Annotated in this window: 53 protein-coding genes (2 of these 53 cut by a window edge); 29 read left to right on the top strand and 24 right to left on the bottom strand. The window is 73.3% G+C overall.

Annotation, left to right across the window (positions count from 1 at the left end; translation table 11 throughout):
- The 5 genes from D5H75_RS11520 to D5H75_RS11500 form a co-directional block, all read right to left on the bottom strand.
- Nucleotides 1-1,445 carry the 5' portion of an ABC transporter ATP-binding protein gene (locus D5H75_RS11520; protein ID WP_119926368.1) on the bottom strand. 316 nt of this gene lie to the left of the window's left edge, so only the first 1,445 of its 1,761 coding nucleotides appear in the window; its start codon is at nt 1,443-1,445; its stop codon lies beyond the left edge, outside the window.
- Nucleotides 1,445-3,082: an ABC transporter transmembrane domain-containing protein gene (locus tag D5H75_RS11515; RefSeq protein ID WP_242454149.1), complete on the bottom strand. Its 1,638-nt coding sequence runs from the start codon at nt 3,080-3,082 to the stop codon at nt 1,445-1,447. Before D5H75_RS11515 ends, D5H75_RS11520 begins: the two co-directional genes overlap by 1 nt.
- A 145-nt stretch (nt 3,083-3,227) precedes the next feature.
- Nucleotides 3,228-3,407 carry a hypothetical protein gene (locus D5H75_RS11510; protein WP_119926366.1) on the bottom strand — a complete coding sequence of 60 codons (180 nt, stop codon included), beginning with the start codon at nt 3,405-3,407 and terminating at the stop codon, nt 3,228-3,230.
- Nucleotides 3,408-3,522: 115 nt separating this feature from the next.
- A complete protein-coding gene (locus D5H75_RS11505; RefSeq protein ID WP_202638054.1) occupies nt 3,523-4,767 on the bottom strand; it encodes a cytochrome P450 family protein in 1,245 nt (414 codons plus the stop codon).
- 18 nt (nt 4,768-4,785) lie between these two features.
- Complete coding sequence (locus tag D5H75_RS11500; RefSeq protein ID WP_242454190.1) at nt 4,786-5,502, bottom strand: TetR/AcrR family transcriptional regulator; 717 nt, start codon at nt 5,500-5,502, stop codon at nt 4,786-4,788.
- A gap of 368 nt (nt 5,503-5,870) precedes the next feature.
- Between D5H75_RS11500 and D5H75_RS11495 the strand changes: the two genes are divergently transcribed.
- From D5H75_RS11495 to D5H75_RS11470, 6 genes are all read left to right on the top strand, one after another.
- Complete coding sequence (locus D5H75_RS11495) at nt 5,871-6,689, top strand: ABC transporter ATP-binding protein (RefSeq protein ID WP_119926591.1); 819 nt, start codon at nt 5,871-5,873, stop codon at nt 6,687-6,689.
- The gene (locus D5H75_RS11490) at nt 6,686-7,540 is read left to right on the top strand and encodes an ABC transporter permease (protein ID WP_202638052.1); all 855 of its coding nucleotides are present in this window, start codon (nt 6,686-6,688) and stop codon (nt 7,538-7,540) included. Before D5H75_RS11495 ends, D5H75_RS11490 begins: the two co-directional genes overlap by 4 nt.
- 30 nt (nt 7,541-7,570) lie before the next feature.
- On the top strand, nt 7,571-7,804 hold the full coding sequence (locus tag D5H75_RS11485) for a helix-turn-helix transcriptional regulator (RefSeq protein WP_119926363.1): 234 nt from the start codon (nt 7,571-7,573) through the stop codon (nt 7,802-7,804).
- A gap of 11 nt (nt 7,805-7,815) precedes the next feature.
- Nucleotides 7,816-8,367, top strand: coding sequence for a hypothetical protein (locus D5H75_RS11480; RefSeq protein WP_119926362.1), 552 nt, complete (start codon nt 7,816-7,818; stop codon nt 8,365-8,367).
- Nucleotides 8,368-8,577: 210 nt separating this feature from the next.
- Nucleotides 8,578-9,087 (top strand): hypothetical protein, encoded by a 510-nt coding sequence (locus D5H75_RS11475; protein WP_119926361.1) that lies wholly within the window; start codon nt 8,578-8,580, stop codon nt 9,085-9,087.
- Between the two features lie 9 nt (nt 9,088-9,096).
- Nucleotides 9,097-9,678, top strand: a complete 582-nt coding sequence (locus D5H75_RS11470; RefSeq protein WP_119926360.1) for a hypothetical protein — start codon at nt 9,097-9,099, stop codon at nt 9,676-9,678.
- 97 nt (nt 9,679-9,775) lie between these two features.
- Here the strand turns inward: D5H75_RS11470 and D5H75_RS11465 are convergent, their stop codons facing one another.
- Nucleotides 9,776-10,714, bottom strand: coding sequence for a LysR family transcriptional regulator (locus tag D5H75_RS11465; protein WP_119926359.1), 939 nt, complete (start codon nt 10,712-10,714; stop codon nt 9,776-9,778).
- Nucleotides 10,715-10,848: 134 nt separating this feature from the next.
- Here D5H75_RS11465 and D5H75_RS11460 point away from each other — a divergent pair, with 134 nt between their 5' ends.
- The 10 genes from D5H75_RS11460 (at nt 10,849) to D5H75_RS11415 (ending at nt 21,741) form a co-directional block, all read left to right on the top strand.
- Nucleotides 10,849-11,631: a succinate dehydrogenase cytochrome b subunit gene (locus D5H75_RS11460; protein WP_242454148.1), complete on the top strand. Its 783-nt coding sequence runs from the start codon at nt 10,849-10,851 to the stop codon at nt 11,629-11,631.
- On the top strand, nt 11,628-13,556 hold the full coding sequence (locus D5H75_RS11455; protein ID WP_119926357.1) for a fumarate reductase/succinate dehydrogenase flavoprotein subunit: 1,929 nt from the start codon (nt 11,628-11,630) through the stop codon (nt 13,554-13,556). Before D5H75_RS11460 ends, D5H75_RS11455 begins: the two co-directional genes overlap by 4 nt.
- Entirely contained in the window at nt 13,553-14,293 is a 741-nt protein-coding gene (locus D5H75_RS11450; RefSeq protein ID WP_119926356.1) for a succinate dehydrogenase/fumarate reductase iron-sulfur subunit, read from the top strand. The genes D5H75_RS11455 and D5H75_RS11450 overlap by 4 nt, the downstream gene beginning before the upstream one ends.
- A gap of 377 nt (nt 14,294-14,670) precedes the next feature.
- Nucleotides 14,671-15,795, top strand: coding sequence for a SagB/ThcOx family dehydrogenase (locus D5H75_RS11445; protein WP_119926355.1), 1,125 nt, complete (start codon nt 14,671-14,673; stop codon nt 15,793-15,795).
- 82 nt (nt 15,796-15,877) lie between these two features.
- A complete protein-coding gene (locus D5H75_RS11440; protein ID WP_119926354.1) occupies nt 15,878-17,146 on the top strand; it encodes a hypothetical protein in 1,269 nt (422 codons plus the stop codon).
- A 131-nt stretch (nt 17,147-17,277) separates the two neighbouring features.
- On the top strand, nt 17,278-17,700 hold the full coding sequence (locus tag D5H75_RS11435) for a VOC family protein (protein ID WP_119926353.1): 423 nt from the start codon (nt 17,278-17,280) through the stop codon (nt 17,698-17,700).
- Between the two features lie 120 nt (nt 17,701-17,820).
- Nucleotides 17,821-18,018 (top strand): DUF397 domain-containing protein, encoded by a 198-nt coding sequence (locus D5H75_RS11430; protein ID WP_119926352.1) that lies wholly within the window; start codon nt 17,821-17,823, stop codon nt 18,016-18,018.
- 241 nt (nt 18,019-18,259) lie between these two features.
- Nucleotides 18,260-19,063: a hypothetical protein gene (locus D5H75_RS11425; protein WP_119926351.1), complete on the top strand. Its 804-nt coding sequence runs from the start codon at nt 18,260-18,262 to the stop codon at nt 19,061-19,063.
- A gap of 15 nt (nt 19,064-19,078) precedes the next feature.
- Nucleotides 19,079-20,977: a fumarate reductase/succinate dehydrogenase flavoprotein subunit gene (locus tag D5H75_RS11420; RefSeq protein WP_119926350.1), complete on the top strand. Its 1,899-nt coding sequence runs from the start codon at nt 19,079-19,081 to the stop codon at nt 20,975-20,977.
- A complete protein-coding gene (locus D5H75_RS11415; RefSeq protein WP_119926349.1) occupies nt 20,977-21,741 on the top strand; it encodes a succinate dehydrogenase/fumarate reductase iron-sulfur subunit in 765 nt (254 codons plus the stop codon). Before D5H75_RS11420 ends, D5H75_RS11415 begins: the two co-directional genes overlap by 1 nt.
- 133 nt (nt 21,742-21,874) lie before the next feature.
- Here D5H75_RS11415 and D5H75_RS11410 read toward each other — a convergent pair whose 3' ends face one another.
- The 3 genes from D5H75_RS11410 to D5H75_RS44050 are packed head-to-tail and all read right to left on the bottom strand — an operon-like array spanning nt 21,875 to nt 23,552.
- The gene (locus tag D5H75_RS11410; protein ID WP_119926348.1) at nt 21,875-22,477 is read right to left on the bottom strand and encodes a sulfite exporter TauE/SafE family protein; all 603 of its coding nucleotides are present in this window, start codon (nt 22,475-22,477) and stop codon (nt 21,875-21,877) included.
- A complete protein-coding gene (locus D5H75_RS11405) occupies nt 22,432-22,881 on the bottom strand; it encodes a hypothetical protein (protein ID WP_119926347.1) in 450 nt (149 codons plus the stop codon). The genes D5H75_RS11410 and D5H75_RS11405 overlap by 46 nt, the downstream gene beginning before the upstream one ends.
- On the bottom strand, nt 22,878-23,552 hold the full coding sequence (locus tag D5H75_RS44050) for a hypothetical protein (RefSeq protein ID WP_119926346.1): 675 nt from the start codon (nt 23,550-23,552) through the stop codon (nt 22,878-22,880). The genes D5H75_RS11405 and D5H75_RS44050 overlap by 4 nt, the downstream gene beginning before the upstream one ends.
- Before the next feature lie 301 nt (nt 23,553-23,853).
- Here D5H75_RS44050 and D5H75_RS11395 point away from each other — a divergent pair, with 301 nt between their 5' ends.
- The gene (locus D5H75_RS11395; RefSeq protein WP_119926345.1) at nt 23,854-24,153 is read left to right on the top strand and encodes a 4a-hydroxytetrahydrobiopterin dehydratase; all 300 of its coding nucleotides are present in this window, start codon (nt 23,854-23,856) and stop codon (nt 24,151-24,153) included.
- Nucleotides 24,154-24,281: 128 nt separating this feature from the next.
- Here the strand turns inward: D5H75_RS11395 and D5H75_RS11390 are convergent, their stop codons facing one another.
- The 11 genes from D5H75_RS11390 to D5H75_RS11340 all read right to left on the bottom strand — a co-directional run bounded on the left by D5H75_RS11390 (nt 24,282) and on the right by D5H75_RS11340 (nt 40,353).
- Nucleotides 24,282-25,724, bottom strand: coding sequence for a hypothetical protein (locus D5H75_RS11390; protein ID WP_147425117.1), 1,443 nt, complete (start codon nt 25,722-25,724; stop codon nt 24,282-24,284).
- Nucleotides 25,725-26,007: 283 nt separating this feature from the next.
- Entirely contained in the window at nt 26,008-27,111 is a 1,104-nt protein-coding gene (locus D5H75_RS11385) for a hypothetical protein (RefSeq protein WP_147425116.1), read from the bottom strand.
- Nucleotides 27,112-27,268: 157 nt separating this feature from the next.
- Nucleotides 27,269-27,664, bottom strand: a complete 396-nt coding sequence (locus D5H75_RS11380) for a (deoxy)nucleoside triphosphate pyrophosphohydrolase (protein WP_119926342.1) — start codon at nt 27,662-27,664, stop codon at nt 27,269-27,271.
- A 48-nt stretch (nt 27,665-27,712) separates the two neighbouring features.
- Nucleotides 27,713-28,849: a C40 family peptidase gene (locus D5H75_RS11375; protein ID WP_119926341.1), complete on the bottom strand. Its 1,137-nt coding sequence runs from the start codon at nt 28,847-28,849 to the stop codon at nt 27,713-27,715.
- Nucleotides 28,850-28,854: 5 nt separating this feature from the next.
- A complete protein-coding gene (locus D5H75_RS41465; protein ID WP_202638051.1) occupies nt 28,855-29,541 on the bottom strand; it encodes a hypothetical protein in 687 nt (228 codons plus the stop codon).
- A gap of 116 nt (nt 29,542-29,657) precedes the next feature.
- On the bottom strand, nt 29,658-31,985 hold the full coding sequence (locus D5H75_RS11365; RefSeq protein WP_242454146.1) for a type IV secretion system protein: 2,328 nt from the start codon (nt 31,983-31,985) through the stop codon (nt 29,658-29,660).
- Nucleotides 31,986-32,080: 95 nt separating this feature from the next.
- Nucleotides 32,081-34,585, bottom strand: coding sequence for an ATP-binding protein (locus tag D5H75_RS11360; RefSeq protein WP_119926340.1), 2,505 nt, complete (start codon nt 34,583-34,585; stop codon nt 32,081-32,083).
- 16 nt (nt 34,586-34,601) lie between these two features.
- Entirely contained in the window at nt 34,602-37,718 is a 3,117-nt protein-coding gene (locus tag D5H75_RS44045) for a TcpE family conjugal transfer membrane protein (RefSeq protein WP_119926339.1), read from the bottom strand.
- A 27-nt stretch (nt 37,719-37,745) separates the two neighbouring features.
- Nucleotides 37,746-38,027, bottom strand: coding sequence for a hypothetical protein (locus D5H75_RS11350; protein WP_242454189.1), 282 nt, complete (start codon nt 38,025-38,027; stop codon nt 37,746-37,748).
- Nucleotides 38,028-38,107: 80 nt separating this feature from the next.
- Complete coding sequence (locus D5H75_RS11345) at nt 38,108-38,896, bottom strand: conjugal transfer protein (RefSeq protein ID WP_242454144.1); 789 nt, start codon at nt 38,894-38,896, stop codon at nt 38,108-38,110.
- Between the two features lie 728 nt (nt 38,897-39,624).
- The gene (locus D5H75_RS11340) at nt 39,625-40,353 is read right to left on the bottom strand and encodes a GNAT family N-acetyltransferase (RefSeq protein ID WP_119926336.1); all 729 of its coding nucleotides are present in this window, start codon (nt 40,351-40,353) and stop codon (nt 39,625-39,627) included.
- Between the two features lie 219 nt (nt 40,354-40,572).
- Here D5H75_RS11340 and D5H75_RS11335 point away from each other — a divergent pair, with 219 nt between their 5' ends.
- The 5 genes from D5H75_RS11335 (at nt 40,573) to D5H75_RS11315 (ending at nt 44,466) form a co-directional block, all read left to right on the top strand.
- Nucleotides 40,573-41,682 (top strand): sigma-70 family RNA polymerase sigma factor, encoded by a 1,110-nt coding sequence (locus tag D5H75_RS11335; RefSeq protein WP_119926335.1) that lies wholly within the window; start codon nt 40,573-40,575, stop codon nt 41,680-41,682.
- 55 nt (nt 41,683-41,737) lie between these two features.
- Nucleotides 41,738-42,229, top strand: coding sequence for a GyrI-like domain-containing protein (locus D5H75_RS11330; protein ID WP_119926334.1), 492 nt, complete (start codon nt 41,738-41,740; stop codon nt 42,227-42,229).
- 224 nt (nt 42,230-42,453) lie between these two features.
- Nucleotides 42,454-43,656 (top strand): helix-turn-helix domain-containing protein, encoded by a 1,203-nt coding sequence (locus D5H75_RS11325; protein WP_119926333.1) that lies wholly within the window; start codon nt 42,454-42,456, stop codon nt 43,654-43,656.
- Between the two features lie 193 nt (nt 43,657-43,849).
- Complete coding sequence (locus D5H75_RS11320) at nt 43,850-44,002, top strand: hypothetical protein (protein WP_202638050.1); 153 nt, start codon at nt 43,850-43,852, stop codon at nt 44,000-44,002.
- Entirely contained in the window at nt 43,999-44,466 is a 468-nt protein-coding gene (locus D5H75_RS11315) for a hypothetical protein (RefSeq protein WP_119926331.1), read from the top strand. Before D5H75_RS11320 ends, D5H75_RS11315 begins: the two co-directional genes overlap by 4 nt.
- 160 nt (nt 44,467-44,626) lie before the next feature.
- On the opposite strand, the gene ychF is transcribed toward D5H75_RS11315, so the two are convergent.
- Nucleotides 44,627-45,715: a redox-regulated ATPase YchF gene (ychF, locus tag D5H75_RS11310; protein WP_119926330.1), complete on the bottom strand. Its 1,089-nt coding sequence runs from the start codon at nt 45,713-45,715 to the stop codon at nt 44,627-44,629.
- 111 nt (nt 45,716-45,826) lie between these two features.
- Nucleotides 45,827-46,876, bottom strand: a complete 1,050-nt coding sequence (locus D5H75_RS11305; protein WP_119926329.1) for an LppU/SCO3897 family protein — start codon at nt 46,874-46,876, stop codon at nt 45,827-45,829.
- A gap of 153 nt (nt 46,877-47,029) precedes the next feature.
- Between D5H75_RS11305 and D5H75_RS11300 the strand changes: the two genes are divergently transcribed.
- The 4 genes from D5H75_RS11300 to D5H75_RS11285 all read left to right on the top strand — a co-directional run bounded on the left by D5H75_RS11300 (nt 47,030) and on the right by D5H75_RS11285 (nt 51,458).
- Nucleotides 47,030-48,349, top strand: coding sequence for a DNA recombination protein RmuC (locus tag D5H75_RS11300; RefSeq protein ID WP_119926328.1), 1,320 nt, complete (start codon nt 47,030-47,032; stop codon nt 48,347-48,349).
- Nucleotides 48,350-48,385: 36 nt separating this feature from the next.
- On the top strand, nt 48,386-48,940 hold the full coding sequence (locus D5H75_RS11295) for a DUF6542 domain-containing protein (protein ID WP_119926327.1): 555 nt from the start codon (nt 48,386-48,388) through the stop codon (nt 48,938-48,940).
- Between the two features lie 488 nt (nt 48,941-49,428).
- Nucleotides 49,429-50,100: a pyridoxamine 5'-phosphate oxidase family protein gene (locus D5H75_RS11290; protein WP_242454143.1), complete on the top strand. Its 672-nt coding sequence runs from the start codon at nt 49,429-49,431 to the stop codon at nt 50,098-50,100.
- Nucleotides 50,101-50,114: 14 nt separating this feature from the next.
- Nucleotides 50,115-51,458, top strand: coding sequence for a globin domain-containing protein (locus D5H75_RS11285; RefSeq protein ID WP_119926326.1), 1,344 nt, complete (start codon nt 50,115-50,117; stop codon nt 51,456-51,458).
- 132 nt (nt 51,459-51,590) lie between these two features.
- Here D5H75_RS11285 and D5H75_RS11280 read toward each other — a convergent pair whose 3' ends face one another.
- Complete coding sequence (locus D5H75_RS11280; protein WP_119926325.1) at nt 51,591-52,550, bottom strand: 4-hydroxy-3-methylbut-2-enyl diphosphate reductase; 960 nt, start codon at nt 52,548-52,550, stop codon at nt 51,591-51,593.
- Between the two features lie 153 nt (nt 52,551-52,703).
- On the opposite strand from D5H75_RS11280, the gene D5H75_RS11275 reads away from it, so the two are divergent.
- Complete coding sequence (locus D5H75_RS11275; protein WP_119926324.1) at nt 52,704-53,831, top strand: DUF8129 domain-containing protein; 1,128 nt, start codon at nt 52,704-52,706, stop codon at nt 53,829-53,831.
- A 33-nt stretch (nt 53,832-53,864) separates the two neighbouring features.
- Nucleotides 53,865-55,091: an exodeoxyribonuclease VII large subunit gene (xseA, locus tag D5H75_RS11270; RefSeq protein WP_119926323.1), complete on the top strand. Its 1,227-nt coding sequence runs from the start codon at nt 53,865-53,867 to the stop codon at nt 55,089-55,091.
- Between the two features lie 235 nt (nt 55,092-55,326).
- On the opposite strand, the gene glpX is transcribed toward xseA, so the two are convergent.
- Complete coding sequence (gene glpX / locus D5H75_RS11265) at nt 55,327-56,361, bottom strand: class II fructose-bisphosphatase (RefSeq protein WP_119926322.1); 1,035 nt, start codon at nt 56,359-56,361, stop codon at nt 55,327-55,329.
- 85 nt (nt 56,362-56,446) lie between these two features.
- On the opposite strand from glpX, the gene D5H75_RS11260 reads away from it, so the two are divergent.
- Nucleotide 56,447, top strand: partial view of a TetR/AcrR family transcriptional regulator gene (locus D5H75_RS11260; RefSeq protein ID WP_119926321.1) — a 1-nt sliver only. Its footprint extends 617 nt past the window's final position; just 1 of its 618 coding nucleotides falls inside the window; only part of the start codon is in view: it crosses the right edge, with 1 base visible at nt 56,447; the stop codon falls past the right edge of the window.

Here is a 56,447-nt window from a genome sequence, read left to right as displayed (position 1 = left end):
TGGGCGGGTGACAGCGCGTGCTCGCCCGACCCGGTCTGGGTGTCCAGGCCCTCGGGCAGCGCGTCCACCCACTCCTCGGCGTCCACGGCGCGCAGCGCCTGCCGTACCTGCTCGTCGGTCGCGTCCGGGCGCGCGATCAGCACGTTGTCGCGCAGCGTCCCGCGGAACACGTGGTGCTCCTGGGTGACCAGCGCGACGTGTCCGCGCAGCTCGTCCAGCGGCAGTTCGACCAGCGGCACGCCGCCGACCGTGACCGAGCCGGAGCGCGGGCCGTGGATGCCGGCCAGCATGCGGCCGAGCGTGGACTTGCCCGCGCCAGAGGGGCCGACCATGGCCAGCCGCTCCCCCGGGGCGACCGTGAGCGACACGCCGTGCAGCACGTCGCGGCCCTCCCGGTAGGCGTACCGGACGTCCTCGGCGACCAGCGCCTCGCCGGCGGGCCGCGCCTCGCCCGGCGTGCGGTCGTCGGGCACGGCGGCCACGCCGAGGAGGCGGGCCATGGACGCGCCGCCGACCTGGAGCTCGTCGATCCACATGAGCAGCCGGTCCACCGGGTCGATGAGCTGCTGGACGTACAGCGTCGCCGCGACGACCTGCCCGAGTGCGACCCAGCCCTCCAGGTAGAACAGGCCGCCGAAGAGCAGCGTCGCCACGATCGGCACGACGTATCCGGTCTCCACCGCCGGGAACCAGACGGTGCGCAGCCGGAGGGTGTACCGCTCGGCGGCCCAGGAGCGGGCGATGTCGCGCTGGGCCCGGTCGTACCGCCGCTGCCGCAGGCCCAGCGCCTCGACCGTGCGCGCGCCCTCGACGGTCTCGGTCAGGCCCTCGATCATGTCGGCGTACGCCGCGTTCTCCGCGAGGTACCCGTCGCGGGCGCGCTTGAGGTACCACCGCGTGGAGATCCACAGCACCGGCACCGCGAGCAGCGACGGCAGCAGGAGCAGCGGCCCGACCAGCGCCAGCGCGCCGATCGTGAACGCGCACGCCACCAGCGCGATCAGCGTCTCGGGTACGGCGTGCCGCACGGTGCGGCTGAGCGCGTCCACGTCCCGCGACGTGCGGCTGATCAGGTCGCCGGAGCCGGCGCGCTCCACGGTGGACAGCGGGAGCGCGAGCACCCGTTCCACGAACTCCTCGCGCAGCTCGGCGAGCACCTTCTCGCCCAGCCGGGACGAGGCGTAGACGGCGTACCTGACGAGCACCGCCTGCGCGACCACGAATCCCGCGATCGCCAGCACCATGAACGCCACGTCGGCGCCGGAGCCGTCCTTCACGTCCTGCACCAGCTCGCCCAGCAGGCGGGGCGCGGCCAGCCCCGCCCCGGCGGCCAGCCCGTGCAGGCCCAGCGCGAGCGCGAGCTGCCGCGGGTACTTCAGCGTCAGCCGGCGGGCGTACGCGCGCACCTGCGCCTGGTCGGCGACCGGCAGGATCTCGCTCGCCATCAGTCCTCCCCTCGCGTCACGGCCGCCCGGTAGCCCGGCTCGGCGTCCAGCAGGTCCCGGTGTGCCCCCACGGCGGCCACCACCCCGTCCTCGACGTAGATCACGTGCTCGGTCCTGTCCAGCACCAGCGGGCTCGTCGTGCACACCACGGTCGTACGGCCCGCGCGCGCCTCGGCGAGCCGGTCGGCGATGCGCGCCTCGGTGTGCGCGTCCACCGCGCTCGTCGGCTCGACCAGGATCAGCACCTCCGGGTCGGCGGCGAGCGCCCGGGCCAGCCGCAGCCGCTGCCGCTGCCCGCCGGAGAACTCGCGCCCCGACTCGGCGACCCGCCCGTCCAGCCCCTCCGGCAGCGCCGCGACGATGTCCTCCGCGCACGCCGCCCGCAGCGCCAGCCGTACGGACTCGTCCGTGGCCCGGCCGGTGACGTCCAGCTCGTCGCGCAGCCGCCCGGCGAACAGGCGGGCCTCGTTGTCGGCCACGAGCACGCGCCGCCGTACCTCGTCCACGGGCAGCTCGGCCAGCGGGACGCCGCCGAAGAGCACGTCGCCGTGGGAGTACCGCCCGAGCCGGTCGGCGATCGCGATCGCGTCCTCGGGCCGGTTGGCGGCGATCGCGGTGAGCGCCCCGGCGGTGACGGTCACCCCGGACTCACGGTCCTCCAGGTCGCCGCCGGGAGAGGCGCCGGTCCCGCCGGAGATCTCCGGCTCCAGCCCCAGGATGCGGATCACGCGGCGCGCGGCCACGTGCCCCTTGGTCAGCTTGTCGGCCGCCTCGGTGATCGTGCGCAGCGGCGCGATCAGGAAGACGGCGTACCCGTAGAAGGAGACCAGCTCGCCGGCCGAGATGCGGCCGTCCAGCGCGAACGTCGCGCCCAGCCAGGTCACGCCCGCGATCAGCAGCCCGGGGAGGAGGACCTGCGCCCCTTCGAGCAGCGACTCGACCCCCGCGACCCGGACACCGGCCCGCCGCGTGAGCTGCGACTGGTCGCGGTACCGCGCCGAGAAGACGTCCTCGCCGCCGACGCCGCGCAGCACCCGCAGGCCGGACACGATGTCGGAGGCCCGGGTCGCCAGCTCCCCCTGCAGGTCGCGGTGCTCGTGCTGCCGCCGGTGCAGCGGTCGCAGCAGCGGCCCGACGGCGGCCAGCATCACCGGCACCCCGACCAGCACCAGGAGCCCCAGCGGCAGCGAGGTGGCCAGCAGGATCACGGTCACGACCACGATCGCGACCACGGCCCCGGTCCCCCGCACCAGGATGTCCAGCGCCGACCCCAGATGCGCGATGTCGGAGGTGCCCACGCTGACGACCTCTCCGGAGGAGAGCCGCTTGGGCAGCGTCGCCCCCAGCCGGGCCGACTGCCGGGCAGTGAGCTGCACGGTCCGGTACGCCGCGGCGAGCCAGTTGCGCACCGCCACCCGGTGCCGGAGCATCCCGGCCACCGCCTGGAGCACCCCCAGCCCGAGCAGCACGAGCGCCCACCGCACCAGCCCCCCGGCGTCATCCCGCCCGAGCGCGTCCACGGCCCGCCCGATCACCGCCGGGACGAACGCCTGCCCCAGCCACCACAGCACCGCGAGCGAGATCCCGGTCCCGAGCAGCCGCCCCTGCCGCCGCACGTTCCACCAAAGGAACCGCACAGGCCCGCGAATATCAGGTACGCCGGGATCGGCCTCAGGAAAGGAGCGCATAACCAGGAAACACTCACAGATTCCCTTAACCCCGGCAAACCATTTTCCCGCCCCACCACCCCCACCCCCACCTCCTGACCAGCCCGAACACCCCCTACCGAACCCGCACCGCCTCGCCCACCTCGCCGCGCACGAGGGCGGTCACCACCTCCCGCCCGAGCACCTCGGCGGCGCCGGGCAGCGGGGCGGCCCGCAGCATGCCGTACAGGACGTCGGCGAAGGGCTGCAGCCGGAGAGCCGCGACGATCTCCCCGGCCTCCGCCGTTTCCCCCACCGCGACCAGCCGGGCGCAATCCCTGTCGCGGGCGCTCCGCCGTACGGCCGGGAGGAGCCGTACGGCGGGGCGGGGGCGTACGGCGGGGCGGGGGCGTACGGCGGGGCGGGGGCGGTCAGAGGTGGACGGGGAGGGCCGTCAGGCGCCAGGAGGCGGGGAGGAAGTCCCTGCGGAGGGACTCGCGGGGGACGGCCAGGGACAGGCCGGGGTAGGCGGCGAAGAGGCGGGTCAGGGCGACCTCGGCCTCCTGGCGGGCGAGGGCGGCCCCCAGGCAGTAGTGGAGGCCGTGACCGAAGCCGACGTGAGTCTCGCGGTGGGCGCCGGGGTCGCGGGTGATGTCGAGCCTGTCGGGGTCGGGGTAATGGCGGGGATCCCGGTTGGCGCCGACCAGGATGGCCATGACCGGGGTGCCCTTGGGGATGAGGACGCCGGAGAGGGTGACGTCCTCGGTGGGGTAGCGGAACTGGGTGCCCTGGACGGGCCCGCACCAGCGCATCAGCTCGTGGACGGCGCGGGGGGCCAGGGCGGGGGCGGCGCGGAACCTCTCCAGTTGGTCGGGATGGGTCAGGAGGGCTTCCACGCCGTTGGAGATCAGGTGCGCCGTGGTCTCGTGCCCGGCGACCATCAACGTGATGATCATGGTCACGAGCTCGACGTCCGTGAGCCGGTCGCCGTCCTCGTCGTGGGCGCGGATGAGCGCGGTCAGCAGGTCGTCGGCGGGGTGCTCGCGGCGGTGGGCGATCAGCGCCTGGGAGTTGGCGACGATCTGCTTGAGGGGTTCGGTGATGGCTCCCGGCTCGACGGAGTTGAGGCCCCTGCTCCACTCGCGCCAGTGGCCGCGGTCCTCCTCCGGGATGCCGACGAGCTCGCAGATGACGGTGATCGGGAGGGGGTAGGCGAAGTGCTCCACCAGGTCCACCACGCCGTCCTCGCCGGCCATGTCCGGCAGCGTCTCGATGAGGGCGGCGGTGATCTCCTCGACGCGGGGCCGCAGGTCGAGGACGCGGCGGGCGGTGAACGCGCGGGAGACCAGACGGCGCAGGCGGATGTGGTCCTCGCCGTCGGAGTCCAGGACGCTGCCCAGGATGTACTTGGCGTATTCGGGAGGGATCCGGCGCATCGCGATCAGTTGCTCGCGGACGTTGCCCGCGTTCGCGCCGGGCACGTTCGCGGGGTTGTTCACGAACCGGCGGTCGGCGAGCACGGTGCGGACGTCGTCGTACCGGGTGACCACCAGGATCCGTGACGGCGCGTCCCCGAAGACGGCCGGGGCGACGGGGGCGCTCTCGCGGATGCGGGAGAACGCGGTGAACGGGTCGCGCAGGAGTTCGGGGTCCATGAGGTTGACGGTCTGGGACATGACGTGCCTCCGTCCTTGTCAGGGCACTTGCCGCCTGCCGATCTCCTCGTCCATGAGGTCGAGCAGACGCTGGTAGTGGTCGGCGGCTCTCGCGGCCGCCGCGTGCAGGGCGGCGGGGTCGCCGGGCGTCTCGAACGCGGTCCGGACGACGTCGGCGACGATCGCCGCGTTCTCCTCGTGGGAGGGGTACGGCGCGGGCTTGAGCGGTTCGAGGGCCAGGAATCCGGTGAGGATCGCCGAGTAGGCGTGGATCTGCGCCTCCAGGCCGGGCTCCCCGCGGATCAGGCCGTGGTCGCGGAGCAGCCGGAAGTGCGCCTCGACGACCCTGTCCCGCTCCTCGACCAGGCCCCCCATGACCTCCGCCGCGCTCGCGCCGAGCGCCCCCAGCGTCGTGAGGTCCCCCAGCAGCACCGCCCGGGCCACCGGCTCCTCGTGCGCCCAGAGGTATCCCGCGCGCGCCATCTCGCTGAGCAGGACGCCCTCGCCCCGCTCCCGCATCCCGGCGACGACCCGCGCCATCAGCCCGCGCTGGGCCCGGAGCAGCACGGTCAGGAAGAGCTGCTCCTTGGTCGCGAAGTGCAGGTAGATCGTGCCCTTCCCGACCCCGGCCCGGCGCGCCACCTCGTCCACGGTGACCCGGGGGTACCCCCACGCGACCAGCAGTTCCCCCGCCGCGTCCAGGATCCGCCCCGCCCGCCGCTCCCGCGCCGGTTCACCTCGCCCGGCCACCCGCACGCCGCCCAAAGCCCCTCCATATGACCAGAACGACGATCTCGGTCATCGAGTCAACGCTAACCCTCGCGGCCGCCGCCCACAATCCCCGATCCCGCCGGCGTCCCGCGGATCTCGCGCTTCTCCCCATGGGCCTCCGCGTCTCGCCGTACCGCTCCCGAGGCTCGCCCCGGGGCGCGCTACGCGGCCTCTGGCTGCGGAAACACCCTCCACTCCAGAGGCGGCTCCAGAGGCGCGCCGTCTCAGTACTGCTTCAGCCTGTTGTGTTCATGCTCAGAGATGTAGTACATCTACTACAAGCGATAGCGACACTGCGAGGAGATGACGTGGAAGTGCTCAAGGGTCCGGCGGTCGAGGTGCGCGGGCTGCGGATGCGGTACGGCGACGCCGACGTGCTGCGCGGGGTCGATCTGGAGATCCGGCGGGGGGAGGTCTTCGCGCTGCTCGGGCCGAACGGCGCGGGCAAGACGACGACCATCGAGATCCTGGAGGGGTTCCGGCGGCGGTCGGGCGGGGAGGTGTCCGTGCTCGGGACCGACCCGGGGGACGGCGACGAGCGGTGGCGGGCCCGGCTCGGGATGGTGCTGCAGAGCTGGCGCGACCACCCCAAGTGGCGGGTCGGGGAGCTGCTGGAGCACGTCGCCGGGCACTACGACCAGCCGCGCGAGCCCGGGGAGCTGCTCGATGCGCTGGGGCTGGCCGAGCACGCGGGCAAGCAGGTGCGCATGCTGTCCGGAGGGCAGCGGCGGCGGCTGGACGTGGCGCTGGGCATCGTCGGGCGCCCGGAACTGCTGTTCCTGGACGAGCCGACCGCCGGGTTCGATCCGCAGGCGCGGCGGGAGTTCCACCGGCTGGTCGAGGGGCTGGCGGCCGACGAGGGCATGACCGTGCTGCTGACCACGCACGACCTGGCCGAGGCCGAGCGGCTGGCGGACCGGATCGCGATCCTCGTCGGCGGGCGCATCGCCGTGTGCGGGACCGCGGCCGAGCTGGCCGAGGCCGTACAGGCCGAGTCCGAGGTGTGGTGGATCGAGGACGGCGCCGAGCGGGTCAGCCGGTCGCACGACCCGTCGCGGGTGGCCTGGGAGCTGCACCGGCGGTACGGCGGGCCCGTGCCGGGGCTGCGGATCACCCGGCCCACCTTGGAGGAGAGCTACCTGAACCTAGTGAACGAGAAGGAGGCGGCGTGAACGCGAGGACGATCCGGGCCGGGCTGCGGCGCGGCGGAGTGGAGTACCGCCAGTTCCTGCGCTCCCCCAAGGACGTCGGGGTCGGGCTGATCGGCACGGTCGGGATCTTCCTGGCGCTGGCGATCTCCCAGCGCGGGTCGGACTGGCCGGGCACCGACACGCCCAAGGCGTCGATCATGGCGGCCGGCTTCGTCGCCTTCAGCGTCTTCTCGGTCGCGATCATGGGCCTGCCGATGACGATCGCCGCCGACCGGGAGGAGGGGGCGCTGCTGCGCGTGCGCTCGCTGCCCGGCGGCACCCGCGCCTACACGATCGGGCGGGTCGCCTCGGCGCTCGGGCAGATCCTGACGTACGTCGCGCTGATGCTGGCGGCGGCGCTGCTGTTCACCGAGACGCGGCTGCCGGAGACGGCGGGCGACTGGTTCACGCTGGTGTGGGTGCTGGTGCTCGGCACGCTCGCCGTGCTGCCGCTGGGCATCGCGCTCGGCTCCCTCATGCCCGGGCCGCGCACCGCGGCCAACCTGCTCAGCGTGCCGATGATGGTCCTGATGATCATCTCCGGGGTGATGATCCCGATCAGCGTGATGCCGGAGCCGGTCCAGTGGGTGGCGCAGGCGTTCCCGCTGTACTGGCAGGGGCTCGGGCTGCGGTCGGCGCTGCTGCCGGACACGATGCTGGCGGCCGAGATCGGGCAGGACTGGCGCACGCTGGAGACCGCGGCCGTGCTCGGCGCCTGGGCGATCGCGGGTATGGTGCTGGCGCCGTGGTTGTTGCGCCGCGTGACGCGCAAGGAGTCCGGGTCGCGCCTTGAGGCCCGGCAGCGGGCGCGCGCCGCGCAGGCGAGCTACTGATCGTCCGGGCGTTGAGAGGGAGAGCGGGCGGTGTCCTCAGAGGAGGTCTTCAACCGGATCGCGGTGCTGAGAGCCGAGCGCGGCATCTCGCGCCGGGACCTGGCCACCGCCCTCGGCGTGCACTACCAGACGGTGGGCTACCTGGAGCGGGGCGAGTACAGCCCCAGCCTGTACCTCGCGCTGCGGATCGCGGAGTACTTCGAGGTGCCGGTCGAGGTGGTCTTCTCGCTGAAGCCCTTCCCCCGGCTGGGCAGCCGATCGTGAGGGGGGACGGAATGCGCTCGCGCTGGCAGCGCTATCAGCGGGAGGCGCTGGAGAAGGACATGGCGCCGGCCGCCTACGCCACGCGGGCGAGGCGGCGGGTGATCGCCGGCCTGGCGGCCTTCTCCGTGGCGCTGCTGTGGGTCGACGCGGCGGTCTCGTGGTTCCTGGCCCCGAGCGACCTCGCCGTCACGATCAACTTCGTCCTGCTCGCGATCATGCTGGTGATCTACCTGCCCGCGGTCACGCTGCTCAACGTCGCGAGCCGCGGCACCGCCGCCCTGCCCGCGCGGATGCTCGACGAGCGCCAGGCGGCCGAACGGCTGCGCGCGGTCGCGACCGGGCACCGGATCACGTTCGGGCTGATCGGGCTGGCCCTGGCGGCGGTGGTGGCCGGCACCTGGGGCGAGGGCGATACGGCCCGCATCCCCGCGGCGGCAGTGTTCATCCTCCTCCTGGCGATCTGGCTCACCCACCTGGTGATGCCGCTGATCATCGTCGGCTGGCGCATGCCCGACCCCGTCCCCGACGAGGACGACGAACGCGACGAGCACGACGACGCCTGACCCGCCGCACGGCTCACGCCCGGCCCGCCGAACTACTCGCGCCCGCCGTACGGCTCGCATCCGGCCCGCCGTACTACTCGCGCCCGGCCCGCCGTACGGCCGGCGCCTGGCCCGCTGGTGGCTCGCAAGTCGTTCCCAAGATCCCTCCGCCACCCTCTGAGGTCGGCGGCCTCAACCGAGGCCCCGAATCCGGAAATGGGAGGGAACGGCATGAGACGTCTGCTCGCCCGCCTGCTGCCGGCCGTCGCCGTCGCCGTGGCCGCGCTCGTCCCCGCGGGTACGGCGCGCGCCGCCGACGGGGCGCCCTACGTGCGGGTCCACCTCGACCAGATCATCGCGTACGACCTGGAGGAGAGCGGCCACGACGAGATCTTCGTGCGGATGTACCACGACGGGTCGGGCAAGCCGTTCCAGGCCTGGCCGATGAAGGAGGGCGACGAGCTGTCCGTCGCCGCGCGGGACTGCGTCAGCTTCCGCGAGGCGTGCCCGGCGGGGACCAACCAGCGCTCCGGCGGCGGCTTCTACGCGCCGCGCTATCCCACGAACCTCAAGTTCCTCTACGTCCAGTTGTGGGAGGACGACCTCGCCGGCGACGACCTGCTCATGAACGTCCCCGTGGGCCTGCGCCCGATCAGCGAGGAGCAGCGGATCGTCGAGGAGGCCCAGATCGGCGGTCACCACTACGTCCTGAAGTTCACCCTGACCCCCGTCTACCTCTGAGAGGCCGCGATGACGACCCGTACCGCGATGAAGGCCCTGCTCGCCGCCGCGACGACCGGCGCCCTCGCCCTGGCCGCCGCGCCCGCGCCCGCGGCCGCCGCCGTCCCGGCCCGCGCGGGCGCCACCGCCCGGCAGGCGGTGTACCACGAGATCGTGCTCGGCTCGCTGGAGGCGCTGGACCTGGAGGAGAGCGGCGAGGACGAGGTCCGCATCGAGATCAAGGCCCAGGACGGCGAGCACTGGTACGCCTGGCCGACCAACGAGGACGAGATCGACACCAAGCGGTACACCTGCTGGATCCTGACGTCCTCCGCCGAGGGCTGCTCCCCCGGATCCGTCCGGCGGGCGGGCGGGCCGTACGCCCACGTGTACGCCCCGGAGGGCGCGCGCTTCGTGATCGAGGTCTGGGAGGACGACCACATCGGCGACGACCGCCTCCTCCAGATCCCGGTCCAGGTCCACGGCCCAGGCGACATCAGCGGCTCCTCCCCGGCCGGGAAGGGCTTCGACTATCGCCTGACCGCCCGGCTCGTCACCGCCGAGTGGATCACCCCGCCCGCCGGCGCCGAACTCCTCCGCGCCCCCTCCTGACCCCGGCTGCCACCCCCGCCGAAACCCCGCCGAAACCCGCTGAAACCCCGCCGTGATCTCGCGATCCGGGAACCTGTGCGGGAATCGCGGGGCGAGGTCACGCCGGGGGGTTCCGGGTGAGGAGGTCCACGCCTGGAGGGAGGGTGCCGGTGGCGGCGGCGGTGTGGAGGTGGCCGAGGAGGGTGGCGCGGAAGGCGCGGGCGGCGTGCGGGGGCTCGACGTCCTTGCGGTGGGCCAGCGCGATGCGGCGTTCCAGGCCGGGCGGGGCCAGCGGGGTCCCGCGCAGCCGGGGGCGGCCGTCCAGGACCATGCTGGGGACCACGGCGATGCCCAGGCCCGCCTCGACGAAGCGCAGGACGGCGTCCATCTCGCCGCCCTCCACCGAGAAGCGGGGCTCGAACCCGGCCTGGCGGCAGGCCTGCAGCGTCGCCTCGCGCAGGTCGTAGCCCCGCCGGAACATGACCACCGGCCGGTCGCGGAGGTCCTCGATGCGGGCGTACGGCCGGCGCGGGGCCGGGCCGGTGTCGGCGACGACGAGGTTCTCGCGCAGGATCTCCTCGGTGACCAGGGCCGGGTCGGTGCTGTGCAGCGGCATGATGAGCAGCGCCAGGTCGAGCTGGCCCCGGGCGAGGTCGCGCACGAGGTCCCGCGAGCCGCCCTCCTCGACCAGGATCTCGATGCCCGGGTAGTCCCGGCGGTAGTCCGCCAGCGCGTCGGCCAGGAGCCCGGCGCACAGCGAGGGCGTGGCCCCCAGCCGCAGCCGTCCCCGGCGCAGCCCGGCGAGCTCCTGGACCTCCCGCCGCGCGGTCTCGGTGTCGGCGAGGATGCGGCGGGCCAGCGGCAGCAGCGCCTCCCCCGCCGGGGTGAGCGCGATGTTGCCCCTGGCGCGGCTGAACAGGGGCGCTCCCAGCTCCTGTTCCAGCGCCTTGATCTGCTTGCTCAGGGACGGCTGGGCGACCCGCATCCGCTCGGCCGCCTGGGTGAAGTGGCGGCTCTCGGCGACCGCGACGAAGTAGGCGAGTTGCTGTAACTGCATGTGAAATGCCTCACGCTCGGGAACCGTCCGGAATACGAGAAGCGTTGTGGCGCACGGTTAATAGCCCCAGGCTATCGAAACCAGCGCCATCATGTCTTGGACGGGCACTTCGAGTCGGACATACCGTTCATGCCGTGTCAGCAGTCTCATCGCCCCCCAAAGCACAGGCGACCTCCCCCACGAGCGCCCAGGCGGGCAACCGCCTGAGCCCGGTCGCCGTGCACGCGCAGAAGGCCCGCAAGCCGCGGACCGGCTCCCGCCGCTCCTCGATCCTGCTCAAGGCCGTCATGGCCGTGAGCGGCGTGGTCATGATCGCGTTCCTCGTCCTGCACATGATCGGGAACCTCAAGGTCCTGTTCGGCAGGGAAGACTTCAACCACTACTCGCACTGGCTGCGCACCATCGGCGAGCCCGCGCTCCCGCACGAGGGCTTCCTGTGGATCATGCGCGTCGGCCTGCTCGTCGCCGTGTTCGCGCACATGATCTCCGCCACCGTGCTCACCGTCCGCGCCAAGCGCGCCCGGCCCGTGGCGTACAAGGCCAAGCGCAAGAGCGTGCAGCAGACCTACGCCTCGCGCACGATGCGCTGGGGCGGCGTGATCATCCTGGCCTACATCCTCTACCACCTCCTGGACCTGACGCTGGGGGTCGCGAACCCGGCGGGCACCGGGGCCACGCCGTACGACAGGTTCGTGGCCGACTTCCAGCGGTGGTACATCGTCGCCGCCTACGTCGTCCCGCTGGTCCTGCTCGGCATGCACCTGCGGCACGGCCTGTGGAGCGCGTTCCAGACCCTGGGCCTGAGCAACGCCCGCAGGCAGCGCGGCATCAACCTCTTCGCCACCGGCGCCTCCACGCTGCTGATCCTCGGCTTCCTGGTGGGCCCGGCGGCGGTCGTGATCGGAGTTGTGAAGTGACCGAGCTGTACGTCGAAGGCGACCCGATCCGCGACACGAAGGCCCCCGACGGCCCGATCGCGGAGCGCTGGGACAAGCGTCGCTTCGGGGCGAAGCTGGTCAACCCGGCCAACAAGCGCAAGCTCACCGTCATCGTCGTGGGCACCGGCCTGGCCGGCGGCTCGGCCGCCGCGACCCTGGCCGAGCTGGGCTACCAGGTCAAGTCGTTCTGCTACCAGGACAGCCCCCGCCGCGCCCACTCGATCGCGGCCCAGGGCGGCATCAACGCGGCGAAGAACTACCGCGGCGACGGCGACAGCATCCACCGGCTGTTCTACGACACGGTCAAGGGCGGCGACTTCCGCTCCCGCGAGTCCAACGTGCACCGCCTCGCCCAGGTCAGCGTCGAGATCATCGACCAGTGCGTGGCCCAGGGCGTGCCGTTCGCGCGGGAGTACGGCGGCCTGCTCGACACCCGCAGCTTCGGCGGCGCCCAGGTGTCCCGCACCTTCTACGCCCGCGGCCAGACGGGCCAGCAGCTCCTCCTCGGCGCCTACCAGGCGCTCGCCCGGCAGATCCACGCCGGGAACGTGGAGATGCACCCGCGCACCGAGATGCTCGACCTGATCGTGGCCGACGGCCGGGCGCGCGGCATCGTGACCCGCGACCTGGTGTCCGGCGAGGTCAAGAGCTACTTCGCCGACGCGGTCGTGCTGGCCTCCGGCGGCTACGGCAACGTCTTCTTCCTCTCGACGAACGCCAAGGGCTGCAACGTCACCGCCACCTGGCGGGCGCACCGGCGCGGCGCGCTGTTCGCGAACCCCTGCTACACGCAGATCCACCCGACCTGCATCCCGGTCAGCGGCGACCACCAGTCCAAGCTGACGCTGATGTCGGAGTCGCTGCGCAACGACGGCCGCGTCTGGGTGCCGAAGAAGGCCGGCGACACGCGCAAGCCGTACGACATCCCGGTCGAGGAGCGCGACTACTACCTGGAGCGCATCTACCCCTCGTTCGGCAACCTGGTGCCGCGTGACATCGCCTCGCGCGCCGCCAAGAACGTCTGCGACGAGGGCCGCGGCGTCGGGCCCGGCGGGCTCGGCGTGTACCTGGACTTCAAGGACGCGATCGACCGCCTCGGGCGCGACGCGGTGGAGGCCAAGTACGGCAACCTCTTCGAGATGTACGAGCGCATCACCGGCGAGGACCCCTACACCACGCCGATGCGCATCTACCCGGCCGTGCACTACACCATGGGCGGCCTGTGGGTGGACTACGACCTCCAGTCCACCATCCCCGGCCTGTTCGTGATCGGCGAGGCCAACTTCTCCGACCACGGCGCCAACCGCCTCGGCGCGTCCGCGCTGATGCAGGGCCTGGCCGACGGGTACTTCGTCCTCCCGAACACGATCGGCGACTACCTGGCCGCCGGCCCGTTCGGCGAGGTGGACTCCGCGGCCGTCGCCGAGGCCGAGGAGGCCGTACGGACCAAGGTCGAGCGGCTGCTGTCGATCAACGGCGACCGCACGCCGGACTCGTTCCACCGCGAGCTGGGCCAGATCATGTGGGACTACTGCGGCATGGAGCGGACCGAGGAGGGCCTGCTCAAGGCCATCGGGATGATCCGCGACCTGCGCGACGAGTTCTGGAAGCGCGTGAAGGTCCCCGGCGAGAACGAGGAGCTCAACCAGGCGCTGGAGAAGGCCGGCCGCATCGCCGACTTCTTCGAGCTGGCCGAGCTCATGTGCATCGACGCCCTGCACCGCTCGGAGTCCTGCGGCGGCCACTTCCGCGCCGAGTCGCAGACCGAGGACGGCGAGGCCAAGCGCGACGACGAGAACTTCTCCTACGTCGCCGCCTGGGAGTTCTCGGAGGACAAGCCGGTGCTCCACAAGGAAGATCTCGTCTTCGAGTACGTCAAGCCCAGTCAGAGGTCCTACAAGTGAAACTCACGCTCCAGATCTGGCGGCAGAAGAACGCCGACGACGCCGGGCGCATGGTCACCTACCAGCTCGACGACGTGTCCCCCGACATGTCGTTCCTGGAGATGCTCGACGTGCTCAACGAGCGCCTCATCCTCGAGGGCGAGGAGCCGGTGGCGTTCGACCACGACTGCCGCGAGGGCATCTGCGGCATGTGCGGCATGGTCATCAACGGCGTGCCGCACGGCGAGCAGCGCGCCACCACGACCTGCCAGCTCCACATGCGGCACTTCAAGGACGGCGAGACCATCACCATCGAGCCGTGGCGCGCGGCGCCGTTCCCGGTGGTGAAGGACCTGGTCGTGGACCGTTCCGCCTTCGACCGCATCATCGAGGCCGGCGGCTACATCTCGGTCCCGACCGGCTCGGCCCCCGAGGCCCACGCGGTTCCGGTGCCCAAGCCCGACGCCGACAAGGCGTTCGAGGCCGCCGTCTGCATCGGCTGCGGCGCGTGCGTGGCGGCCTGCCCGAACGGCTCCGCCTCGCTGTTCACCGCCGCGAAGATCACCCACCTGGGCCTGATGCCGCAGGGCCAGCCCGAGCGCGACTCCCGCGTCAAGGCCATGGTGGACACCGCCGACGAGCTCGGCTTCGGCGGCTGCACCAACATCGGCGAGTGCACCGCGGTCTGCCCCAAGGGCATCCCCCTGGAGACGATCGCGCGCATGAACCGCGACTACCTCAAGGCCACCCGCGGCTGACGCCGTACGGCCCCCGCGAACCCCGCCGCGAATCCGCGGCGGGGTTCGTCATTTCCGACCTAGGTCTCCGGCGTAGGTCCAGGTCGGGGCGCGTCTTTGAATCCATGATTGACAATACGGGGTCTCACCATGTCTGAATTGAGGGGACAGATCGACGCCCGAAAGGAGACGCCGGACGTGAAAAAGCGGGCTCTGCGCATCGAGGTGCGCGGCAAGAAGACGCGTAAGCCGACGCCGTACTACAAGGCCGCCGACGAGAAGCGCGACACTCCGGAGAGCTGAAGCCGCTGGCCCGCGGCTCACGCGTACCGGCTTGCGGGTCACGGGGGGATCTCCTCCCCCCGTGACCGTCCTCCCATTCGGCGAAGAAGGGCCGCATGCAGTTACGTCGTTCCCGCACCCTGGTCCTGTACTGGGATGACGGCGAATTCACCGCGCAGGACTACTTGACGCGCGCGGCGTTCGCGGTGGACGCTCCGGCGGTGGAATTGCTGGCGCGCTTCGACGAGTGGACCGACCCGGAAAAGGTCGTCAGCGCGTACGCCGACGAGGACTACGATCCCGATTCGGTGCGCGAGGCCATCTCCGTGCTGGTGGAGAACGGGCTGCTGCGCGAAGAGGGCGCGGACCCCGCCGACGAGACGCTGACGCGGGCCTGGGCGGACTGGGGGACGGCCGCGCAGTTCCTGCACTTCGCCAGCCGCGACGCGGAGTTCGCGGTCGAACCCGCCGAACGCGAGCGGGTGGCCGCGGAGGTGACCCGCGACCCCGCGCCCGCACCCTTCTCCTCGCGGCCCGGCGCGCCGCGGCTCTACCTGCCCCGGGCGCATCCGCCGCTCGACGCCGGGTTCTCCGAGGTGCTGCTCGGCCGCCGCACCCACCGCGAGTTCGCCCCCGGCCCCGTGGACCTGCCGACCCTCTCGGCCGTGCTGCACTACACGTTCGCGCCGATGCACTTCATCGACGCCGGCCGGTACGGCACGCTCATGCTCAAGACCAGCCCGGCGGGCGGCGCCCGGCACGAGCTGGAGGCGTACGTCGCCGTGCTCGACGTCGAGGACGTGGCCCCCGGCGTGTACCACTACCGCGCGGAGAACCACTCGCTGGAGCTGGTCGCCGAGGGGTTCGACGCCGAGACGGCCGAGCGGCTGACCTACCGCCAGGGGTTCGGGCGGGCGGCGTTCCTGTGCCTGCTGACCGCCGTCTTCGCCCGTTCGATGTACAAGTACCGCGATCCGCGCACCTACCGGATCATGACCCTGAACGCCGGGCACCTGGGCCAGACCTTCGTCCTCACCTGCACCGCGCTGGGCCTGGGCCCGTTCCAGACGGCCGCCTTCGCCGACACGGAGGTGGATGCCCTGCTCGGCGTTGACGGCGTGGCCGAGGGCTGCGTCTACGTCCTCGGGGCGGGCCGCCCCGCCGAGCCCGCCGGACGCTCCGGCGCGCTGCCCCGCGGCCTGGACCGCGCCGGGCTCGCGCCGCCGCCTGAAGGGACCTGACCTGGGTACTCGGGGAGACCACGGGCCGCTCGCCGCTGAGCTGGAACGCTCCGGCGCCGGGCCGCTCCGGCGGATCCTGCGGGTGTGGGCGCCGACGGCCGTGGGGTCGGCGGTGCTCGCCGCGGAGATCCCGGCGGCGACGGCGCTCGTGAGCCGGGCCCCGGACGGGGCCGACGCGCTGGCGGCGATCGGGGCCGCGATGTCCGTGCTCGTGATCGCGAACTCGGTGGCGCTGGCGATGGCGCCGCTGGTGGTGACCGCGGAGGGCACCCGCACGCCGCGGGCGCTGCTCCGGTACTCCCTGCTCGTGGGGCTCTGCGGCGGGGCGCTGCTGGTGGCCGTGGCCGCGATCCCGCCGCTGGCCGCGCCGCTGCCGCCGGAGTTCCGGGACGACTTCCGGTACTGCCTGCTGGCCGCCGCGCCCGCCCCGCCGGCCGTGGCCCTGCGGCGGTACCTCCACGGGCGCCTGATCCTCGCCGGGGGCACCGGGCGGATCGCGTCGGCCACCTTCATCCGCGTCGGGGTGACGGTGCTGACGGCCGCGGCCTGCCTGGCCCTCACGCCGCTGCCCGCCGCCGCCGTGGGCGGGCTGTCCCCCGCCGTGGGCGCGTTCGCGGAGGCCGGGCTGCTCGCGCTGGCCGTACGGCGGCTGCCGCGCTCGCCGGGGCAGGAGGCGGCCGAGGGCGGCCGGGGGCGGCGGTCGCTGCCGGCCGAGCACGCGCGCCTGGCCGCGCCGTTCCTGGTCAACATGGCGCCGCACCTGGTGACCACGATCGCGATCACGGCGGCGCCCGAGCCCGCCGCGTCGCTGACCGTGTGGACCGCGCTCTACGGGCTGTTGCTGCTGCTGACGGTGCCGATGCTGGACCTGGACTCGGTGACCGCCGCCCGGCTGCGAAAGGACCCGGCCGACCCGGGGCCGCTGCGGCTGGCGTGGGCGGTCGCGTCCGCCGCCGGGGGCCTGCTGCTGCTGGGGACGGTCACGCCGCTGGCCGGGCTGTACGTCACGGACGTCATCGCGGTGCCGCCGGGCCCGGCCGAGCTGGGCCTGCGCTGGCTGCCCGTGCTCGTCGCGGCCCCGCCGCTGTGGGCCGTGCGCGGGTACCTCCGGGGCCGGGCCATGGCGGCGGGCCGCAGCGACCTGCTGCCGCAGTCGGTGGCCGCGCACGTCGTCGTGCTGGCGGGCGCCTGCGCGGCCCTCCCCGCGACCGGCCTGCCCGGGGTGGCGTGCGCCTCGATCGCCCTGGTCGCGGCCCTGGCCGCCGAGACCGCCGCGCTCCTGGCACGGCTGCGCGCCGCCGCCCGCGTGGCCGCACCCGAGCCGGGCGGGAGCCGTACCGGCGCTCGGTGAGCCCCGCGCGAGCCGTACCGGCGCTCGGTGAGCCCCGCGCGAGGCGTACGGCGCGCCGGGACCTCCCGGACGGGCGATTGCAAGATCACGGTATGGGGGATAGAGGGAGGAGTGCGCGGGAAGGAGCGGGTATGGGAGTTCCGCTGTTCCACCTGGCGGTGCCGGTGGACGATCTGGGCAGGGCGCGGGAGTTCTACGGCGGGGTGCTGGGCCTGGCCGAGGGGCGGTCCGCGGAGCGGTGGGTGGACTGGGACCTCTACGGGCACCAGTTCGTGACGCACCTGGTGGAGGGCCCCGCGTCCGCTCCCGCCGGGCACAACGAGGTGGACGAGCACCGGGTCCCGGTGCCGCACTTCGGGCTGGTGCTGGCGATCCCGGAGTTCCACGCGCTGGCGGAGCGGCTGCGGGCGGCGGGGACGGAGTTCGTGATCGAGCCCTATCTGCGGTTCGCCGGGGAGCCGGGCGAGCAGTGGACGATGTTCGTGCTCGATCCGGCGGGGAACGCGCTGGAGTTCAAGGCGTTCGCGGACCCGTCGCGGATATTCGCGAAGTGACCGGGCATCGGCCCAGGTGAATGCGTTCCACGACGAAGCGGCGATCGTCTCCGCCTCCACGATCCGTTAGCGCTTGTGCGCGATGGGTTTAAGATTGATCAAAGCGGGCATCGCGCGCATATGCCTCCCAAAGTGACCTCATGGCGGAAATCCACTCACAGTTCCTCGCTCGGCAATTGCGTGGAGGTCGGGCGGACCCGCGGCGGAGTCGCCGTACGCGACAGCAAGGACCCCGGGGGCGGGACGCTGGTGTTCTCCGGCCCGGAGTGGCGGGCGTTCCTGGCGCGGATTCGGGACCGGGCGCATGAGGGAATTTAGGACATCCTAAATAGGATATTCGTCGCTTTCGGTCGCAGTGTGGCACGTGATTGCCGTCACAGTCGGTAATCCGACGACCCTTGTGCCACTTAGGGAAAGCGGCTGCCGTAACGTATACGCACCAACGCGCGCGCGGGAGTTTGAGAAGGCGCGAAAAGGGCGACGGCGCGCGCCACCGACTTCAGGTTTTGCGTGGGGCACGACTTAACCCGGGGCCCCGCGGGAGGTGGAGAGAGCTTCGATGGCCGCGACCACATCCGAGGTCAGGAAACAACGCGCCCAGATCGGGGTGCGCACGCTGCGCGGGGACCGCTGGTGGCTGGCGCCGCTGGGCACCTTCGCGGGCCTGACCGCGTGGCTGCTGTACGCACTGATCCGCACGGCGACGCAGAGCAACTACTGGGTGGACGGATACAACTACCTCTCGCCGTTCAGCTCCCCCTGCGTGAGCGCGAGCTGCGCCGAGGGGGCCCGGCACTTCGGGACCTGGCTGCCGGAGTTCCCGCCGCTGATCCCGCTCGGGATCCTGGTGCTCCCGTTCCTGCTGGGGTTCCGGCTCACCTGTTACTACTACCGCAAGGCCTACTACCGGTCCTTCTGGCTCTCGCCGCCCGCCTGCGCGGTGGCCGAGCCGCACTCCAAGTACACCGGCGAGACCCGCTTCCCGCTGATCGCCCAGAACCTGCACCGCTACTTCTTCTACGCGGCCCTGGTCGTCTCCCTGATCAACACGTACGACGCCGTCTACGCCTTCTTCGGGAAGAACGGCTTCCAGATGGGGCTGGGCAACCTCATCCTCCTCGGCAATGTGATCATGCTGTGGGCGTACACCCTCTCCTGCCACTCGTGCCGCCACATCACGGCCGGGCGGCTCAACCACTTCTCCCGGCACCCGCTGCGCTACCGCATGTGGACCTGGATCTCCAAGCTCAACGCCAAGCACATGCAGCTCGCCTGGATCACGCTCGGCACGCTCGCGCTCACCGACGCCTACATCGGGCTCGTGGCCGCCGACGTCCTTCCCGACCTGCGATTCTTCAACTAAGGGTGATCCAGAACGATGACCGAGATTGAACGGCACTCCTACGACGTCGTCGTGATCGGCGCCGGCGGCGCGGGTCTGCGCGCGGCGATCGAGGCGCGGCAGCAGGGCAAGCGCACGGCGGTGGTGTGCAAGTCCCTGTTCGGCAAGGCCCACACGGTGATGGCCGAGGGCGGCGCCGCCGCGGCGATGGGCAACGTGAACCCCAGTGACAACTGGCAGGTCCACTTCCGTGACACCATGCGGGGCGGGAAGTTCCTCAACAACTGGCGCATGGCCGAGTTGCACGCCCAGGAGGCCCCCGACCGGGTGTGGGAGCTGGAGGCCTGGGGCGCGCTGTTCGACCGCACGAAGGACGGCAAGATCAGCCAGCGCAACTTCGGCGGCCACGAGTACCCCCGCCTCGCGCACGTCGGCGACCGCACCGGCCTGGAGCTGATCCGCACCCTCCAGCAGCGCGTCGTCGCCCTCCAGCAGGAGGACGACAAGCTGCACGGCGACCCCGAGGCGTACATCAAGGTCTTCCAGGAGTGCACGGTCACGCGCCTGCTGAAGGACGGCGACGCGATCGCGGGCGCGTTCGGCTACTGGCGGGAGACCGGCAACTTCATCTGCTTCGAGGCCCCCGCCGTGGTGCTCGCGACCGGCGGCATCGGCAAGTCGTACGTCGTGACCTCCAACTCCTGGGAGTACACCGGCGACGGCCACGCGCTCGCCCTCATGGCCGGCGCCGGGCTGATCAACATGGAGTTCATCCAGTTCCACCCGACCGGCATGGTCTGGCCGCCGTCGGTGCGCGGCATCCTCGTCACCGAGTCGGTGCGCGGCGACGGCGGGGTGCTGCGCAACTCCGAGGGCAAGCGGTTCATGTTCGAGTACGTCCCCGACGTGTTCAAGGACAAGTACGCCACCACCGAGGAGGAGGCGGACCGCTGGTACACCGACCAGGCGAACAACCGCCGCCCGCCCGAGCTGCTGCCCCGTGACGAGGTGGCCCGCGCGATCAACTCCGAGGTCAAGGCCGGGCGCGGCACGCCCCACGGCGGCGTCTACCTCGACGTCTCCACCCGCATGCCGGCCGAGGAGATCGTGCGGCGGCTGCCGTCCATGCACCACCAGTTCAAGGAGCTGGCGGACGTGGACATCACCCGCGAGCCGATGGAGGTGGGCCCGACCTGCCACTACATCATGGGCGGGGTCGAGGTGGACGCCGACACCGGCGCGGCCTCGGTGCCCGGCCTGTTCGCGGCGGGCGAGGTGTCCGGCGGCATGCACGGCTCCAACCGCCTGGGCGGCAACTCCCTGTCCGACCTGCTGGTCTTCGGCCGCCGGGCCGGGGCGGGCGCCGCGGCGTACGTCGACGGCCTCACGGCCCGCCCGAAGGCCCCCGAGGAGGCCGTACGGCAGGCGGAGGCCGAGGCGCTCGCGCCGCTGGAGCGTGAGGGCGGCGAGAACCCCTACACCGTGCACCACGAGCTCCAGCAGACGATGAACGACCTGGTCGGCATCATCCGCAAGGCCGACGAGATCTCCGAGGCGCTGGGCGCGATCGAGAAGCTCAAGGAGCGCGCCGGGGTCACCGGGGCGGCCGGCGGGCGGATCTACAACCCCGGCTGGCACCTGGCGATCGACCTGCGCAACATGCTGCTGGTGTCGGAGTGCGTGGCGAAGGCGGCGCTCCTGCGCGAGGAGAGCCGCGGCGGCCACACCCGCGACGACTTCCCCGGCATGTCCCCCGAGTGGCGGCGCAAGCTGCTGGTCTGCCGCCTCGACGGGTCCACGGTGAACATCGAGGAGAAGGTCCAGCCCTCGATGCGCGACGACCTGATCACGTTGTTCGAACGCGACGAGCTGAAGAAGTACCTGACCGAGGCGGAGCTGTCCGAATACGACGCCCTCGTCGAGAAGGAGGCCTGATGGGCTACAAGGCGAAGTTCCGCGTCTGGCGGGGCGAAGGCGGGGACGGGCGGCTGGAGGACTTCACCGTCGAGGTGAACGAGGGCGAGGTGGTCCTGGACGTCCTGCACCGGCTCCAGGCCACCCAGACGCCCGACCTGGCGGTCCGCTGGAACTGCAAGGCCGGCAAGTGCGGCTCGTGCTCCATGGAGATCAACGGCAAGCCCCGGCTGGGGTGCATGACCCGGATGTCCACCTTCACCGAGGACGAGACGGTCACGGTCACGCCGCTGCGCACGTTCCCGGTGATCAAGGACCTGGTGACCGACGTGTCCTTCAACTACCAGAAGGCGCGGGAGGTCCCCTCGTTCACGCCCCCGGCGGGGGTCAAGCCCGGCGAGTACCGGATGAAGCAGGTCGACGTGGAGCGCTCGCAGGAGTTCCGCAAGTGCATCGAGTGCTTCCTGTGCAACAACGTCTGCCACGTCATCCGGGACCACGAGGAGAACAAGCCGAACTTCTCCGGCCCCCGCTTCCTCATGCGCATCGCCGAGCTGGACATGCACCCCTACGACGTGGCCGACCGCAAGCAGGCCGCGCAGGACCAGCACGGCCTGGGCTACTGCAACATCACCAAGTGCTGCACCGAGGTCTGCCCCGAGCACATCAAGATCACCGACAACGCCCTGATCCCCCTCAAGGAGCGCGTGGTGGACCGCCGGTACGACCCCCTGGTCTGGCTCGGCGACAAGATCTTCCGCCGCCGTTCCGAGAAGACCTCCTGACCCGCGCCCGCCCTCTCCGCCCGTGATCCTGCGGTTCCGCCCCGGCCTCCACGTGGGCCGGGGCCCCCGGGATCGCGGGATCACGACAGGGCGGCGGCCGCGGCGCGGAGAGTGAGGAGCGCGCCGACGGCGATCACCGCGAGGGACGTCGTGACCGGGGTGAGGGACGACAGGCGGGAGAGCGGGCTCGCAGGGCGGGGCGGAGGAGGGCGGCCCCGATGGCGGCGATCAGGAGGCCGCTCGCGGCGCCCAGCCAGGCGATCAGGGTCTCGCCCGCGAGGCCGGAGAAGAGCGTGAGGGCGAGCCCGGCGAGCAGGACGCCCGCGGTGTGGGTGAAGGTCACCGTCAGTCCGACGGTCAGGGCGTCGCGGCGGCGGCCCCGGCGGCCGGCGAGGTAGGCCGCCATGACCGTCTTGCCGTGACCGGGCATGACGGCGTGGCCCGCGCCCAGGACCACCGCCGGCAGCACGGCCGCCGGCGCCGCCGGGAGCGTGAGGCGGTCCACGCCCACCAGGCCGGTGAAGGCCCGGTCCAGCGCCGCGAACGCCCGCCCGGGCCACCCCGCGTCCGGCGGCCCGGGCACGGCCGCGCCCTCCGCGGGCCCGGGACCCGTGCGCAGCGTCACGGCCCGCTGGTCCAGGGGCTCGGCGAAGGGGTCCGCCGGGTACCGCCGCAGCTCGTCCGTCGGGCTCACGGCGGGCACGGCGGGGCGCGCGAGCCGTACCCCGTCGCCCACCGCGTGATCTCCTGCCAGCCGGGGCGATCGGCCAGGTAGGCGTCCGCGAACACCACGGACCCGGGGCGGGCGAGCGCGGCCGGAGCCGACAGCACGCAGGTCAGCCGGCTGGTCCGCAGTCCTCCCTGACCGGGGGCGTAGGCGAAGGAGGCGGCGCCCACCCGCCAGCGCAGCGCCCGGCCGTCCACGCGCACCGTCTGCGCGGCGGCCAGCTCCGCGCACCGCCGTACAGCATGGGCCCGGGGGCCGCGCGCGGCGACCTCGGCCTGCTCCTGGAGGGTCGGCAGCTCGGCCGCGTCCACGACGGCCAGGTTCGCGACGCGGCCGGGCGACAGGCGCAGCCCGTTGTGGTGGTTGACCGTGAAGTTCCCCAGCGGATCGGCGAGCGCGAGCGGCACGATCATGACGGCCTCGCGAGGGCGGGCAGGCGGGGGTCGAACCGGGGGTCGGCGGCGCGCGACGCGGCCCGGGAGGCCCGGTCGTCCAGGCCCGCGGCCTTCTCGATCTCGGCCCGGTGGTACAGGAGGAGGGCGTTGCGCCACCCGGTGCGGGTCGCCTCGCGGGAGAACCGCAGCGCCTCGGCCCGCACGCCCGCGCGGTGCAGCGCCCAGGCGAGCGCGTCGGCGGCGACGGGGTTGGGGTGGCGGGCGTACTCGGCGCGGGCGTGCCGCACCGCCGCCATCGGGTCTCCGTGGTCGGCCTCGTACTCCGCCCAGGTCAGGTCGTCGCGCACCCCGGCCGCCGCCTGCACGCGCCGCGCCCCGGCGAGCAGCCGCCACGCCTCCGCCGGGGAGCCGCCCGAGGCCGCCAGCGCCTCGCCGTACTCGACGAGGTACTGCGGCGGCGGCAGCCGCTCCACGACGGACCGGTACCGCGTGACGGCCCCGGCCCGGTCGCCGCGCGCCGCCGCCACCCGCGCCCGCCCGGCCGCCGACGGCAGGTGCCGGGATACGGCTCGCGCCGCCGCGGCGTACTCCCGCTCGGCCCGGTCCAGGTCGCCCGCGCGCAGCGCCAGCTCCCCAGCCGGTGACGGCAGTAGGCCAACGTCCTCGGGCCGGAACGCGGCCCGCAGCACGTGCTCCAGCCACCGCCGCGCCCGCCCCGCCTTACGGCCGCCGCCCGCCGTACGGCCCGGCGCCCGCCGTACGGCCCGGCGCCCGCCGTACGGGCCGGCGCCCGCCGTACGGGCCGGCGCCCGCCGTACGGGCCGGCGCCCGCCGTACGGGCCGGCGCTCGCCGTACGGGCCGGCGCTCGCCGTACGGGCCGGCGCTCGCCGTACGGGTCGGCGCTCGCCGTGCGGGCCGGGGCCCGGGGAGTTCGAAGGGCGAAGAGGGAAGGATGCGCGGGATGGGGTGAATGGCCCTAGGGTTCGGGCATGAGCGACTTGCTGACTCCCGAACAGGTGGCGCAGTTCCTACAGGACGTCGAGGGCTGGGACGGCGGCCCGGAGCGGATCTCGCGAACGGTGGTCGTGCCCGAGGCCGAGCTGGAAGACCTGATCGCGCGGGTCATGGAGGCCGCCGACCACATCGACCACCACCCGGCGGTCGAGCGGGAGGGCGACCACGTCACCTTCGTGAACTGGACCCACTCCGCCGGCGGCGTGACCGTCCTGGACTTCGAACTGGCCCGCCAGATCAACGCCATCCTCGCCGGGGCCGACCCCAGCGCCTGACCCCGGACCCGGAGAACCCGGTCACGCGATTCCGCGCCCGCCCCGGCACCGCCCAAGCGGCTCGGCTCGGGCGGAGGCGGGGTCGCGTGATCGGCGCAGGACGGCGAGGCCCGCCGGCGGCGGCCGGGTCAGCGGTCGTGCGGGGGCGGCGGCTGCTGGGGTGGGTACCAGATCTGGACGCCCGGCGGGATGGGGCCCTGGTAGAGCGGGGGCTGGTAGACGGGACCCGGGTACGGGGCCGGCGGGTAGGACGGGTTCTGGTAGACCGGGACCGTGTAGACCGGCGGCGCGGGAGGCTGGGGGTCCTCGGGCGCGGCCTTCCGGCGGCGGTGGCGGGCCGGGGGACGGGGCCCGGCGGCCCGTACGGCGGCGGCGTGGGCGACCTTGCGCAGCTTGCCCTCCATGAGGAGGATGCCGAAGATCACGAAGAGGATGACCGCGAGGCCGGTGACGCTGGCCTGGCGGCTCAAGGTGATCTCACTCTGGCGCCGGCTGTCGGCCTGGTCGCGGACCACCAGTTCCTTGCTCGACGCGGTGTTCTGCTGCGGCTGCTGCTGCTGTTGCTGCCCCGGGCCCGCCACGTTGGGGTCCTGGCCCTCCGGCAGCCTGATGTCGTCGTCGGCCCCTGGCGCTGTGACGTCGCCGCCGCTGGGCGCGGGGTCGGGGTTGGTGACGCCGTTGTTCCCGCCCGGCGTGTTCACCGAGGGGTTGGTGCCGCCCCAACTGCCGTCGCCGCCGGTCCCGGTCCCGGGCTGGCTCGCGGGCTGACTCGGCGTCGTGCTCTTGCCCGGCTTGGGCACGGGCGGCGCGGCCGGCTTCGTGGTCGCGGGCTTGGTGCTCGCGGGCTTGGTCTGCCGGGGCTTGGCCGGCGGCGGCTTGGCGGTCACCGTGTGTGTCGGCGTGATCGTGACCGTGGTGGTGATCGTGACGGTCGGGCTCGCCGTCGCCTGGACCTGGCTCGGGGCCGGGGTCGGGGACGCCGACCCGGTGACCCCGAAGTCCCTGCCCGGGTCCTCGGTCTGCCCGGTCCCGCCGGTGAACGGGCCGGGCGGCGTCGTGCGGGTGCCCTTGACCTGCACGTCCACGCTCTGCGTCGCCGTGATCGAGTTCGAGGCGCGCGCGCTCGCCGTGAACTTCAGCGAGCCCTGCGCGCCCTGCGGCACCAGCACCTCGACCGGGATGTCCACGGGGGCGGACAGGTCGCCGAGCGTGCAGGTCGCGCCGCTCGGGGCCGAGCACAGCGGGGCCGGCGTGACGCCGTTCGCCCCGGTCACCGAGAAGGTGACGCTCGCGCCGCGCGCCGCCTCGCTCCCCGCGCCGGGGCTCACCCGCGCGGAGTACTTGACCTTGTCCCCGGCCCGCACGATCTGGTTGTTCGGCCCGGCGTCGGTGGCCTGGTCGAAGGGCTGGGTGCCGTCCTCGGCCACCCTCAGCTCGATGGACAGGCCCGCCGCGGCCGAGGTCGCGGCGGCGCTGGCGCTGATCGGCACCGCCGCCAGCACCCCGAGGCCCGCGAGGCCCCCGGTCGCGAGAAGGGCGGAGAGAGCTGTCGCCCGTGCCCGTCCTGTCACCTCGGGACCTCCGCGCTCGCCGGCTACGCAACGTCCTACATTATTTCCGCATATACACCATCCTCAAGATCCCACCAGAAATTCGCCCCGAATCGGAAAAACAACGGCCCCGCGGTTACGGAAATCCAGCGCTGAGGCCAGAGTGACCCCTCGCCATCAGCCCGGCACGGCCCGGAAGGGACCGGGGTCGGCCCCTTCACCCTCGGCGCGGCGCGGGCCGCCGGAATGGCCCTCCCCTGGACGCGGCCAGGCGCAAACGGGTGACGCCCCCGGCGCGGCGGGGTCAGGGGGCCTGGCGGGGGTCGCGGCGCAGGCGGGGCTGGAGGGTGAGGAGAAGCAGGAGGAGCAGGATCGCGACGGCCACCGTGACCGGGCTGCGCACGGCGGCCGTGGTGAACGCGATGAGCCGCCGGCCCGGCGTGGGGTCCGAGCGGTCCGGCTCGACGCTCGTGACGATGGGCGAACGGCCGATCGGGGCCTGGCCGGTGGGCGCGACCAGCGGCAGCGCGGGCCCGGCGGGCGGCTTGACCCTCGGCGGGACGGGCGGGCGCAGCTCCCCCAGGCCCGGCAGGGGCGCGGGCGCCGGGACGGCCGGGCGCGGCGGCCTGATCGGCAGGTGCGGCAGGGGCGGCATCGACGGGCGGCCCGGGGACCCGGGCGCGGCCCCGCGCGGGCGGCCCTCCGTGTCCCCGCCGGGGCGGGGCGCGGGCCGTTCCTGGACCAGGTCGCCGATTCCCACGTCCCCGTGGCTCGCGTGCGGCCAGGCGGGCGCGCCGTACGCCGGACCGGCCTCCGCCAGCCCGGAGAGCAGCTCGGACATGAACCCCTCGGGCGTCTCCCCCGGCCCCGGCGGTCCCCCGGGACGTGAGGGCCGGGACATCGCGCTCACCGGCCCCACGACGCGGACCGTGCGCTCCCGCGTCACGACCGGCGGCCCCCCGCTCTCGCTGAGCGCGGCGCGCAGCGTCACCGACGACGCCCCGCGCGGGACCCGCAGCCGCGCCTCGACCCGCCGCCGCCCGCGCAGGTCCCCCAGGTCGTACGCCACGGGACCGCGCCGCCACCGGCCCTCGCGACCCCGCCCGGCCGCCAGCTCCGCGTCCGGCGAGGCCGTCAGCGACAGCCGTACGGCACGCGCCGGGCGGCTCCCCGGGCGGGCCTCGACGCGGTAGAGCACCGAATCCCCCGCGCGCACGCGCCCGTCGCGCGGCCCGGTGTCCAGCCTGTCGTACGGCGGGGCGCCGTCGGCGATCACCTCGACGCGCAGGCTCGGCGGCGCCGAGGGTCCGGCCTGGACGGGCGAGAGGACGGCGGCGGGGAGGGCCGCGCCCGCGGAGACGGCGGCCACGAGCACGAGGCGACGCGCAGTGGCGCATCGTTCGCCCATGTCGCGCTCCCGTTCCCCCGATACGGATCAGCCGCAGAGATCAAAATACGATGAGTGCGCAGGTGATTACAATCAGCCACAGCAGGTTACTGCGGACAAACTCCCCCAGGACGCGCGATCGCTTGGTAGATCTTCCCCTTCCCGGCGCGCCGCCGGGTCAGCTCTCGGCCTTGCGCAGCCGGGGCTCCACGGCCTCGACGATCGGCAGGTCGCCGGGCAGCCACTCCACGTCGTACAGCTCGTCCGGGCGCAGCCACCGCAGCGCCAGGTGCTCGCGCGCCTCGGGCGTGCCGGCCACGAGCGTCGCGAGCCACACCCGCATCACGTAGTCGCCGCCCAGCCGCCAGTCGCCCCCGACGCGCGCGCCGAGCGCGATCTCCACGCCCAGTTCCTCGCGGCACTCGCGGATCAGCGCCTGCTCGTCGCTCTCCCCGGGATCGACCTTGCCGCCGGGGAACTCCCAGCCTCCGGCCAGCTCGGGCGGCTCGGCACGCTGCGCGGCCAGCAGCCGCCCCCCGGCGACGATCGCGGCCCCCACGACGAGATTGTCCATGGAGGCCTATTCTCCACGGTCGCGGGGGCCGCGCGCGTCACGTCCCGATCACGCCTGCCGCTGGGCGATCTGCCGCCGCACGGCCGGGTGGTCGAGGGGCCGGGTGAAGCCGACCTTGTTGGGCCGGTCGGTGTAGGACGTCACCTTGATCGGGCCGCAGCGGGTGCAGCGCGCCTCGATCATCTTGCCCTTGCTCACGACCATGCCGACGTGCCCGGGGTTGTTGGCGCTCGTGCCGGGCCCGGAGTTGAAGAAGACCAGGTCGCCGGGCCGTTCGGTGCCCGCCTGGATCTTCACGCCGAACGGCCACTGGCCGAACGTCGTGCGCGGGATCGACAGCCCCGCCTCGCGGTAGGCCATGTAGATGATCCCGGAGCAGTCGAAGCCGCGCGGTCCGGTCCCGCCCCAGATGTACGGCTTGCCGCGCTGCTTCATCGCGTACGCCAGGATCTCCTCCACGACGGGGCCCTGGTCCGCGCCGGGCCGGTCGCTCACGTCGCAGTCCTCGGCGGGCTTCTCCGGGACCGGGATGACGCCCTCGTTCGCGTAGTTCTTCGCGATCGCGAGGACCTGCCGGACGTACCACATCGCCCGGTTGTAGGCGAAGAGCGCCTGCTCCAGCTTCTGCGGGGCGCCGTTCCGCTTGAGCATCTTGGCCGCGGCCGGGATCGCGTCGGCCGGGTTGTAGACGTCGGCCCAGCCGTCCCCGTCGCCGTCGGTCGCGTAGCCGTTCACCTTGGACGGCATCTTGATCTTGGCCTTGCCGCCCCACGTGCTGATGAGGAACTGCATGGGACCGGCCGCGCCCGCGTGGTTCGTCCCGCTCTGGACGCCGGGCATGGTGGACCGCCCGTGGTCGCTCTCCCGCTTGCCCACGGCCGCCAGGACGTTCCACTGCACGCCGATCTCGCGGCCGGCGTCCTGGTAGAGCTTGAGGTAGTCGGCGGGGATGTCCGCGCGCGCCGTCCCCGACTGCGTCGAGTCCTTGGGTGGGGCGACCTCGCAGTCGGCGCCGCCGCCCACGAATGAGGGCAGTGTGCCCATGAACACCGGTGTCACGAAGATCAGGCCCACGAACATGGCCGCGATCACGCCCAGCGCGATCAGCGTCTTGTGCCCGTCGTCCGGCAGTAAACGACGCCAGGACCCTGAACCGATTCTGGCGCCGTGACCCTGTGTTCCCATCGGAATCACGGGACGCTTCCTCCTTGCCCGGCCGGTTGGTCAGCGGATGGCTGCACATCTCCCTCCTGGCCCACCGCCGCCGGCTGGATGTCGTGCACCCTCCATTCGGAGCCGACCTCCGTGACGGTGACGGCGTACTCCTCGACGCGGTTCTCGGTGCCCTTCGCCGAGGTGACGTGTTGTGTCGCGACCACCACGAAGACCACGGACCCGTCGGCCATGTCGCGGATCGACTTCAGGCGCGCGTCCCCCCGCGCGACCACCTGGTCGGCCCGCTCCTGCTCGATCGCGCCCGCCGACGACACGTCCCTGGCGAGCGTGGCCCCCAGCTCGTCGGTGGTGTACGCCTTGAAGCGCGCGATGCGGGCGGCGAGATCCTCGTCGTGGCGGAACGTCGTGTAGGCGACCGTGAAGGCGTGTGCCACCCCGGCGGCCTTCGCGAAGCGTTCCTTCGCCATAGGCAACAACGCGTAGATATCGAAATCGGTTTCGGTCGGCGGCGTCGAATTCGCCGTGGGCGGAGCCGTCGTCGCGGCCGAGGGCGACGGCGCCGCGCTCACCGCCGCGGACGTACGGCTGGCGCGCTGCCCCTCCCCCGGCATCATCGTGAGGTACAGGCCGACGGCGGCCAGCCCGGCGACGATTCCGGCGAAGGCGAGACCTCGTCGCCGGCCCTCCGTCGCTGCCACCATGACCCCTTCCCGCTCGCGCCCCGCCGCCGGGGGCGCTGAGACTCATGTCCTCCCGCGTGCGTACGGCCGCGCGGGGCGGGCCCCCGCGTCCGGCGGACCGGCCGCGGGGGCGTCGTTCACTTGTCCTTCTTGACCGGCCGCACCCAGAACGGGGCGGGGTCGCCGTCGTCGCGGCGTGAACCGCCCGAGGACAGCCACAGCGGCGGGGCCTCGGAGCCGCGGGACGAGCCGCCTTCGGAGGCGCGGGCCCGGCCACCGCCGTTCCGGGAGCCGCCGCTGAACCAGCCACCTCCCGAGTCTCCTCCACCGGAGCGTCCGTTGCCTCCGGATCTGCCCGATCCGCCCGATCCGCTGGAGCCGCCGGACCGCCGGGCCCCGCCTCCGGAGCCACCAGAGCCACCGGAGCCACTGGAGCCGCCGCCGCTCGCCCGGCGTCCCGTGGACGCGGTCGCGCCGCCGGACCTGCCGCGGCCGCCGAACCAGCCGCCGCCGGAGCCCGTGCCGCTCCCGGCCCAGCCGCCGCCACCGGAACCGCCGGCGGAGCCGCCGCCGGAGGCCGAGCCGCCGCCACCGCCGCCGGAGGAGGCCGCGGGGGCCGGGGACGCCGGCGCCCGGCCGCCGCTCGCGGGGGCGCGGCCCGGGCGCGGCGCGGGGACGGACGAGCGCGGCGTGGCGCGCCCGGACAGGTTGAGCGGGGGCGCCGCGCCGGTGCGGGCCGGGGCCGCGCCCCGGCTGGTCGCCCGCCGCCGCGCGCCCGACGCCTCGCCCTCGCCGCCGGCCTGGGCCGCCGCCTGGGCGCGCGCCGACACCTGGGCGCCGGCGGGCGCGGCCGCGCCGTCGTCGGCTCCGGCGCGGCCCCGGGACCGGCCGAGGGCCGCCGCGGCCCCGGCGAGGTTGGTCGCCATCGCGGCGGTCTGCACGATCGGTTCGGCCTTGCGCACGCCCCACTTGGCCGCGCGGTAGCCCGCCACCGGCGGGAGCGCCACGGCGGCGCGGGACAGGGTGGGCGCGGTCGTGGCGTCGCCGAGCATGCGCGTGGTGAACGTGCGCCCGTCCATGGAGGCGAACAGGTGCTGGAACGGCCGCCGGTAGAAGAACATCGCGATCGTCAGCAGCGCCATGAACATGATCTGCATGCCCCACGGCAGCGCGGTCGTCATGATCAGCGAGTAGCCGTAGATCAGCACGCCGAGCACGACCATCAGCACCGCCTGCCGCAGCAGCGTGCCGATGAGCATCTCCAGCCAGCGCATCGCGATGATCCGGCCGGACCCCGGGTGCACGCCGATGAGCAGGAAGATCGGGCCCAGGATCAGCAGCATCAGGAAGCCGACCTTGAGCACCAGCAGCGACACCGCCACCAGGAAGATCAGCAGGCCGGCGACCATGGCGGCGATCATCGCGCCGATGGCGATGCTCAGCCGCCCGGTCCAGTCCTTGCCCTGGAACAGGAAGTACGCCGGCTCGCCCTTCATCTTGTCGGCGACGGCCTCGTAGCGCTTCTGGTGCGCGATCGAGCCCGGCTGCTCCTTGGCCGCCTGCTCGGCCCGGTCGATCGCCTGGATGTCCAGCAGCGGGGCGCCGTACTCCTTGACGTACTTGCTCCTGGGGTCGGCCGTGCCGAACACGCCCATCAGCCAGGGCTTGCACACCAGCGTGGACCACAGCGCGTCGGCGTTCTTGTCCACCGTCGAGGCGTTCACCTGGTCGTGCGCGAGCGGCTTGGCGTCCGGCCCGGCGGTGCCCTTGGCGGGCAGGCACGAGGTGCCTGACGAGCCGGGCAGGCCCGCGAGGGCGGAGTTGACCACCTGGCCGGTCTTCTCCGTCACGGCGGTGCCGAGGCCGGTGAAGTCGCCGGGGCGGCTGAAGAACCAGATGGCGGCGGTCACCGCGACCACCATCCAGATGACGCCCTCGGTGGTGGTCGTCGCGCGTTTGCGGATCAGGCCGTACCACGCCAGCCAGATCGCGCCCAGGATCACGATGGGCCGCAGGTAGGGCCAGTACATCGCGTCGGCGAGGTTGCCCACGATGTCGTCCACCACGTCCTTGATGGACTGGAGCGGGCCCTCGGTCGCGGCGGCCTGGTACGTCGTGATCGTGATGCGGTCCACGGCCTTGGCCCACGAGAAGATCGTGTTGGCCCAGGTGTTGCCGAGCACCGCCGCGACGTCCTGGCAGCCCAGCTCGTTGGTGTGCCAGTTGAGCCCGGCCATGCCGTACATGCCGTAGTTGGTGGCGGAGCGGTCCGGCGGGGCCGCCCCGCTCTGCGCCGCCGCCGGGGCCGGGGCGGGCGGCTGCATCATGCCGTCCACGCCGCCGTCCACGATCTCCGGCGACAGGTCGCTGGACAGGTCGCAGGGACCCGCCGCGGACGCCGTGCTCACCGGGACGATCATGAACGCCGCGAACAGCACCAGCAGGAACGCCAGCCGCCTCCGCACCGGCTTCCCGCCCGTCCTCCGCCCTGTCCGCCGCGCCGTCTCCGGTCCTGTCTCGCCGCGCGCTGACGCCCGCGCCGTACGGCCTGGAGCCGTCATCACCGCACCTCCTGCGACGCCATCGCGGCGTCCTCGGCCCCGTCCTCGATCTCGGTCTCGGCGCCGGTCTCGGTGTACCGGTCCTCGTCGGGTTTCGCTCTGGTCGGATTGGTGTCCAGCCAGCGCAGCAGGTCGTCGGATATCAGGTCCACCCCGATGCGCCCGGCGCGGCCGTCGAGGTCGCGGAAGACGCACTCCCCGTTGCCCAGGTTGCGCAGCACGGCCTTGTGCTCCTCCGAGGGGTCCACGCCGAGGAGCGACATCACGTGGTCGACCTCGGTGCGCTCGGTGGAGCGGAAGGCGAAGACGGACGAGAGGCAGTTGGTCACCTGCTCGTTGAGCAGGTCGCCGGCGTTCTGCGAGACCAGCACGAGCGCGGTGTTGCGGGACCGGCCCATGCGGCTGACCTCGGGGACCAGCTTGGCGCCCTCCGGCGTGGACGTGATCGCCCACGCCTCGTCCAGGAAGATCGCCTTCGGGAGCCGCCGGTCCAGGCCGTTCATGAGCCGGCGGGCGAACTGGGAGACCAGGTAGAGCAGCGCGACGGACAGCCGCTGCTCGTAGGAGTAGTCGTCGCGGTTCACGGTCGAGTCGGGCAGCGTCAGCCCGCCCAGCGTGAACACCGTGGTCCAGCCCTCGGTGTCCAGCCGCTCGCCGCCGCTCGGGTCGAAGCAGAGCCGCGCGAGGTGCATCTCCGACATGGACCGGAGCACCGCGCCCAGGTTCTTCGACGCCGGGTCGTCGGACTCCTCCAGGTGGTCCACGACCCTGCCGAGCGAGGGGGACGGCTGGTTGGCGACCGCGGTGACCGCCTGGATCATCGCCGACTCGCGCTCCTCGGACATGCGCGGCAGCAGCAGCCGCAGCGTCTCGGTGGCCATCGTCTTCTTGGCCGCCAGGTCGTCGCCGAAGGAGAACGGGTCGAGCAGGCCGGGCGCGGCCGAGCCCAGCGGCAGCACCCGGGCGCGCCGCCCGCGCTTCTGGAGCAGCCGCACCAGGGACTCGGCGTCGCCCTTGGGGTCGATCACGGTGATCGTGACCCCGCGCAGCGCCATCTGGTAGATCAGCAGCAGGGCCAGTGTGGTCTTGCCGCCGCCCGGCTCCCCGGTGATCGCGATCGCGGTGGGGCGGTTGCGGGCCGCCGCCACCAGCGGGTCGAAGTGCACGATCGAGCGGGCCCGGCCCAGGGTCTCGCCGATGTACGGCCCCACCCAGCCGGAGTTGGTCTCGTCGGGGCGGTCGCCCAGGTCCACGGTCGCGATGGGCATGCCCCCGGCGATCGTGCGCAGCGGCTGCCGCTGGGCGTACGCCTGGAGGCGGATGCGCTCACCGGGCAGCGACTCGCACAGCAGCGAGAACTGGTCGCCGGTGGAGTTGACGATGTCGATCCCCAGGTCGCGGTAGTGCTCCACCACCGCCTCGACGCGCTGGGCGCACATCTCCTCGGTGGGCGCGGACACCAGCAGCCGGTGCCAGCCGTACACGAACGGCAGGCGCTCCTTGGTGATGCCGTGCTCCAGCATGCGCGCCGCGTCGATCTGCTCGGCGAGCGCGATCGGGGCCTCGGCGCCGGCCTCGCGGATGTGGATGTCCATGTCGCGGGCGTGGGCGAGCTTGCGGGCGACGTCCTTGCTGGCCTTGACCGGGGAGATCAGCCGCATCCGGCTGCTCACCTCGACGGGGAACGGCAGGGCGTCGGCGAAGTGGATCCACGGCTCCCCGTCGGGGAACGGCATCAGGTCGGGGAACCGCGCGAAGCTGAGGTACGCCTGCCAGGACTCGCCGCTGACCTGCTCGATCCGCAGCATCGAGCGGCCGTTGTGGATCTGGCCCTCGACCAGCGCCTCGATCTCGCCCCGGCCCCACCGCCGCCGCGGGCTGGCCGAGGGGGGCGGGTCGGCCAGGGACCCGCTGACCGCGTGCTGGAAGAGCCAGGCGACCTCCTTGGCGGTCGCGTGCCGGGCGAACAGCGCGCTGCTGGCCAGCGCCCGGCCCAGCCGCTCGGACTGGTCGGTCCACTTGGCGATCTCGTCCTCGGGGATCGCGTCGTCCTCCAGCCCCAGCACCTTCTCCGAGCGCTGGTAGAAGCCGAAGAGCTGGGCGAAGACGCCGTTCCCGAGCTGGGCGCCGCGCGGTCCCAGGCGTACGCCCAGGTAGACCTCCTTGGTCCAGAAGTCCTTCGCCCAGACGTGGCGGTACATCTCCTCCAGGTAGTCGCGCCACCCCGGGCCCTCGTCCGACGTGCGGTCGAGCGCCATCGCCCACTCCGCGGCCGGGTAGGTGCGGTGGGCGACGCGCAGGTGCACCTCGGCGTCGGGCATGCGGATCGCCGCCAGCGCGATCGTGATGTTGGTGGCGAGGGCCTCCCGCTCCTCCGGCGTCACGAACTCGTACGACACCGTCGGCAGCCGGTAGTAGGCCCAGGCGGCGTTGTCGGTGAGGAGGACACGGTCGTCGAAGTAGCGGACGGCGAGGCGGCTGCGGGTGCGCGCTGCCCGGCTCATCGTTCGCGCTCCGGTCTCATCGGGCCAGCTCCTGTTCGTGGTGGGGGGACGCGAACGCGGAGGCCACAACCCCGGCCAGGGCGAGGTACGCCCGCCGGGCGGGCGCGCGCAGGTGCTCCAGCTCGACCAGGCCGTCGTGGCCGGGGGCGAGCTGGTCGTCCCAGGGGATGCGCACGATCGCCCGGCAGCGGCCCCGGGCCACCGCCTCGGCCTGCTCGACGTCCGACAGGCTCCGCTTGCTCACGCCGTTGACCACCATGATCGCGCGAGAGCGGAGTTCGCCGCAGCCGTGACCGTCGAGCCAGTCGAACGTCATCGCGACCGCCTCCGGCGCGTCCTCGCTGGCCGGGGCGATGAGGATGAGCTGATCGGAATACGGCAGGACGCGAGCCGCCACCGCCGCCGCCGGATCCACAAGGATCATTTTGTAGTAGCGGTCGAGCACGCGGATAGCCCGATCGAGGTGTCCCTCGGAGAACAGAGATCTGTCGTCGTGGCTCGACAGCGCCGCGTGATCGTCGCCGGAGGCGATGACCTCCAGCCCGGACCGGGTGCGCGAGGTGTAGGCCCGCATGGTCAGGTATCCGCCGACCCCGTCGATCCCGGCCAGGAACGAGCCCAGCGACTCGGGGGACTCGGCGCGGATGCGCGTGGTCAGCGTGTGGGCGCCGCTGTTGGCGTCCACCGCCACGATCCGGTCCTCGCGGTGGTGGGCGAGGGTGTGCCCGAGCATCAGCGTCGCCGTGGACTGCCCCGCGCCGCCCGTGCAGCCCAGCACGACGATGCGCCGGCTGCCGTTGAACACGGTCTTGGCGCGCGCCTCGTCCACGACCTGGTTGTCGGGGGTGCGGCTGCCGCTGCCGACCATCACGCGCGCCAGCCGCCGCCACCCGCCCGTGGGCTCGGAACGGCGCACGACCGACTCCACCCGGCGCACGCGCGGCTCGAACGGCTCCCTGACCGGCGGCTGGGGGGCGGGCATCACGGGCCGCGACGCCGCCGACGGCTTGGCCGGCACCGCGCGGATGGACACGGCCGGGTCCTGCGCCGGGCGCCGCCCCGCCGCCCGCTCCTCGGCGGCCCTGCGGCGCTCCTCCGCGCGCAGCTCGGCGGCCTTGCGGCGCTCCTCGGCCAGGCGCTGTTCCTCGGCCAGGCGGCGTTCCTCCGCGCGCCGCGCCTCCTCGGCGCGGCGCTGCTCCTCGATCGCCTGCCGCCGCCTGCGGTGCTCGGCGATGCGGCGCTCCTCGGCCGCGCGCATCTCCTCGGCGGCCTTGCGGCGCTGCTCCTCGGCCGCGCGGCGGCGTTCCTCGGCGCGGCGCAGCTCCTCGGCCTCGCTGGAACGGTCCGCGCCGACCGCCCGCAGATGCTGCGGCGGCTGCCCCTTGCGGTACTGCCGCGAGACCGCGTCCTCGGCGGCCGCCTCACCCGGTTCCACACGCCCCCGCTCCCCGGGCACGGCAGGCCCGCCCGCGCCTTGTCGTTCCGTCTCGGGGCGCGCGCGCCGCGGCCCCGCCGTGCCGGGCGCTCCGGCGCGCCCGGCCCGGGTCTCCTGCTCGGCCCCCGGCCACTCGATCAGCCGCCGCTCGGCCGCAGGCCCCGCCGGGGATTCCACGGGGGGTTTCACGGGAGGGCTCACGGGGGGGCTCACGGAGGGGCTCACGGGAGGTTCCACGAGGGGTTCCACCGGGGGCTCCACCGGAGGCTCCGCCGCCTGCCGGGGGGCGGACGCGGCCGGCGTGGCGGGTGCGGCGGGCGGGACGGCCGGCCGGGCGATCGGCCCGGCGGGCTCGACGGCCGGCTCGGCCGGGAAGTCCGGACGGTCCGGGAAGTCCGGGAAGTCCGGGCGGTCCGGGCGGTCCGGGCGGTCCCGGCGGGCGTGGCGGGGCTCCGGCCCGGCGGCGGGGGCCGCCGGACGCGGGGAATCCGCCCCGGGACCGTCGTGGGGCAGCTCGCGCGCCGGTCCGGCGTGCCTCGGCGCCGCCGCGCGCGGGGCCTCCTGGGGCCGCGTGCCGGGCGACGCCGCCGCGCGGTCGTCTGAGGTCTCAGGTACGGCAGGGCCGGCCGCCGCGCGCCGGTCCGCGTCGTCGGGGCCCGGCCACTCGATCAGGCGGCGCTCCGGGGCCGGCTCGGCCGGCTCCTTCGGCGCCTTCGGCGCGTGCGGCGCGTGCGGTGCGTGGGGCGGGCGACGGTAGGGGCCCGTCCGGCCCTCGTCGCGGCCGTCGCCCGCGCGGTGCGGCTCCTCGCGGCCGTCGCCCGCGCGGTGCGGCTCCTCGCGGCCGTTGCCCGCGTGGTGCGGCTCCTCGCGGGCGGGCTCGGCGGCGCGGGCGCTCTCGTCCGCGCCGGGCCACTGGATGAGGCGGCGCTCGGGCTGGGGCCGGGGGGCCGGGGACGGGCCGGGGACGGGCTCGCCCGAGGGCGGCGGGAAGGCGCGGTAGTCGGCCTCCGCCGGCTGCGGGGCCCGGGGCGGGGGCATGGCGCGCAGACGCTCGGCCTCCGCCTGCCGCGCCTCTGGATCCTGGGCGTACGGCGGGCGGGGCCGGGGCAGGAGGTCGGGGGCCTGGTCGGGCCGGTTCCCCACGGCGGCGGCCGCCGCGGCCACGGCCGGCCGTACGGCGCGGGGCGGGGGCGCGGCGGGGTCGGCCGCCGGGTGCGCGGGGACCGGGCGGGCGAGCCAGTCCTCGGCGATGGTCTCCTTGGCCTTCTTGCGCGCGGCGAGACGGGCCTTGCGCCGCGCGGGGACGGGCGCGGGCCCGGTGAGGCGGGCCGGTCCGCCGCGCCAGATCCGGGCGGTGAGCTGGATCTCGGCGGGCTCGTCGGCGGGGGCCAGACGGCACCAGGTACGGGGCTCGGCGAGGTACTGGAGCTGGGACTGGAGCAGCTCGGTCAGCCGCTTGTTCTCGATGACCGGGCGGGTGGACAGCCAGGTGACCACGCCGGGGGGCACCAGGTAGACGACGTGCCAGGGGGCCTCGAAGGGGACGCCGACCAGCCGCAGGAGCAGCGCCCAGGGCACCATGACGCCCACGAAGACACCGATCCAGACCATCGGGAGCGGCATGGGCAGCCGCAGGTCGTACAGCTTGTACAACCGCTTCTCGATGCGCCAGATGTTGGTGTACGTGGGCAGATCCACCCGATGCCTCCTTTCTCCGCGGGTGCCTCAGTTACCGACGTCGATGCCGAGCGCCGCGGCGATGGCCTTCGCCGTGGTCTCGATGATGTTGGGCACGTAGAAGATCACGCCGATGCCGATCGCGAGCAGGATGAACTGCACGAACCTGGTGATCTCACGCGTGAAGAGGAAGAAGATCGCCACCACCGAGACGATGACGAGGAACAGCGGGCCGAAGAAGGTCCGCAGGAAGTCCGCCAGTCCTTCGGTGTTGATGCCGCCTGACGGGGGCGGGGGGGTCGGTGCCGCGAGCTCGACCGCCGTCTGCACGGTCTCCAAAATCACTTCCGGTCCTCCAGGGGAATTCGTTCAGGCGCAGGCCGCATGTACACACCCTTCTCGGTCATCGGTCAGCCCGCCCGGGCGGCGCCGCCGATGGACCTCACGTACCACTTGTCACCCTGCTTCTCCACGCCCAGGGCGTAGGTCTGCTCAAGGGTGGCCTGCCCGTCCGACTCCCCACTGGGCGCGCCCGTGGCTCCCGGCGCCGGGACGCGCCACACGACGGTGGCGTTGACTTCGCGCGTTGACCCTCCCGGAGGTACGACGACGTCCTTGAGCTCGGCGAAGACCATGGAGTTCCCGAGCCCGTCCAGGAGCACCCCGGAGGCCAGGAACCGCTGCAGCTTGGCTGGATCCCCCTCGGCGTACGCCTCGAAGAAGCCCCTGAGCTGGGGCTTCAGCTCGGCCTCGGCGAGGCCGTCGCGCGCGGCGGGGGGCGGCGGCGCCAGGGGCGCCGGCTTGGGCGCGGGCAGCAGGGCCGGCAGGCCCGCCACGACGAAGCGTGTGGACTTCTCGCCGCCCGAGCGGTAGACGGGCACGGAGAGCAGCATGCGGCGGCCGTTGACCAGCGCCGCGAGCACGACGGTGGCGTTGTCGGCGTCGCGGACGGTCACCTCGTGGACCTGGATCGCGCCGGCGGACATGCGCCCGTTCGCGTTCCAGCCGAACTGCTGCTGCGCCCCCTCGGGCAGGAACGGCGCCAGGCTCGCGCTCCTGTCCTCGGGCTTCTCCCCGTCGAAATTCAGGTAGACCCCGGCGAACTGCGTCGCGAAGGCCGCCGCGGCGCTGGTCGGGAATCCAGAATCGGGGGATGTCGAGGTGACTGTCCCGGTTTGTCCGGAAGGCTGCCGGGTCATCCTCTCAAATGGGGCACGGACCCCATTGACGACAATTACCACAATCAGCGCCCAAAGTATGGCGCGTCCGATCCAGAGCAGCCAGCGGCCACCGCCGCCGCTCCAGCGGAGACGCCGGGGGCCCCGGCCCTTGCGGCGCCCCTGGGGGGTGAGCCATTCGTCCTCGGGCACCCCGGAATCGTACGGCGACCGCGGGTACGCCGACTGCTCCGGGTCGCCAGCGGTCCGAGGACCGTGCTGAACGGTCGACCTGCGAGCCATCACGCCTCCGCTCGCGCCGTTCCCCCCGGCTGGCGCGGTGTCGTCATACTCTCGATCCTGTTAATCCATGGTGAAGTATTCACCTTAACGGTGCCCGCTACTTCTTCCAGGAAGGCCACGCTTGCACAGCCGGATGTCGTCCCCGGACTGACGCCGCGGACCGTTCGGACCCATACCGCTATGACCCCGCCACGTGGCCTGCCGGACCTCCGGGCTACGCGCAAAAGGCCTCCAATGCTGCGGGTCATGCCTGATTCAGGGCCGACAAAGCACGCTACGCCACACCCGCCCGATTGCTGGATTACCTGGGCGTTAGCCCTTCCTATCCCGATACATCCCCAACCTCTCTAGAGACGTGAGAGTCACCCTCCGGCACCGCTGAAACACGAGATGACCAGCGGAAACGGTGATACGGGAGAGAAGCGGCGAGTCTTGGGCGTCTCAGACCAGGACGGGGCTCGTACGTCTCAGACCAGGACGGTGAAGGAGGTGTCGGTGACGGCGAAGCCGAGGCGTTCGTAGACCCGGGCCGCCGAGTTCCCGTGGGTGACGGCCAGGCCCACGGCGGGCAGCCCCTCGGCGGCGGCGCGGTTCAGGGCGTGGCGCAGCAGGGTCATGCCGAGGCCGCGCGGGGCCTCCTCCGGGTGGCGGAACACCTCGGTGATCCACGGGCGGCCCTGCCAGTCGTTGACCAGGACCCCGGCCACGACGCCGCCGTCCCCGTCCACGGCGAGCGAGCTGCACGGCAGGAGCGGTCCCAGCAGACGGCCGGCGAGCAGCCCCGCCAGCTCCTCCTCCCCCGCCTCGCGGCTCCGCCCGGAGAAGTCGGGGTGGCCGGGCGGGTAGGCCGCCTCCCACGCCTTCAGCAGGTCGGCGACGGGCCGGTCGCACGGCGTGAACCGGAAGCCCGCCGGGGGCTCGGCCTCCCCCGCACCGCCCGGCGGCCGTTCCATCACGTGCGCGTGCCGGACGAGGCGGGCGCCCCGCCGTACCAGGTCCTCGCCCATCTCGACGGGGACGCTGAAGACCCAGCCCCGGTACCGTTCCAGGATCAGGTCGGCGGTCTCCGGGGGCAGCGCCCCAGCCCCCACGGGCTCCAGCACGTGCGCCCAGGGCCTACCGTCCCGGACGCCGCGCTGGTAACTGAAAACCGGCGCCCCGTGGGCGTCCGCCGCGATCTCCCGCTCAATGCTCATGCGTACACATGTACGGCACGCGCCGTGCGCCCGGCGACCTCTTTTCGGCCCTGCCCGGCCCTCCGGCGTACCCGATGAGGGCGGATACGGGCGAAAACGGGGGGACGCGGGGTGGTTCGCGGGGTCTTGGGGGTGATCGGGCGTTAGCCTCGGCGGCGCGGGGAGAGCGGGCGGGGACCGCGGGCGGGAAGGGCGGGAAGGGCGGATGGAGTGAGCGGGATGCCGGGGTCCGGGGACGGTTTCGGTCCGGGTTTCGCGGACGGTCGCGACGACGGTCCGGATGACGGCCTCGGGAAAGGTCTCGGGAAAGGTCGCGGGGACGGTCGCGGGGACGACGACGGGCACGGGCACGGGGACGGGGACGGGCAGGGGAACGGGCTCGGGGAGGTCGTCGGGTCGCGGGCGGAGGCGCACCGCGCGGCGCTGACCGGGTACTGCTACCGGATGCTCGGCTCGCCGGGCGAGGCCGAGGACGCGGTGCAGGAGACGTTCGAGCGGGCGTTCCGGCACCGGGAACGGTTCGACGAGGCGCGCGGGACGCTGCGCGCGTGGTTGTTCCGGATCGCGACGAACATCTGCCTGGACATGCTGCGCGGGGCGCGGCGGCGCGCGATCGCGATCGACATGGGACCGGCGGCCTCGGGGCCCCCGTCCGCGCCGCCGCTGGGCGAGGAGCACTGGGTGCGGCCGGCGCCCGACGCCCGGGTGCTGGACCCCGCCGACGTGGCGGTGCGGCGGGAGAGCGTGCGGCTGGCGTTCGTCGCGGCGCTCCAGTGGCTCCCGCCCCGGCAGCGCGCGGTGCTGATCCTGCGCGACGTGCTGTGCTGGCGCGCGGCCGAGGTCGCGGACCTGCTCGGGGTGAGCGCGGCGGCGGTCAACAGCGCGCTGCAGCGGGCGCGGGCCACCCTGGCGAGGGTGGACGTCCCGCCCGCCGACGTGCACGACCCGGACGACCCGGCCCAGCGCGACCTGCTCGCGCGCTACGTGGACGCCTTCGAGCGGTACGACGTGGCCGCCCTGGTCGCGCTCCTGCGCGAGGACGCCACGATGTCCATGCCGCCGTTCGCCTGGTGGCTCCAGGGGGCCGAGGCCATCCGCACCGCGCTCCTGCACTCCGACGGGACCTGTCAGGGCGCGCGCCTGGTCCCCGTGGCCGCCAACGCCACCGCCGCCTTCGGCCAGTACCACCCGTCGCCCGGCGGCGGCCACGAGCCCTTCGCCCTGGTCCAGATCGAGACGCGCGGCGGCCGGATCAGCGCCCTGACCACCCATCTCGACGCCGTGCCGCTGTTCCCCCTCTTCGGTCTGCCCGTACGGCTCCCGCGATGAGTCCGGCCGCGCTCCGCCGTACTGATGGGGGAAACCCGACCACAGGAGGAGTCGCATGGAACCGCGCGTCGAACACCTCGGCGAACAGCCCAGCGCCGGAATCACCCGCCACGTCACGCTGACGACGATGGGCCTGCTCAACGAGCGGGTCCCGGTGTTGTACGGCTGGCTGGGCGAGCGGGGGATCGCCCCGGCGGGACCGCTCTTCTACCGGTACCACGAGATCGCCGACGACGGCACGATGCGGGTCGAGGCCGGAGTCCCGGTGCCCGCCCCCGTCGAAGGCGACGGAGAGGTGGCTCCGGGCGTCCTCCCGGCGGGCCCCTACGCCACGGCCGGTCACCGGGGCCACCCCGACACCCTCTTCGAGACGGAGGCGGCACTGCTGTCCTGGACCCCGCCGCCGGGCCTGGCCTGGTCGATGACCCGCGCGAACGGCACGGAGCACTGGACCGCGAGACTCGAACGCTTCCTGACGAACCCCGAGGACCAGCCCGACCCCGGCGAGTGGGAGATGGAGTTCGCCGTCCTGCTGACCCGCTCCTGACACCCGCCCGGCCCGCTTCACCGACGCCACGACCAAGAGCCCCGCCCGGCATATCCCGAAAAAGAGGTCGGCCCACCGTCCCGGCGTCGGTGAAGCGAGACCAGGCCCCCTTCCCGGCCGTACGGCCGCCGCCTTCACGGCCCGGCCGCGCGCTCGTTCTCCCCGCATGCCCCCACGCCGCGCGACTAGCCTGAGGGTGCGACGGTTCAGGAGGTGCAGGGCCTATGTCCGATGACGCCACCCCGGACACGGTGGGAAAGCGGCTCGCCCGCGCCCGTAAACGGCGGAACTTCACCCAACTCGGTCTCGCCGAGCGGTCTCGTTACTCCCGATCGCACATCGCCCAGGTCGAGACCGGCCGAAAGGTCGCGACCCCGGCGTTCGTGGCGGGCGTCGCCGCGGCCCTCGGGGTGGACCCGGCGGAGATCTACGGCCAGCCCTACCGCACTCAGGGCCACGATGATCATGTGCACGCCGCCATCCCCGAACTCCGCCGCGTCCTGGTCTTCGTCGAGATCGGGCCGGACCTCGGCCGGGAACCGCGCGGCCTCGACACGCTGGCCGCCGAGGTGGCCACGATCCGGCAGCTCATGACCAAGGCCAAGCTCACGAAGATCGGGGCGCGCCTGCCCTCCGTGATCGAGGAGCTGACCTACTGGGCGCACGAGAACCCGGACGACCTGCGAGCGTGGGCGCTCCTGAGCCGGGCCCTCCGCGACGGAGTCAGTCTTACCCGTCGCCTGGGGTACGGCGGTGACGCCCTGGCGCTGCTGGAGTACGCCTCGGCCACGGCCCGGCGCGCCCAGGACCCGCACCTGCCCGCCCTCGTGGCGCTCGCGCGAAGCCTCGTTCTCATGGGCATGGACCAGCACCGCCCGGCGCTGGCGCTGCTCGATCGTGCCGCCGCCGACATCGACCCCGCGCGGCCGGACGCCGCCGAGGTCGCCGGAGCCGTCGAACTGCGCTCGGCGGTCATCGCCGCGCGCGCCGCCCTGGGCAGCGGCAACGACGGAGAGGCGTGGGAGTACTTCGGCAGGGCGGCCGAGCGCGTCAAGGCGGGGCCGCCGAACCCCGGAGTCCACGGGCTGGAGTTCTCCCCGGCCAACGTCGCCATCCACGGGGCCGCCGTCGCCGTCGAGCTGGGCGACATGGACGAGGCCACGCGCCGCGACCAGCGGATCGGCGAGCAGACTCTCGCCGCGCTGCCTCCCGAGCGACGTGCCCACCACGAGATCGACATGTCCCGGGTGCACGTGGAGACCGGCGAGTACGGCCGGGCCGAGCGCCGCCTCGCCGAGGCCGACACCATCGCCCCGCAGATGGTCACCTTCCACCCGACGGCGCGGTCCGTGGTGAGCCACCTCGTCGACGTACGCCGCACGCTGCCCGAGCCGTTGCGGCGCATCCACGCCCGCATGAGCGCATAGGGCCGCGCCGAAGGAAAGGCCCGCGTGTTCCAAGATGGAACATTAGGCGGGTGCGCCGCGCGCCAATGTGTGACCCGTGACACAGAGGCCATCGAATCCAGACGTAGAGATCACCGCGCTCGCCCCCGAGTTCCCCGGATGGATGATCTTTCGTAGTGACGCGGGGCGGTTCTGGGCGTCGCTGAGACGGGGGTTGACCGCTTACGAGATGGCGGAGTGCTGCGATCGGATGGTGGACGCCGACGATCCGGGCACGCTCGCCGAGAAGCTGCGGGAGCAGGAGCGGCGGCAGGCGGCCGCCGCGCGGTCCAGGAGGCTCACCCCCCGGATCAGGAGCGGGCCGTGACGCGCTGGTGGAACGATCCGAAGATCACCCTCGCCCCGGAGGACCTGCGCCGGCTGGAGGCCCTGGCGGCGCTGTACCCGCACTGGGTGATCACCCGGCACCCGGACCGGACCTGGATGGCGATGCGGTCCACCCCGCCGCCCCGCTGGCAGCGCGAGCGGGGACTCGTGGCCGGATTCAGCCACGCCAGCCTGGCCCGCCTGGCCGAGTCCCTGGCCGAGCAGGACCGGCTCGCCTCGACCCTGCGCCCCGGACTCCGGGCGCCCCACCAGGAGGAGACGGAGATGAGAACGGGCCAAGCCCGCGACATCGCCCCGGAACGACCGGAGACCCCCCTGTCCACGTCCCCCGACATCGCCAGATGGCAACGCCTCCTACGAGCGATGACCGACCGCGCCCGCGCCGACCGCACGGCCACGCGCACGACCGCCCACCCCCGCCCGGCGGCCGACCCCACCCCCTGAGCCATCAGCGGCCTCCCCGGCGGCCCGCCGACGCACGCACCAGCCGTACGACGCGCCAGCCGTACGGCACGTAGGACGAGGCGCGCGGGCGGGGACGGCCCCGCCCGCGCACCGGCGATCAGACGCCGGAGATCAGAGGCCGGAGATCAGAGGCCGGAGATCACACATTGAAGCGGAATTCGACCACGTCGCCGTCCTGCATGACGTAGTCCTTGCCCTCGATGCGGACCTTGCCGGCGGACCTGGCGGCGGCCATGGTCCCGGCCTCCATGAGGTCGTCGAAGGAGACCACCTCGGCCTTGATGAAGCCGCGCTGGAAGTCGGTGTGGATCACGCCCGCGGCCTCCGGGGCGGTCGCGCCCTTGCGGATGGTCCAGGCGCGGGCCTCCTTGGGGCCGGCCGTGAGGTACGTCTGCAGGCCCAGGGTCTCGAAGCCCACCCGGGCGAGCTGGTCGAAGCCGGACTCCTCCTGGCCGATGGACTGGAGGAGTTCCAGGGCCTCGTCGTCGGGCAGCTCGACCAGCTCGGACTCGATCTTGGCGTCCAGGAAGACGGCGTCGGACGGGGCCACCAGGTCCGCGAGGGACTTGCGCAGGTCCTCGTCGGTCAGCTCGTCGGCGTCCAGGTTGAAGACGTAGAGGAACGGCTTGGCCGTCAGCAGGTGCAGCTCGCGGAGCAGGGCCATGTCGATGCCCGCGGCCTTCGCGCCCGCGTGGAGCGTGGTGCCGGAGTCCAGCAGCTTGCTCGCCGCCTCGGCCGCCTCCAGGACGGGACGGCGGTCCTTGTTGGTCTTGGCCTCCTTGGTGAGCCTGGGGAGGACCTTCTCCAGGGTCTGGAGGTCGGCGAGGATCAGCTCGGTGTTGATCGTCTCGATGTCGCGCGAGGGGCTGACGTCGCCGTCCACGTGGGTCACGTCGGGGTCGCGGAAGACCCGGATGACCTGGCAGATCGCGTCGGTCTCACGGATGTTGGCGAGGAACTGGTTGCCCCGGCCCTGGCCCTCGGAGGCGCCGCGCACCAGCCCGGCGATGTCCACGAACTTCACGCGCGCCGGGAGCACGCGGGCCGAGTCGTACAGCTTGGCCAGCGCGTCGAGGCGGGAGTCGGGGACGCCGACCTCGCCCACGTTCGGCTCGATGGTGGCGAACGGGTAGTTGGCGGCGAGCGCGTTGGCGCTCTTGGTCAACGCGTTGAACAGCGTGGACTTGCCGACGTTGGGCAGACCGACGATTCCGATGGACAGGCTCACGAGCGCCGAGTTTATCCGTGCCCGGCCACTGCGCCCGCTCCCGCTCCGCGATCCGCCCCCTTCCCGCCCCGCCCCGGCCCCCGATCTCGCAGGAGTGGGGGACGGGGGTGGTCAGGTGTCGCGGAGGCAGGTGACCGGGCGGTAGGCGTCCTCGTCGCGGGACTCCAGGTACTGGTCGGTGCCCTTGGGGCAGTCGCCGCGCTTCTTCACCCGGGCGGTGACCTTGGCCCAGGCGTCCTTCGAGCCGCAGTCCACCTTCTCCACCGCCGACAGCGGGACGCTCTTGCCGTACTTCTTGAGGGACCTGATGCAGTCCCCCTTGGAGACCACCTCGCCCTCGTCGCCGAGGCAGACGATCGGGCGGGGCGAGCCGCGCATCCGGAGCGTCTCCTGCGTGCCGTCGGGGCACTCCGACGCCTTCTCCGCGCGCCCGACGACCTTGCCGTACCAGCCGGAGTCCCCGCAGGGGCGTTCGCCGCCCAGGCTCTCGTTCGGGTCGGCCACGCAGTCGCCCGCGCGCAGCACGCCGCCGCCCCGCCCGGGGTCGCCCGGGTGCGGCTCGCGCAGGTTGCGCACGCACGCGGTCTCCTCCGCGCCGACCATGATCGCCTCGTCGGTGTCCTCGGGGCAGGCGGGCTCGGTCAGCGGCTCCGACTCGTCCAGCATGCTCGTCACGCGCCCGGTGGCCTGCGGGTCCGAGCAGTGCGCGAGCAGGAAGTCCTGGTCGGTCTGCGGTACGGCGGGGCTCGACGGCGGCGCGGTGCCGACCGCCTCGGGCCGTACGCACGCGCCCACGGCCCAGCGCGACGGCGGGGTGAGCACGGGCGTCGGGGTGTGCGACGAGGTGGCCAGGGCGTCCACCCTCGGGTCGTCGCCGCCGGGGCCGCGCGCCATGAGGAGCACGGCCGTCGCCGCGACCGCGACCACCACCGCCGTCACCACGACGGCCAGGAGCAGCGCGCGGCGGCGGCCGGGCCTGCGCTCGGGCTCGTCGGGGTAGGGGATGCCGGCCGGTGGGCCGTACCCGAAGGGCGGCCCGATCGGGGGCTCGTCCGCCGGCCGGGGCCTCGGCGCCTGGAACCCGGGCGGGGCGTGCCCGCCGTACGGCGGAGGTCGGCGTCCCCTCGGCGGGTGGTTGCCCCCGGACCCCTGGCTGCTCACGCTCGCGCCCTTCCGCCCCCCGAGACTCGCTCGAAAACCCTCTCCTCCTATTCCGACTCTCGGGTACGAACAGGTCGCCAGGCAAGGGCCCGTACGGGGAAAACAGCGAGCCCCAGGGGTTTCCGGCGTCCCACCCGTGGGACGATGCCGCGTATGGACGGCGCGACGCTGATCTTCGGAGTGCTCTGCCTGGCGGTCGGCCTCGCGCTCGGCCTGACCCTCGGGAGGTCCCGGTCCGCCGCCGCGCGGGCGCGCGCGGAGGCCCGCGCCGACGCCGCCGAGGAGAAGGCCGCCTATGTCGAGCAGCAGCTCACCGAGCGGTTCCAGGCGCTGTCCACGCGCGCCCTCGACGCCAACAACCTGCGCTTCCTGGAGCTGGCCGAGAGCCGCCTGGCCAACGCGCGCGGGGACGCCGCCGGGGAGCTGGAGCAGCGCAAGCAGGCCGTCGAGCACCTGGTCGCGCCGCTGAAGGACGCGCTGGAGAAGGTGCAGGCCCAGCTCCACGAGTCCGAGGCCGCCCGCCGCGCGGCCCAGGCCGAGCTGGCCAAGCAGGTCGAGTTCGTACGGCAGAGCGGGGACCAGCTCCGCGCCCAGACGCAGTCGCTGGTGCGGGCGCTCCAGCGGCCGGAGGCGCGCGGCCGGTGGGGCGAGCTCCAGCTCCGCCGCGTGGTGGAGCTGGCCGGGATGGCCCGCCACTGCGACTTCGACGAGCAGATCAGCATCGCCACCCCCGACGGCGCGCTCCGCCCCGACATGGTCGTACGGCTCGCCGGGGGGAAGAACATCGTCGTGGACTCGAAGGTCTCCCTCGCGGCCTACCTGGACGCGGCCGAGTCCGGGGACGACGCGCGGCTCGACGCCCACGCGCGGCACCTGCGGGAGCACGTGGACCGGCTGGCGGCCAAGCCGTACTGGCAGGCGTTCAGCCCCTCGCCGGAGTTCGTGGTGCTGTTCATCCCCGGGGAGGCGTTCCTGGCACCGGCGCTGGAGCGCGATCCGGGGCTGCTGGAGCACGCGCTGACCCGCCGCGTCCACATCGCGACGCCGACGACGCTCGTCACGATGCTGCGGACCGCGCACTACGCCTGGCAGCAGGAGGCGCTCAGCGAGAACGCGCGGGAGGTGTTCGAGCTGGGCAAGGAGCTGTACACCCGGCTGGGCACGATGGGACGCGGGCTGGACGGGCTCGGCCGGGCGCTGGGCCGGGCCGTGGACTCCTACAACCGCACGGTCGGCTCGATGGAGAGCCGGGTGATGGTGACCGCGCGCAAACTGAGCGAACTGGGCATCGCGGGCGGGCCGCTCGACGCGCCGCGCCCGGTGGACGAGAGCCCGCGCGCGCTGTCCGCGCCCGAACTCGTCGACGACGCCGACGCCGCACGTCACGTGCGCGCCCTCCCGCTGGGTCAAACCGACGAGAGCGAGGACGTTTCCCCTCGCCGACGCGATAAGTTGGCGCGAGACTTGTCGTAAGGCCGCCGCGTGCGGGGGCTGACAAGGGGGGCGACAATGAACAAACCATCTGAAAAGGGCGTGCGCCTGACCGCGCGCGGGGCAATCCTGGCGTTGTTCGCCGTCACCGTTCTGGGCCGGATCGGGGCCGCCCTGCTCGCCTGGCCGGAGGTCGCCGGCGCCGCGTTCGTGCTGGCCTGCCTCGCCACGGCCGTCCTGGTCCGCAAGCGCGACCTGCTCGCCCTGGTCGTCTCGCCGCCGCTGGTCTTCTTCGTCGCCACGCTGGTGTCCGAGCTGGTCCGCGCGTTCGGGAGCTCGTCGTTCGCCCGGGGGCTGGGCATCGGCATGTTCAGCGCGATGTCGGGCGGGGCGCCGTGGCTGTTCGCCGGATCCGTCCTGGTCCTGGGGATCGCGCTGGCCCGCGGGCTGCGGGAGAACGTCAGCGACCTCCGCGACGACCTCAGGACCCTCCGCCGCACCCGGCCCAAGCCCGCGCCCGCCGCGGCCGGGCCCACCCCGCCTCCCGGCGGCTTCGCCCCCGAGCCCGAGGGCTACTTCGAGCCGCGCGTCTACGGCAAGCCCGCCTCCGAACGCCACCGCGAACAGGACTGAGACGGGCCGTCCGGCGGGGGCGCGGAGGCGTCCAGGGGACGCTCAGGAATGCCGCGACACGCCCGAAAACGGGCGGAATTTTTCGGCGGCTCATCCGCGCCGAAATTTGTGACAGAAGGTGACGAGCGGGACCGGCGAGATCGGCGGCACCTCCCTCCGCCGGCCACGGTTCACCGCTGGTCAATTCATGATTTCGCGTTCGTGTGCCACCGGGAGGACGCGAGCGATCTTCCTCGTCCCGGCGGCGCGATTTCCGTCACGCTCTGTAAATCCCATTAGTCCCACTGATCACATGAATCACACACTTCTCCTGACAGATCACGACTTGGTGTCATAAGATCGCACACCCATTGCGACAGCTCGCTGACGGAGGGCTCCCGACCGCACCTGTATGAGATCCACCTTGAGATCCGTGCGTGATCTGCGTGGGGCCCTGCGCGAACCGTGACTCCCGCCACATGGCCGGCGGGCAGACCAAGAGGAGCGATGTGGACGGCTTCCAAGCCAAGCCCGTGACCTGCGAGAACAATGAAAGAACGGCCGAGGGGCGGCCCGGGTCGCACGGGGAGCACGTGCTCCAGCGGCTCTTCGGGACGGAACGGCGGGCCGACCTCTTCTACGAGCGCCAGGTGACGGACCACCTGACCCCGATCATGCGCGAGTTCATCGCGCGGCAGGAGATGGCCTTCATCGGCACCGCGGACGCCATGGGCAACTGCGACACGACCTTCCGCGCCGGGCCGCCCGGATTCGTCCGCGCCCTCGACGACCGCACCCTGGCCTACCCGGAGTACCGGGGGAACGGCGTGCTGGCCAGCCTCGGCAACATCCTGGAGAACCCGCACGTCAGCCTGCTGTTCGTGGACTTCTTCGCCGACCAGGTGGGCCTGCACGTGAACGGCAAGGCGATGATCACCACCGCCAACGAGATGCGCGAGCGCCACGGGATCGACGGGCACGACCCGATGCCCGGCCGCCGGGCCGAACGCTGGGTGACCGTGGACGTCGAGGAGGCGTACATCCACTGCTCCAAGCACATCCCCCGCCTCTCCCGAGGGCACGCGGAGGGCGGAGGTGAGGAAGGCCGGCGGGTGTCCGGCGACTATTTCGGCGTGCGGGCGCTGCGGGACGCGGACCCAGCCCACCTGCTCTCTCGCTAGGAGGGGGCGCCTATATGAGCTTCGACATCGCACTGATCAAGGAGAGCTGGCGGCTCGTCGAGGACCGCCAGGGCAAGGTGGCGGCCGACTTCTACGGCCTGCTCTTCGCCCGCAACCCCGCCGTGCGCGAGATGTTCCCGCCGGCGATGGACGCCCAGCGCGACCGGCTGCTCGGCGCTCTTACCCGCATCGTGCTGGGCTTCGACGAGACGACCTCGCTGATCGACTACCTGCGCCGCCTGGCCGTGGACCACCGGAAGTACGGCGTGGCGGCCGAGCACTACCCCGCCGTCGGGCGCGCCCTCGTCTCCGCCCTGCGCGCGAACGGCGGCGACGCCTGGACCCAGGCCCACACCGACGCCTGGACGGCCGCCTACGACATGATCGCCGACGTCATGGTGCGGGCGGCCGAGGAGCAGGGCGCGGGCGTCCCCGCGTGGTGGAACGCCACCGTCGTGTCCCACGAGCTGCGCACGCCGGACATCCTGGTCCTCACGGTCGAGCCCGGCGAGCCGTACCCCTATCACGCGGGGCAGTACACCTCGCTGGAGACGCCCCGCTGGCCGCGCGTGTGGCGGCCGTACTCGATCGCGAACGCGCCCCGGGCCGACAACCTGCTGTCGTTCCACGTCCGCGTCGTCCCCGGGGGCTGGGTCAGCACGGCGCTCGCGCACCACACGCGCGTCGGCGACGTGCTGCGGCTGGGGCCGCCGCAGGGGACGCTGACCGTCGCGAACTCCCGCGCCGAGCGGCTGCTGTGCGTGGCGGGCGGCACCGGGCTGGCCCCGATCAAGGCCATCGTCGAGGAGACGGCCCGGCTGCCGCACCATCCCCGGGTGGACCTGTTCCACGGCGTGCGCCGCCGGTTCGAGGCGTACGACCTGGACGACCTGCTGGCACTCTCGGAACGGCACGGGCGGCTGCGCGTCGTCACCGCGATCTCCGACGAGGCGCGGGAGTTCGGCGTGCCCGAGACCGTCCCGGAGGCCCTGGCGCGGCACGGGGCGGCCTCCGACGCCGAGGTCTACATCTGCGGGTCGCCGGGGATGGCCGTGGCGACCGTGCGGCGGCTGGACACGATGGGCGTGCCCCGGCACCGCGTGCGCTACGAGGCCGGCGGCCGGGCGGTCTCGCTCGCCGAACCGGCCCTGCTCCCGCCGTCCCAGCCGCTCGCCGCGCCGGTGATACCGGAGCTGCCCGCGATGCCCGAGATGCCGTCGATCCCCGAGCTGCCGGGGACGTCCTCCGCGCCTCCGGGATCCTTCGCGCCGCCGGCGTTCTCCGCGCCCGGCTACCGGATCTCGCCCTTCATCCCGGACGCCGACCAGCTCGCCGACGACGACCTCCCGCTGCCCTGAGGGCTCACGCCGGACGGCCTGCGCGTGCGCGCTCAGGCCGTACGGCGGGCGGGGGGCCTCGCGGGCCCGGTCAGGCGGGACGGACCGGTCAGGCGGGACGGGCCGGGCGGGGCCGCTGGGGTGTGCCGCCGCTCAGGCGGAGCGGAGGTCGCGGCGGAGCTCGTGCGGGAGGGCGAAGCGCATGCGCTCCTGGACGGACTCGACCTCTTCGACGTCGGCGTAGCCGTGCTCGGCGAGGGTCGCGAGGACGCCGTCCACCAGCTCCTCGGGGACGGACGCGCCGCTGGTCACGCCGACGGTGGTCACGCCCTCCAGCCAGGCGGGGTCCACGTGGGAGGCGTCGTCGACGAGGTAGGAGGCCCTCGCCCCGGCGCCGAGGGCCACCTCGACCAGGCGCTTGGAGTTGGAGGAGTTCTCGCTGCCGACCACGATGACCAGCTCGGACCTGGCCGCGATCTCCTTCACCGCGACCTGGCGGTTCTGTGTGGCGTAGCAGATGTCGTCGCTCGGCGGGTCGATGAGCTGCGGGAACCGCTCGCGCAGGGCGGCGACGGTCTCCGTCGTCTCGTCCACGGACAGCGTCGTCTGGGAGAGCCAGACCACGCGGGAGGGGTCGCGCACCTCGACGTTCGCCACGCTGTCGGTGCCGTCCACGAGCTGGATGTGGTCGGGCGCCTCGCCCGCCGTGCCCTCGACCTCCTCGTGGCCCTCGTGGCCGATGAGCAGGATGTCGTAGTCCTGCGACGCGAAGCGCCGCGCCTCGTTGTGGACCTTGGTCACCAGCGGGCAGGTGGCGTCGATCGTGCGCAGGTTGCGCCGGGCCGCCTCCTCGTGGACCGCGGGCGAGACGCCGTGGGCGGAGAAGACGACGATGGCGTCCTCGGGCACCTGCTCGGTCTCGTCCACGAAGATCGCGCCGCGCTCCTCCAGCGTCCGGACGACGTGGGTGTTGTGCACGATCTGCTTGCGGACGTAGATGGGCGCGCCGTACTGCTCAAGAGCGCGTTCGACGGCCTCGACCGCCCGGTCGACGCCCGCGCAGTAGCCGCGGGGCTTCGCCACAAGAACACGTCGTGCCACTGTCGGGGTCATGGTTCCATCGTATTCGGAACATTAAGGGGGTCTGCTCGAAGGCCGTCTCAGTGGGTACGGCAGAGTAGTTAAACCATACGGGCCGTCAAAACCCCATAAGAATCCCCCGCGCGCGGTGTCCGCCACGCCAAGGGACAGGGAGGAGCCGCCACGATGTCAGTCTTCAATGTCCTCAACCCCTTCCACGTACTCCGGACGGTGAAGAAGAACGTCCAGGAGGTCATCGACGACCCCGCGCAGGCCGGCGAGAAGGTCAAGGACCTGCCCCTCTACGTGCTGCAGACCGCCCTCAGCGGCGTCGGCCACGCGCTCATGCTGACCGACCGCGTCCGCACGGCGCTGCGCCAGCTCACCGAGGACGAGGACAAGGACGGGCGGGCGGCGGGCCCCGCCGCGGCCGCCGAGCCCGAGGACGCCCCTCCGGCGCGCCGGGAGCCCGTCATCTTCGCCCCGCGCCCGTCGCAGAAGGCCGCGGGCCAGAAGGCCGGGCTCGCGGAGACCACGGCCCCGGCGAGGGGCGAGGACCGGGCCGCCGCCGCTCCGGCGAAGTCCGGCCGGCCCGAGCCGGTCATCTTCTCGCCGCGCCCGGCCGAGGCGCCGGCCAACGGCCGTACGGACGCCAAGCCCGCCGCCAAGCCCGCCACGAAGCCCGCCGCCGGGGCGACCGCCCCCGGGAAGACCGGGAAGGCCGGGAAGGCCGGGAAGGCCGGGAAGACCGAGACGGCCGGGAAGGCCGCGCCCAAGGCCAAGCCCGCTCCCAAGCCCGCCGCGAAGGCCGCTCCCAAGCCTGCGGCGAAGGCCGCTCCGAGCGCCTCTCCCGCGCCGGCCGGGAAGACCGGGGCCAGGGACGGGGCCGCGCGGAAGGCGGACGCCGCCGCGTCCTCTCCCCTGCCCCCCGCCGAGCAGACGCTGGGCACGAAGGCCGCGGCCAAGGCCGCCGAGGCCGCGGGCAAGCCCCCGGCGGCCGTGGACGCCGCGGCCGGCAAGGTCACGTCCGGCAAGGTCACGTCCGCCGGCAAGAACGACAGGAACGACAAGGCCGCCAAGCCCGGCACGACCGCCAAGCCCGGCGATGGCGGCGACTCCGCCAAGGCGGGCGCGAGCGGCGAGCCGCTGCCGAACTACGGCGACCTGACCCTGCCCTCGCTCCGCGCGCGGCTGCGCGGGCTGCCGGTGGCGCGTGTCGAGGAGCTGCTGGAGTACGAACGCGCCCACGCCGACCGGCCCGACGTGGTGCGGATGTACGAGAAGCGCATCGCCAAGCTGATCGCGCAGGGCTGAGCGGGACTCCGCGAGCCCGGATAGCCTGCCCGCATGGCCCTTGAGAACTCACCGGAGTCCCCGGTACCCGTCCGCACCGTGCTCCAGGCCGTCGCCGGCTGGATCGCCAGGCTCGGACGGGTCTGGGTGGAGGGCCAGATCACCGAGCTGACCGTGCGCGGCGGCACGGTGTACCTCACGCTGCGCGACCCGGTCGCCAACGTCTCCGCGCGGGTGACGTGCACCCGCCAGACGTACGAGGCCACGGTCCCCCGGCCCGTGGACGGCGCCCGCGTGGTGATGCACCTCAAGCCCGATTTCTGGATCAACCGGGGCTCGTTCGCGTTCACGGCGCTGGAGATCCGGCCGGTGGGGGTCGGCGAGCTGCTGGCCCGGCTCGAACGGCTGCGCCAGGTGCTCGCCGCCGAGGGGCTGTTCGCGGCCGAGCGCAAGCGGAAGCTGCCGTTCCTGCCCGGCACGGTCGGGCTGATCTGCGGGCGGGACTCGGCCGCCGAGCGCGACGTGCTGGAGAACGCCCGCCGCCGCTGGCCGGCCGTGCGGTTCGCGGTCGAGCAGTGCGCGGTGCAGGGGCAGTACGCCGTGGGCGAGGTCACCGAGGCCCTGCGCAAGCTGGACGCGGACCCGGCGGTGGACGTGATCATCATCGCGCGGGGCGGCGGGTCGCTGGAGGACCTGCTGCCGTTCTCCGACGAGGCGCTCGTGCGAGCCGTGGCGGCCTGCCGTACACCCGTGGTCAGCGCGATCGGGCACGAGCAGGACAGCCCGCTGCTGGACCTGGTGGCCGACCTGCGCGCCTCCACCCCGACCGACGCCGCCAAGAAGGTCGTCCCCGACGTGGGCGAGCAGCTCGCGCTGGTCCACCAGCTCCGCGACCGGGGGCGGCGCTCCGTCGGCGGCTGGCTCCAGCGCGAATGGTCCTGGCTGTCGTCGATGCGCTCGCGCCCGGCCCTGGCCAACCCGGTCCAGGAGATCGAGCGCCGCGCCGAGCAGGTGGACGCCCTGCGCGAGCGCGCCCGCCGCTGCCTGTCCTCGGGCCTCGACCGCGCCACGGACGACCTGGCCCACGTGCGGGCCCGCCTGACGGCCCTCTCCCCCGCCGCCACCCTCGACCGCGGCTACGCGATAGTCCAGCGCCCCTCGGGCGAGGTCGTACGCCACGCGAAGGACCTCGCTCCCGGCGACCCCCTGACCCTCCGCTTCACCGACGCCCGGGTGACCACCACCGTGAACGACCCACCTGAGGACCACCCGGGAGCCTGAGCTCCGTCGGCCCCGCGCCGATCTCGCGCTCCCCATCCGTCGGCCCCGCGCCGATCTCGCGCTTCCCCGCGTGCCGCCCGAGGGCGGGGCGGCGGGAACGGGCACGACGTACGGGATCGGCGCGGTCAGGGGCCTCCGCGTTACCAGCGCGGCCCGCGAAGGGCGCAGCCGCGACCGATCGCGCAATCAAGGACCCCGGCGTCACCGGCGCGGGCCGCGAAGGGCGTGCGCCGTGCTAGCCGGCGCTGTCGAAGTTGATCGCGCTGTAGGCGCGGAGCTTCCAGAGCTGGTGCTCGCTCTCGATCTTGCGGATGGTGCCGGAGCGACCGCGCATGACGAGGGAGTGGGTGACGGCGGCGCCGCCCCGGTAGCGGACGCCGTCCATCAGCTCGCCGTCGGTGATGCCCGTGGCGGCGAAGAAGACGTCGTCGGAGGTGACCAGGTCGTCGGTGGTCAGGACCTTGCCCAGGTCGTGGCCGGCGTCGAGGGCGCGGCGGCGCTCGTCCTCGTCCTTGGGCCACAGCTTGCCCTGGATGACGCCGCCCAGGCACTTGATCGCGCAGGCGGCGATGATGCCCTCGGGCGTGCCGCCGATGCCGAGCAGCAGGTCCACGCCGGTGCCCTCGCGGGCCGCCATGATCGCGCCGGCCACGTCGCCGTCGGTGATGAACCTGATGCGGGCGCCGGTCTCCCGCACCTCCTTGACGATCTGCTCGTGCCGGGGCCGGTCGAGGATGACCACGGTCACGTCGGAGGGCGACGCCCCCTTGGCACGCGCCACCGCCGCGATGTTGTCGGCGACCGGGGCGTTGATGTCCACCGAGCCCGCGGCCGCCGGGCCCGTGACCAGCTTCTCCATGTAGAACACCGCGGACGGGTCGTACATCGAGCCGCGGGCGCTGACCGCCATGACGGCGATCGCGTTGGGCATGCCCAGGGCGGTCAGGCGGGTGCCGTCGATCGGGTCCACGGCGACGTCGCACTCGGCGCCGCTCTGGTCCCCGACACGCTCGCCGTTGAAGAGCATGGGGGCGTTGTCCTTCTCGCCCTCGCCGATCACCACCACGCCGTCCATCGAGACGGTGTTGATGAGCTGGCGCATGGCGTTGACGGCGGCTCCGTCCGCGCCGTTCTTGTCGCCGCGCCCCACCCATCGGGCGGCGGCCATCGCGGCCGCCTCGGTCACCCGGACGAGTTCCAGGGCGAGGTTGCGATCCGGTGCGTGCTCGCCCGTGGCGAGGGCGGCGGGTACGTGCTGCTGGTCGGACATGTCGGTCAGGCCCCTCCGTTGTCGGCGCTCAGGCCGATCGTAGTTCCCACACTCATGCACCCAACGAGGCGTAATCTCTGCGTTCA

It is taken from the genome of Bailinhaonella thermotolerans (genome assembly GCF_003594875.1).
Lineage (GTDB): Bacteria > Actinomycetota > Actinomycetes > Streptosporangiales > Streptosporangiaceae > Bailinhaonella > Bailinhaonella thermotolerans.
This window is presented reverse-complemented; position numbering and strand designations above follow the sequence as displayed.

Bases quoted from the DNA above. Each gene is read 5' to 3' on its own strand.
- D5H75_RS11505 (WP_202638054.1), bottom strand. From the start codon at position 4,767: ATGTCCCAGACCGTCAACCTCATGGACCCCGAACTCCTGCGCGACCCG.
- D5H75_RS11495 (WP_119926591.1), top strand. From the start codon at position 5,871: ATGCGGTACGGCGACGCCGACGTGCTGCGCGGGGTCGATCTGGAGATC.
- D5H75_RS11480 (WP_119926362.1), top strand. From the start codon at position 7,816: ATGCGCTCGCGCTGGCAGCGCTATCAGCGGGAGGCGCTGGAGAAGGAC.
- D5H75_RS11475 (WP_119926361.1), top strand. From the start codon at position 8,578: ATGAGACGTCTGCTCGCCCGCCTGCTGCCGGCCGTCGCCGTCGCCGTG.
- D5H75_RS11470 (WP_119926360.1), top strand. From the start codon at position 9,097: ATGACGACCCGTACCGCGATGAAGGCCCTGCTCGCCGCCGCGACGACC.
- D5H75_RS11465 (WP_119926359.1), bottom strand. From the start codon at position 10,714: ATGCAGTTACAGCAACTCGCCTACTTCGTCGCGGTCGCCGAGAGCCGC.
- D5H75_RS11445 (WP_119926355.1), top strand. From the start codon at position 14,671: ATGCAGTTACGTCGTTCCCGCACCCTGGTCCTGTACTGGGATGACGGC.
- D5H75_RS11435 (WP_119926353.1), top strand. From the start codon at position 17,278: ATGGGAGTTCCGCTGTTCCACCTGGCGGTGCCGGTGGACGATCTGGGC.
- D5H75_RS11430 (WP_119926352.1), top strand. From the start codon at position 17,821: ATGCCTCCCAAAGTGACCTCATGGCGGAAATCCACTCACAGTTCCTCG.
- D5H75_RS11425 (WP_119926351.1), top strand. From the start codon at position 18,260: ATGGCCGCGACCACATCCGAGGTCAGGAAACAACGCGCCCAGATCGGG.
- D5H75_RS11420 (WP_119926350.1), top strand. From the start codon at position 19,079: ATGACCGAGATTGAACGGCACTCCTACGACGTCGTCGTGATCGGCGCC.
- D5H75_RS11415 (WP_119926349.1), top strand. From the start codon at position 20,977: ATGGGCTACAAGGCGAAGTTCCGCGTCTGGCGGGGCGAAGGCGGGGAC.
- D5H75_RS11405 (WP_119926347.1), bottom strand. From the start codon at position 22,881: ATGATCGTGCCGCTCGCGCTCGCCGATCCGCTGGGGAACTTCACGGTC.
- D5H75_RS11395 (WP_119926345.1), top strand. From the start codon at position 23,854: ATGAGCGACTTGCTGACTCCCGAACAGGTGGCGCAGTTCCTACAGGAC.
- D5H75_RS11385 (WP_147425116.1), bottom strand. From the start codon at position 27,111: ATGGGCGAACGATGCGCCACTGCGCGTCGCCTCGTGCTCGTGGCCGCC.
- D5H75_RS11380 (WP_119926342.1), bottom strand. From the start codon at position 27,664: ATGGACAATCTCGTCGTGGGGGCCGCGATCGTCGCCGGGGGGCGGCTG.
- D5H75_RS11375 (WP_119926341.1), bottom strand. From the start codon at position 28,849: ATGGGAACACAGGGTCACGGCGCCAGAATCGGTTCAGGGTCCTGGCGT.
- D5H75_RS41465 (WP_202638051.1), bottom strand. From the start codon at position 29,541: ATGGTGGCAGCGACGGAGGGCCGGCGACGAGGTCTCGCCTTCGCCGGA.
- D5H75_RS11360 (WP_119926340.1), bottom strand. From the start codon at position 34,585: ATGAGCCGGGCAGCGCGCACCCGCAGCCGCCTCGCCGTCCGCTACTTC.
- D5H75_RS11345 (WP_242454144.1), bottom strand. From the start codon at position 38,896: ATGACCCGGCAGCCTTCCGGACAAACCGGGACAGTCACCTCGACATCC.
- D5H75_RS11340 (WP_119926336.1), bottom strand. From the start codon at position 40,353: ATGAGCATTGAGCGGGAGATCGCGGCGGACGCCCACGGGGCGCCGGTT.
- D5H75_RS11335 (WP_119926335.1), top strand. From the start codon at position 40,573: ATGCCGGGGTCCGGGGACGGTTTCGGTCCGGGTTTCGCGGACGGTCGC.
- D5H75_RS11330 (WP_119926334.1), top strand. From the start codon at position 41,738: ATGGAACCGCGCGTCGAACACCTCGGCGAACAGCCCAGCGCCGGAATC.
- D5H75_RS11325 (WP_119926333.1), top strand. From the start codon at position 42,454: ATGTCCGATGACGCCACCCCGGACACGGTGGGAAAGCGGCTCGCCCGC.
- D5H75_RS11300 (WP_119926328.1), top strand. From the start codon at position 47,030: ATGGACGGCGCGACGCTGATCTTCGGAGTGCTCTGCCTGGCGGTCGGC.
- D5H75_RS11295 (WP_119926327.1), top strand. From the start codon at position 48,386: ATGAACAAACCATCTGAAAAGGGCGTGCGCCTGACCGCGCGCGGGGCA.
- D5H75_RS11285 (WP_119926326.1), top strand. From the start codon at position 50,115: ATGAGCTTCGACATCGCACTGATCAAGGAGAGCTGGCGGCTCGTCGAG.
- D5H75_RS11280 (WP_119926325.1), bottom strand. From the start codon at position 52,550: ATGACCCCGACAGTGGCACGACGTGTTCTTGTGGCGAAGCCCCGCGGC.
- D5H75_RS11275 (WP_119926324.1), top strand. From the start codon at position 52,704: ATGTCAGTCTTCAATGTCCTCAACCCCTTCCACGTACTCCGGACGGTG.
- xseA (WP_119926323.1), top strand. From the start codon at position 53,865: ATGGCCCTTGAGAACTCACCGGAGTCCCCGGTACCCGTCCGCACCGTG.
- glpX (WP_119926322.1), bottom strand. From the start codon at position 56,361: ATGTCCGACCAGCAGCACGTACCCGCCGCCCTCGCCACGGGCGAGCAC.